The organism is Shewanella sp. SP1S2-4 (genome assembly GCF_031932075.1).
GTDB lineage: Bacteria > Pseudomonadota > Gammaproteobacteria > Enterobacterales > Shewanellaceae > Shewanella > Shewanella baltica.
Genome location: NZ_JAUOET010000006.1, coordinates 1 through 57671, shown reverse-complemented (window position 1 = coordinate 57671; position 57671 = coordinate 1). Strand labels below are relative to the sequence as shown.

Annotated in this window: 48 protein-coding genes (1 of these 48 running past the window's edge); 29 read left to right on the top strand and 19 right to left on the bottom strand. The window is 45.7% G+C overall.

Annotation, left to right across the window (positions count from 1 at the left end; genetic code table 11):
- Positions 1-1239: the 5' end (the start) of a M9 family metallopeptidase gene (locus tag Q4Q52_RS08380; RefSeq protein WP_311990348.1), read on the bottom strand. It extends 1887 nt beyond the left edge of the window; only the first 1239 of its 3126 coding nucleotides appear in the window; it begins with the start codon at positions 1237-1239; the stop codon falls past the left edge of the window.
- Between the two features lie 430 nt (positions 1240-1669).
- Here Q4Q52_RS08380 and Q4Q52_RS08375 point away from each other — a divergent pair, with 430 nt between their 5' ends.
- Positions 1670-2671: an NAD(P)H-quinone oxidoreductase gene (locus Q4Q52_RS08375; RefSeq protein WP_311990347.1), complete on the top strand. Its 1002-nt coding sequence runs from the start codon at positions 1670-1672 to the stop codon at positions 2669-2671.
- 496 nt (positions 2672-3167) lie between these two features.
- Positions 3168-3572 (top strand): hypothetical protein, encoded by a 405-nt coding sequence (locus Q4Q52_RS08370; RefSeq protein WP_220591940.1) that lies wholly within the window; start codon positions 3168-3170, stop codon positions 3570-3572.
- A 169-nt stretch (positions 3573-3741) separates the two neighbouring features.
- On the opposite strand, the gene Q4Q52_RS08365 is transcribed toward Q4Q52_RS08370, so the two are convergent.
- The 5 genes from Q4Q52_RS08365 to cutA form a co-directional block, all read right to left on the bottom strand.
- Entirely contained in the window at positions 3742-4776 is a 1035-nt protein-coding gene (locus tag Q4Q52_RS08365) for an aldose epimerase family protein (protein WP_311891441.1), read from the bottom strand.
- A 160-nt stretch (positions 4777-4936) separates the two neighbouring features.
- Positions 4937-6082 carry a galactokinase gene (gene galK / locus Q4Q52_RS08360; RefSeq protein ID WP_311990346.1) on the bottom strand — a complete coding sequence of 382 codons (1146 nt, stop codon included), beginning with the start codon at positions 6080-6082 and terminating at the stop codon, positions 4937-4939.
- 295 nt (positions 6083-6377) lie between these two features.
- A complete protein-coding gene (locus Q4Q52_RS08355) occupies positions 6378-8033 on the bottom strand; it encodes a cation:proton antiporter family protein (RefSeq protein WP_311990345.1) in 1656 nt (551 codons plus the stop codon).
- 181 nt (positions 8034-8214) lie between these two features.
- On the bottom strand, positions 8215-10050 hold the full coding sequence (locus Q4Q52_RS08350) for a protein-disulfide reductase DsbD (protein WP_311990344.1): 1836 nt from the start codon (positions 10048-10050) through the stop codon (positions 8215-8217).
- Positions 10047-10370 carry a divalent-cation tolerance protein CutA gene (cutA, locus tag Q4Q52_RS08345; protein WP_113940010.1) on the bottom strand — a complete coding sequence of 108 codons (324 nt, stop codon included), beginning with the start codon at positions 10368-10370 and terminating at the stop codon, positions 10047-10049. The genes Q4Q52_RS08350 and cutA overlap by 4 nt, the downstream gene beginning before the upstream one ends.
- A gap of 225 nt (positions 10371-10595) precedes the next feature.
- On the opposite strand from cutA, the gene Q4Q52_RS08340 reads away from it, so the two are divergent.
- Entirely contained in the window at positions 10596-11180 is a 585-nt protein-coding gene (locus tag Q4Q52_RS08340) for an FxsA family protein (protein ID WP_113940009.1), read from the top strand.
- A gap of 282 nt (positions 11181-11462) precedes the next feature.
- Here the strand turns inward: Q4Q52_RS08340 and Q4Q52_RS08335 are convergent, their stop codons facing one another.
- From Q4Q52_RS08335 to Q4Q52_RS08325, 3 genes are all read right to left on the bottom strand, one after another.
- On the bottom strand, positions 11463-12449 hold the full coding sequence (locus Q4Q52_RS08335; protein WP_211085909.1) for a DUF3187 family protein: 987 nt from the start codon (positions 12447-12449) through the stop codon (positions 11463-11465).
- Between the two features lie 702 nt (positions 12450-13151).
- Positions 13152-16238, bottom strand: coding sequence for an efflux RND transporter permease subunit (locus tag Q4Q52_RS08330; protein ID WP_311990342.1), 3087 nt, complete (start codon positions 16236-16238; stop codon positions 13152-13154).
- Between the two features lie 3 nt (positions 16239-16241).
- Positions 16242-17324: an efflux RND transporter periplasmic adaptor subunit gene (locus Q4Q52_RS08325; RefSeq protein ID WP_105251364.1), complete on the bottom strand. Its 1083-nt coding sequence runs from the start codon at positions 17322-17324 to the stop codon at positions 16242-16244.
- Between the two features lie 128 nt (positions 17325-17452).
- Between Q4Q52_RS08325 and Q4Q52_RS08320 the strand changes: the two genes are divergently transcribed.
- Positions 17453-18442 carry a LysR family transcriptional regulator gene (locus Q4Q52_RS08320; RefSeq protein WP_113940006.1) on the top strand — a complete coding sequence of 330 codons (990 nt, stop codon included), beginning with the start codon at positions 17453-17455 and terminating at the stop codon, positions 18440-18442.
- A 1-nt stretch (position 18443) separates the two neighbouring features.
- On the opposite strand, the gene Q4Q52_RS08315 is transcribed toward Q4Q52_RS08320, so the two are convergent.
- Positions 18444-19811, bottom strand: coding sequence for an MATE family efflux transporter (locus tag Q4Q52_RS08315; protein ID WP_311990341.1), 1368 nt, complete (start codon positions 19809-19811; stop codon positions 18444-18446).
- Positions 19812-20035: 224 nt separating this feature from the next.
- On the opposite strand from Q4Q52_RS08315, the gene Q4Q52_RS08310 reads away from it, so the two are divergent.
- The 8 genes from Q4Q52_RS08310 (at position 20036) to Q4Q52_RS08275 (ending at position 29237) form a co-directional block, all read left to right on the top strand.
- Complete coding sequence (locus tag Q4Q52_RS08310) at positions 20036-20326, top strand: co-chaperone GroES (RefSeq protein WP_006086113.1); 291 nt, start codon at positions 20036-20038, stop codon at positions 20324-20326.
- A 57-nt stretch (positions 20327-20383) separates the two neighbouring features.
- Complete coding sequence (gene groL, locus Q4Q52_RS08305) at positions 20384-22021, top strand: chaperonin GroEL (protein ID WP_311990340.1); 1638 nt, start codon at positions 20384-20386, stop codon at positions 22019-22021.
- 878 nt (positions 22022-22899) lie between these two features.
- Positions 22900-23985, top strand: coding sequence for an AAA family ATPase (locus Q4Q52_RS08300; RefSeq protein ID WP_311990339.1), 1086 nt, complete (start codon positions 22900-22902; stop codon positions 23983-23985).
- Positions 23946-24647 carry a DUF4276 family protein gene (locus Q4Q52_RS08295; RefSeq protein ID WP_311990338.1) on the top strand — a complete coding sequence of 234 codons (702 nt, stop codon included), beginning with the start codon at positions 23946-23948 and terminating at the stop codon, positions 24645-24647. Before Q4Q52_RS08300 ends, Q4Q52_RS08295 begins: the two co-directional genes overlap by 40 nt.
- Before the next feature lie 389 nt (positions 24648-25036).
- The gene (gene hipB, locus Q4Q52_RS08290) at positions 25037-25273 is read left to right on the top strand and encodes a type II toxin-antitoxin system antitoxin HipB (RefSeq protein ID WP_105253052.1); all 237 of its coding nucleotides are present in this window, start codon (positions 25037-25039) and stop codon (positions 25271-25273) included.
- 3 nt (positions 25274-25276) lie between these two features.
- Positions 25277-26578 (top strand): HipA domain-containing protein, encoded by a 1302-nt coding sequence (locus Q4Q52_RS08285; RefSeq protein WP_311990337.1) that lies wholly within the window; start codon positions 25277-25279, stop codon positions 26576-26578.
- A 751-nt stretch (positions 26579-27329) separates the two neighbouring features.
- Complete coding sequence (locus tag Q4Q52_RS08280; protein WP_173497156.1) at positions 27330-28517, top strand: RelA/SpoT domain-containing protein; 1188 nt, start codon at positions 27330-27332, stop codon at positions 28515-28517.
- Positions 28518-28814: 297 nt separating this feature from the next.
- Positions 28815-29237 carry a hypothetical protein gene (locus Q4Q52_RS08275; protein ID WP_261272374.1) on the top strand — a complete coding sequence of 141 codons (423 nt, stop codon included), beginning with the start codon at positions 28815-28817 and terminating at the stop codon, positions 29235-29237.
- 130 nt (positions 29238-29367) lie between these two features.
- Here the strand turns inward: Q4Q52_RS08275 and Q4Q52_RS08270 are convergent, their stop codons facing one another.
- Positions 29368-30750, bottom strand: coding sequence for a GGDEF domain-containing protein (locus tag Q4Q52_RS08270; RefSeq protein WP_311990336.1), 1383 nt, complete (start codon positions 30748-30750; stop codon positions 29368-29370).
- Between the two features lie 387 nt (positions 30751-31137).
- On the opposite strand from Q4Q52_RS08270, the gene Q4Q52_RS08265 reads away from it, so the two are divergent.
- Complete coding sequence (locus Q4Q52_RS08265; protein ID WP_311990335.1) at positions 31138-31524, top strand: carboxymuconolactone decarboxylase family protein; 387 nt, start codon at positions 31138-31140, stop codon at positions 31522-31524.
- 158 nt (positions 31525-31682) lie between these two features.
- Here the strand turns inward: Q4Q52_RS08265 and Q4Q52_RS08260 are convergent, their stop codons facing one another.
- The gene (locus Q4Q52_RS08260; RefSeq protein ID WP_107946515.1) at positions 31683-31934 is read right to left on the bottom strand and encodes a DUF2999 family protein; all 252 of its coding nucleotides are present in this window, start codon (positions 31932-31934) and stop codon (positions 31683-31685) included.
- 166 nt (positions 31935-32100) lie between these two features.
- Here Q4Q52_RS08260 and Q4Q52_RS08255 point away from each other — a divergent pair, with 166 nt between their 5' ends.
- From Q4Q52_RS08255 to Q4Q52_RS08245, 3 genes are all read left to right on the top strand, one after another.
- Positions 32101-33597, top strand: a complete 1497-nt coding sequence (locus tag Q4Q52_RS08255) for an ATP-binding cassette domain-containing protein (protein ID WP_311990333.1) — start codon at positions 32101-32103, stop codon at positions 33595-33597.
- A 472-nt stretch (positions 33598-34069) separates the two neighbouring features.
- On the top strand, positions 34070-34366 hold the full coding sequence (locus Q4Q52_RS08250; protein WP_006083099.1) for a DUF134 domain-containing protein: 297 nt from the start codon (positions 34070-34072) through the stop codon (positions 34364-34366).
- Complete coding sequence (locus tag Q4Q52_RS08245) at positions 34363-34890, top strand: NifB/NifX family molybdenum-iron cluster-binding protein (RefSeq protein ID WP_311990332.1); 528 nt, start codon at positions 34363-34365, stop codon at positions 34888-34890. Before Q4Q52_RS08250 ends, Q4Q52_RS08245 begins: the two co-directional genes overlap by 4 nt.
- Positions 34891-34897: 7 nt before the next feature.
- Here Q4Q52_RS08245 and Q4Q52_RS08240 read toward each other — a convergent pair whose 3' ends face one another.
- The 3 genes from Q4Q52_RS08240 to Q4Q52_RS08230 form a co-directional block, all read right to left on the bottom strand.
- Complete coding sequence (locus Q4Q52_RS08240) at positions 34898-35245, bottom strand: co-chaperone YbbN (protein WP_259582335.1); 348 nt, start codon at positions 35243-35245, stop codon at positions 34898-34900.
- A 62-nt stretch (positions 35246-35307) separates the two neighbouring features.
- A complete protein-coding gene (locus tag Q4Q52_RS08235; protein ID WP_311990331.1) occupies positions 35308-35457 on the bottom strand; it encodes a hypothetical protein in 150 nt (49 codons plus the stop codon).
- A gap of 69 nt (positions 35458-35526) precedes the next feature.
- Positions 35527-36204, bottom strand: a complete 678-nt coding sequence (locus tag Q4Q52_RS08230; RefSeq protein ID WP_311990330.1) for an excalibur calcium-binding domain-containing protein — start codon at positions 36202-36204, stop codon at positions 35527-35529.
- Positions 36205-36615: 411 nt separating this feature from the next.
- On the opposite strand from Q4Q52_RS08230, the gene Q4Q52_RS08225 reads away from it, so the two are divergent.
- Together Q4Q52_RS08225 and Q4Q52_RS08220 are read left to right on the top strand one after the other, a co-directional pair.
- Positions 36616-37002, top strand: coding sequence for a PadR family transcriptional regulator (locus Q4Q52_RS08225; RefSeq protein ID WP_105251375.1), 387 nt, complete (start codon positions 36616-36618; stop codon positions 37000-37002).
- Between the two features lies 1 nt (position 37003).
- Positions 37004-37969, top strand: a complete 966-nt coding sequence (locus Q4Q52_RS08220) for a hypothetical protein (RefSeq protein ID WP_311990329.1) — start codon at positions 37004-37006, stop codon at positions 37967-37969.
- On the opposite strand, the gene Q4Q52_RS08215 is transcribed toward Q4Q52_RS08220, so the two are convergent.
- Both Q4Q52_RS08215 and Q4Q52_RS08210 read right to left on the bottom strand, forming a co-directional pair.
- Positions 37966-39960 carry a diguanylate cyclase domain-containing protein gene (locus Q4Q52_RS08215; RefSeq protein ID WP_311990328.1) on the bottom strand — a complete coding sequence of 665 codons (1995 nt, stop codon included), beginning with the start codon at positions 39958-39960 and terminating at the stop codon, positions 37966-37968. The two genes, Q4Q52_RS08220 and Q4Q52_RS08215, sit on opposite strands and share 4 nt — an antisense overlap.
- 312 nt (positions 39961-40272) lie before the next feature.
- Entirely contained in the window at positions 40273-41088 is an 816-nt protein-coding gene (locus Q4Q52_RS08210) for a hypothetical protein (RefSeq protein WP_311990327.1), read from the bottom strand.
- Between the two features lie 353 nt (positions 41089-41441).
- On the opposite strand from Q4Q52_RS08210, the gene Q4Q52_RS08205 reads away from it, so the two are divergent.
- The 8 genes from Q4Q52_RS08205 to Q4Q52_RS08170 all read left to right on the top strand — a co-directional run bounded on the left by Q4Q52_RS08205 (position 41442) and on the right by Q4Q52_RS08170 (position 51992).
- Complete coding sequence (locus tag Q4Q52_RS08205) at positions 41442-43472, top strand: TonB-dependent receptor (RefSeq protein WP_409373417.1); 2031 nt, start codon at positions 41442-41444, stop codon at positions 43470-43472.
- A gap of 207 nt (positions 43473-43679) precedes the next feature.
- Positions 43680-45176 (top strand): alkaline phosphatase, encoded by a 1497-nt coding sequence (locus Q4Q52_RS08200; protein WP_311906070.1) that lies wholly within the window; start codon positions 43680-43682, stop codon positions 45174-45176.
- A gap of 40 nt (positions 45177-45216) precedes the next feature.
- Complete coding sequence (locus tag Q4Q52_RS08195; RefSeq protein ID WP_311990325.1) at positions 45217-46854, top strand: alkaline phosphatase; 1638 nt, start codon at positions 45217-45219, stop codon at positions 46852-46854.
- Positions 46855-47047: 193 nt separating this feature from the next.
- The gene (locus Q4Q52_RS08190) at positions 47048-47776 is read left to right on the top strand and encodes a hypothetical protein (RefSeq protein WP_012088222.1); all 729 of its coding nucleotides are present in this window, start codon (positions 47048-47050) and stop codon (positions 47774-47776) included.
- Between the two features lie 314 nt (positions 47777-48090).
- Positions 48091-48933, top strand: coding sequence for an AraC family transcriptional regulator (locus Q4Q52_RS08185; protein ID WP_259563299.1), 843 nt, complete (start codon positions 48091-48093; stop codon positions 48931-48933).
- A gap of 132 nt (positions 48934-49065) precedes the next feature.
- Complete coding sequence (locus tag Q4Q52_RS08180; RefSeq protein ID WP_311990324.1) at positions 49066-49773, top strand: LysE family transporter; 708 nt, start codon at positions 49066-49068, stop codon at positions 49771-49773.
- A gap of 98 nt (positions 49774-49871) precedes the next feature.
- Positions 49872-50702 carry a hypothetical protein gene (locus tag Q4Q52_RS08175; protein ID WP_311990323.1) on the top strand — a complete coding sequence of 277 codons (831 nt, stop codon included), beginning with the start codon at positions 49872-49874 and terminating at the stop codon, positions 50700-50702.
- Positions 50703-51449: 747 nt separating this feature from the next.
- On the top strand, positions 51450-51992 hold the full coding sequence (locus tag Q4Q52_RS08170; protein WP_311990322.1) for a hypothetical protein: 543 nt from the start codon (positions 51450-51452) through the stop codon (positions 51990-51992).
- A gap of 227 nt (positions 51993-52219) precedes the next feature.
- On the opposite strand, the gene Q4Q52_RS08165 is transcribed toward Q4Q52_RS08170, so the two are convergent.
- Entirely contained in the window at positions 52220-54160 is a 1941-nt protein-coding gene (locus tag Q4Q52_RS08165) for an EAL domain-containing protein (RefSeq protein ID WP_311990321.1), read from the bottom strand.
- A 224-nt stretch (positions 54161-54384) separates the two neighbouring features.
- Here Q4Q52_RS08165 and Q4Q52_RS08160 point away from each other — a divergent pair, with 224 nt between their 5' ends.
- Positions 54385-55146, top strand: a complete 762-nt coding sequence (locus Q4Q52_RS08160; protein WP_311990320.1) for a phosphatase PAP2 family protein — start codon at positions 54385-54387, stop codon at positions 55144-55146.
- A gap of 128 nt (positions 55147-55274) precedes the next feature.
- Here the strand turns inward: Q4Q52_RS08160 and Q4Q52_RS08155 are convergent, their stop codons facing one another.
- Complete coding sequence (locus Q4Q52_RS08155; RefSeq protein WP_106649405.1) at positions 55275-55823, bottom strand: DUF2799 domain-containing protein; 549 nt, start codon at positions 55821-55823, stop codon at positions 55275-55277.
- 179 nt (positions 55824-56002) lie between these two features.
- Between Q4Q52_RS08155 and Q4Q52_RS08150 the strand changes: the two genes are divergently transcribed.
- Together Q4Q52_RS08150 and Q4Q52_RS08145 are read left to right on the top strand one after the other, a co-directional pair.
- Complete coding sequence (locus Q4Q52_RS08150; RefSeq protein WP_311990319.1) at positions 56003-56320, top strand: hypothetical protein; 318 nt, start codon at positions 56003-56005, stop codon at positions 56318-56320.
- A gap of 334 nt (positions 56321-56654) precedes the next feature.
- The gene (locus Q4Q52_RS08145; protein WP_006083079.1) at positions 56655-57515 is read left to right on the top strand and encodes a PA4780 family RIO1-like protein kinase; all 861 of its coding nucleotides are present in this window, start codon (positions 56655-56657) and stop codon (positions 57513-57515) included.
- Positions 57516-57671 lie beyond the last annotated feature (156 nt).

The window sequence follows — 57671 nt, the reverse complement described above, 5'->3', positions numbered from 1 at the left end:
ATCTTGGGCGCGGATCTTGAGACTGTCGGAGCATTTCCAATTAAAAGGTAAGGCATCGGCTTCTAACTGCGCCTTAAAACCACAGATATTGTAATCGTTACAATGGCTGCGATCGTAATAGTCGGCCATTTCTGCCGCCGCGTACCAAAGCACTTTACTCGGTTCGGTTTTGCTGGTGCTGCTGAGGATATTTTTAACCAGCTGAGTCACTCGCGGGCGCATGGCATCAATGTAATACAGTCTAGATAACTCTTTGACTGAGTTAACTAACAGATACTCTGCATTGGTACCTAACAAGTCGCGATGTTCGAGTTGGAAGTTATTCAGCGCATCTAAAATACCTTGGTCACGAGCGAACAGCGCCTGCATGTCCTCATTCCACTGGGCGCGGAATAAGGTGGTAAACACTGAGTTGGCTGCGGCGTTCATGGCGAAACTGGCTTGCCAGTTAGCGTCGTAGTCCGTTAGCACTTTAATGGTGACATGATTAAAATCGGCGCCGAGCTCGGCTGAGTCAATCAGGATTAAGGCTTCTTTCAACACGCCAGCATTGTCATCGGAGACAGTCCAAATCGCAGCGTTGGCAAATAAAGCGTTGAGGGCTGATTTTAAGCTGGCCTTAGCGGCGCTGCTATAAGCGGGTACATCATTTGGGCTGTAAAACTGCACATAGAGAGCGGCGCGGACAAAGTAAATATGTGACTCAAGATGCTGAACATCGACCCCAGTGTAGTCCTTGGCTTTAGCGGCAATGGCGTTGGCGACACTGATCACATTGGCCTCGCTAAATAGCGCGGTGGCGCTACTGCCTTTGAGGCTATAGAGCTTACCGACGCATTCGGGTGTCGATTGGCTCAATTGATCCACTAGGGCTTGGCCCGATTTACCGACAAAGTCACTGCAGTCATTGCTCTGCAGTGCGGCGCTGCGACTCTGTAACTTAAGTGGCGGTTGCTCAGATACTTCTCGCTTCTTGCGTGAATGCATCTTAGGCGGTTCTGTCATTGTCTGTTCTGTCATAGTTGGCTCATTTGGGGATGCCATCAATGGCGTCTCCCGCAGTAGCGGTCTATGGGATTCTATTTGGCTAATGGGCGCCGAGGGTGGTCGTGGTGCCGGTTGCGCTTGTGGATTACTGGGTGTGTTGCTGCCTAATGGGTGACTCGTATGAGTGTCATGGGCGAGAACGGGAGTCGCAAAAGCTAAGCTAATAGCTGCGAAGAGCAGTGTGTTTTTCATTGTGTATCCGTAGTTATCTAGTCTGCAAAGCAGATCTTCCTTGGGCGTTATTTGATGCGTGGAACCTAAGCTTGCATCAAACCTCATTGGATTATTTGCGTGATAACAATAGCGCGACAAACATCGCAGCTGGCAAATAATGCGTTCAAATGATGGCTGTAAGTTTTTAATATATCTAGTATTTACCTCAATATTTACTCGATACATCTTTTTTGTTCAGCTTAGGTTCAGCTTTTGCTAAATGGGTTTGCACCGGAAGCTGAGTCTGTGGGACTCCACACCTTATGAAATGCCTGATTGAATAAGAGTGGCTATTTGGCTTGAATTTGCGCTAGCTTAGCCGCATTAAGGTTATATGCACTTTCCGCTGTAAGCACTCGAACCGCCAAGCAATCTGCGATGAGGTCGATGCCATTCCAAAGGAGCTTTTATGTCAGCTTTACCAAGCGAATACACCCATATCTATGTTGAGCAACCCGGTGCCCCCGAGGTGATGCAATTATCGCGCTCGCCTCTGCCTGTCCCCGCCGCTGGTCAAGTGTTGATCCGCGTACATGCAGCTGGAGTGAATGGCCCCGATGTCAAACAAAGGGTGGGCGCTTATCCACCACCACCGGGTGCATCACCGATTATTGGGCTTGAAGTCGCGGGGGATATTTGCGCCCTAGGTGAAGGCGTGAGCCAATGGCAAATCGGCGACAAGGTTTGCGCCTTAGTGCCGGGCGGGGGTTATGGCGAGTATGCGCTCACCTATGCCGCCCACTGTTTGCCTATCCCAACGGGCTTTAGTTATGTGCAGGCCGCTGCGCTGCCAGAAACCTTCTTCACCGTATGGGGCAACCTGTTTATGCGTGCGGGACTGAAAGCGGGCGAGACGGTACTGATCCATGGCGGCTCGGGCGGTATTGGTAGTACGGCCATTCAACTCGCCAGCGCTTTAGGTTCAACAGTGATAGCGACGACGGGGCAAGATGAGAAGCGCGATTATTGCTTGAGCCTTGGCGCCGCTGAAGTCATCAACTATCGCACCCACAACTTTGTTGAACCTGTCATGGCGCTCACCCAAGATAAGGGCGTGAACGTGGTCTTTGATATCGCGGGTGGCGATTTTATTAACCTCGATTTACAAGCCTTAGCGATGGACGGCCGTATGGTGTCGGTGGCGATGCAGCGTGGCCCTAAGGCCGAAGTCGAGATTTTCCGCCTGATGGCAAAACGTATTATGTGGACAGGGTCGACCCTAAGACCACAAAGCGTGGAGGCTAAAGCCGCCATTGCCGCCGAATTATTTGAGAAAGTCTGGTCACTGTTAAATGCCCATAAAATTGTGCCGAATATTTTTGCGACCTTTACATTAGACGAAGCCGCGAAAGCCCATGCGCTGATGGAGTCGGGTGAGCACAGGGGCAAGGTGGTACTGACTGTTATTTAGATTAGGCACGTTGGCTTGGCAGCGAGCTGGTTTAGGTCGCTGCCATTCGATGCCAGTCTGCGATCTTTCAGGCAAAAGTGTGGCTGAGTAACGCAGTGGTAAATAGCCGTTTGCGCGACTGTCGTTAAATCGTCATGGTTAAACCTGATGCTTAACCTTGCAGTAACCTCGAACGGCAACTTCGAATCGCAAAGTTTAAGCCCATCGAACATAGTCGATATGATTGCTTTTTATTGGGAATAAAACTTGCCGCGTCGATTTTTTAGACTAAAGTCGTTAATGATTAAACTTTTTGGGTACTTTGGCAGAAATTAATACGTAATTAGTGAAAATTTCATGGTATGAGGCATTGATTATCGGAAATATTCTGTAAAAATACCCAGTTGAAAACGTCAGAGACTTTCCGGCGCTATTCGTGGATCAAAGCAAGCGATGCTTCGCTTATTCAGGCTAAAAAACTCATAGTGTATGTGTTGATTTAAGGGTATTAGCATATATGTATAACACAGCAAAGAAACAGGTTTGGTATGGTGAGCTGAGAACATCGAAAGGCAATGCGATTGTCGTCCATGACAACCAGCTGCCCGATGCCTCCCCAGGACGTATCTACCTATACAATACCGATCGTGATGCGATCATTGAGTATGTGGAAGATATAGTCAAAGTGAACCTATACGACTTAGATGAGGCTGCGTTAAAAGCTGCTGAGGCTAAGTTTAGTGGTGCATGGAAGGCGGCTAGAGCTCAATTCATGAGTAAGCATCAAGCTCGTATTGACCTAAACAACGTGAAGGAAACTGCGCCTGTACGTAAGGCAAAGCCTGAAGTTGAACCAGAAGTGGAATCCGATGCCGTAGGCGTGGATTTTGACGATGATTGGGGCGATGATTTTGATGATTAACACAGTGTCGGCTTAAGGGCTAACACTGTGAGTGTAAGGAATAAAATAGGGCTTATTTTATTCCTTATCGCTTTATTTCCTTCCGCGAAACCGAGTGTTAACCTCAATTCATCGCTATTTTAGCGTGCCCCCATTTACCGTTAATTTATTGCTATTTTATAGGCAATGGTTACGCATCGGCATCGAACTGATATCGGCTGATGTGGTGATAAACCTTGCCAGGTACTAACCAAACATCATCACCAAAGCGCTCGCCTTGATTCGGTGAGTCTGGCAGCATCTGCGGCTCTAAACACACGCCATGATGTTGATTTAATACCTGTTGATTGCGACCTACAGTGCCATCTAAAAAGTTAGCGCAGTAGAGCTGCACGCTCGGTTGATTGGTATAAACCGTCATAGCGCGACCACTCACTGGACTGCTTAAACAGCCAAAGCGGGCGAGTGAACCGTCGGGGTCATTCATCATATAACAGTGATCATAACCGCGCGTACTTGCGAGTTCTGCGGCATGCAGTTTGTCGCCTAAGCGTATCGGCTGACTCAAGTCGAAAATCGACCCTGCCGTCTCGGCAATCCCAGTGGGAACACTGACATCATTCATGGTGAGATAACGCTTGGCATCGATTTGCATCAAATGCTCGTGATTGGTCTCTGAACCATCGAGGTTGAAATAACTGTGCTGGGTTAAGCTCACGGGACAGGCTTTATCCACCGAGGCTAAGATCTCCACATAGAGATTATTGCCTGCGAGGCGGTAATCCAGTTGAACCGTGCAATTACCGGGGAAACCCATGTCGCCGTCTGGACTCATTAAGGTCAAGCGCACACCATCGGGCAGTTGGCCTAAGTGCCAGTTTTTACGGTTAAATCCTTCACGGCCGCCGTGTAAACAGTTAGTCGCTTGGTTGACATCAAGTTGATAATCTTGGCCTTGATAGTGCATTTTGCCGTTAGCGATACGATTTGCAAAACGGCCAGCAATGGCGCCTAAGTGAGCCGATTGCGTCAGGTAGTCTTCGGCGCTGTCGCAACCAAGGACGATATTGGCACGTTCGCCGTGTTTATCTGGGGTCCACAGAGCGCGGATAATTCCGCCTAAGCTGATGACTTCTAATGCGAGTATGCCATTGTCGATCCGAACCCGTTCGATTTCGCCGCCGCGGGGATCGGCCCAAGGATCCAAAACACTGAAACGTACCATTTAGCTTCCCTCTGTGTTGAATATGCTCACTGCTTATTGTGTTAAATGAGTATGTTAACCCTATTATTTGCCATCAACACTATAAAGTTCAGCGATGAATTCGTATGTTATCGATGGCCTTGTCACTGTATTGGTTTTCTTTGTTTTAAGCGCGTTCTGGCTAATTGTCTATGCGGCCCGCGCCAGCGCTGGCGGAACATAAATAGACAGTGGCATCGATGGCGGTTTTGTCGAAAAATTCATGTTCAACAGCGGCAACGACAGCGTCGGTCAGTTCATGATCGACTAAAGCCACCACGCAGCCGTCGGTCATGCGGATACCGCCACGCTCGCCAATCACTTGGCTGACAATCTCAACTAAAGTATCAAATTCGGGCAGTGTCACTTCAAAATCATCCCGCAGTGAAACATGGGATTCCGCCATTAAGCGGCTGAATTTTTCAATGTTATTTTGCTCTAACGCGCGTGCAGCACTTAGGGTTCTTTGGTTTTCTGTGACGACGTGTTTTGCTCTGCGATATAACACTTCATCTAAATTGGCTTTTGCGCTTTCTAATCGACGTAAATCGAGGTGACGCAGTGCATCTAAGCTAAAGTATTCAGCCGCTTGGGCGCATTCATTGCGACGTTGTTGATTGGTGGCGGCTAAACGTTGTTTCTCAATATGGGCATCTATGATGATAAGGCTTAGGTTTTCTGGGATAGGAATGGCTTCACTGTCCAGATCTAAGCAGTCAATCAGTAGTGCGTGGTCTTGCTCACCCATAGCGCTGCACATTTGATCCATGATGCCACAGGCCGATTCAACATACCTGTGCTCGCCGCGCTGTGCGAGTTGCGCTACCGCCATTGGCGATAAATGCAGTTGGCTGGTATCACTGATGGCAGTGCCGAAGGCGACAACCAGGGCGCCCGATGAGGATAACCCCGCCGCAAGTGGCACATCACCCACAATGGCTAAGTCTAAGCCCTTGGCTAATAAACCCGTTTGCGCCATAGCCGCAGTAAAACCTTTGAGGTAATTCACCCAACCATCTTGCGGGTCCATGTCGTTTTCTTGACCGAAGGTCCACTCTTTAATTTGTCCGGGGAAGGCATCGGCAACGGCACGAAACTTAGTGTCGTCACGGCGTTTTACTGCAATCACTGTATGAAAATTAATGGCCGCGGGGAGTACAAAACCGTCGTTGTAATCCGTGTATTCACCGATCAGATTGACGCGCCCAGGGGCTTGATATAAATCGTCGGCTTTAGTGCCAAAGGTTTGGACAAATAACTTTGTGGCGCGCTGCGCAGGGTTTGACATGCTGTAAAAAATTCCAAAAAAGCTGAGCTAATTTCGTTACCGTCATCGATTTATATCACGACTGAGTCGGTGATGTAACTGAGATTTTTTGCTGAAATGGCGATAGGTTGTAAGGAGAAAATCGATACAGTGATAGGAAGTCAAAATAACGTATACAGTGCGTTATCTAGTCGATTGATTTGTAAAGATTAGTCAGTAGTTAGTTGGATGCCGCACAAACTTGCAGAAGAGGTTACTGCTTGTTTGTGCGGCCTATTATGGCGTGATTTTAATTCAATGCAGCATTAGCAGGCACTTAACTATTGGACTCTGCATTAATTTTAGGATCAGGCACTTGCGCTGTTTCTTCCGCTTGCGCGGCGTTTTTCTCTGAATCTTGCAACAGCTCGTAAATCACATGATCCACAAAACCGGCACCGGCGGCTTCGTACAGGTTGTAAACACTGTGTACGCCCGATTCGCGAAGTGCCGCGGCATCGTCACTGTACTGCACAATCGCGCTGATCTTGCCTTGATAATCCAGTTTTTTGAGTTGCTCGACCGCAAACATATTTCCCGCGTGGTGCGGCATGGCCAGCAGCACTAATTCAAGATTAGGCGCTCTGTCGAGTTTCTCCCAAAAGTCGGTATCCGCGGCGTCACCTTGCACTACGTTGCGGCCCTTGGCTTTATGTAAATCGACTAAGTCTTGCTTGTGCTCAATGCCGAGAATTTCGCCGTCAAATTGTTCCCTGAGTTCATCGTAGGCGCCGCTACCAATGCGGCCCATGCCTAAGATTAAGAAGCGTGGATTGCCAATGGCGATCGGTCTGTCTTCTGGATGCAATGGGCGTTTTTCAAGCTTGATTAAACGCTGTTGGAATCGTTGATAGATGTTACCTACGGTGGCGTTAAGCGGCGCGGCGAGTAAAAAGCTAAAGCTTAATGCCACGGCGATGATCACTAGCCACTCGGGAGGCAACCAACCTTTATAGGTGGCGACGGCGGCGACAATCAAACCGAATTCACTGAAGTTACCTAGGTTGAACGAGCCCAACATAGAGGTACGTGAACGCAGCTTAAAGCGGGTAAGAATATAAACAAATAGCAGGATTTTAAGTGGCACTAACAGCACTAACAGCGCTGCGAGTACGATATCCGATACTGTAGGTAAACCGTTGAGACCAATCGTTAAGAAGAAGGCCACGAGGAAGAGTTCTTTAAAATAGAACAGGGATTTTGCCAGCTCTGAGGACTTTTTGTGGCCCGCCAACAAGATACCTATGATCAGTGCGCCGAGATCGGGTTTTAAGCCAACAGATTCAAATAACCAAGCGCCAACCACGAGTGCCATGACTAGGCCGAAGAGCACTAAGAGTTCACCGTGGCCGACACGGTCGAAAGCTTTATAGATGAGTGGTTTAGCCAGTGGCAGTAAGAGTAATGCAAAGGCCCATACCGAAGGTACATCGCCTTTAGAAATGGTTAAAAACAGTACGGCGAAGATATCCTGCATAATCAAGATACCAATAGCGACCCGGCCGTAGAGGGATTGCACGTCGCCTTTATCTTCTAACACTTTGACCGCAAATACGGTGCTGGAGAAGCTTAATGCGAAGGCAATTAACGTCAGTTGCTCAAGGTTAAGACTCGTGAGTTGGCTTAAACCTAGTAAGCCGAAGAGTTTCAGAATCGGCACAAAAATCACTATCGAGAGCACTAAGTGCACACTCGAACCCGCCCATACTTCGGCCTTGAACAGGCTACGAATATCGAGTTTTAACCCTATGGCGAATAACAGTAAAGTGACGCCTAGGCTGGCGAGTTCTTGCAGCAATGGCAGGCTTTCTTTATCTATCCCGAGGACGAATAGTACAAAGCCCGCCACTAAGTAGCCGATGAGCGGTGGCAGTCCTATACGGCTGACGAGCATGCCGCAGATGAGTGTGATAATGAGGATGCCTGGTTCCATGATGCTCCAATCTAAAAAGTCTAAAATTGTAAGTGATTGTATAAGAAATCTATGACACTTGGATAAAAAAGCGGACTTTTAATGAAAAAAGTCCGCTTTTTATTGGTGTTGCGGTAAATACACTTGGCTGTTAAAACTCGAGTGAACTAAATCACTCTGGTGGTCTAAGCCTAAATCGTCACTATTTCACGAGATGATCTAAATGGGTTGCAAAATCTTTGGGACCCATAAAACCAGTTACGCGTAAATCTTCCCTTTGCTCACCTTGTTCGTTAAACATCAACAGCGTAGGCAAACCAAGCACATTGTATTTTTCGAGTAAGGCCACATCGACCTTGTCACTCTTAGTCACATCCGCTTGTAGCAATACGATTTTATTCATGCGGGCTAACACGTTGGCATCTTTAAAGGTGATGGCTTCGAACTCTTTACAGGCAACACACCAATCGGCGTACAGATCGAGCATCACAGGCTTGCCTTGGGCGGTAGCGGCTGCAATTTCTTGCTCAAGATCTTCAATCGATTTAATGCGTTTAAAGCCATGGGCTTCTTGGGTCGTCGCCGCAGTGCCTACGGAATTGTTATTAAAACCAAAGTGTCCCATCACAGCTTGGAATCCGTAGGAGAAGCTCGCCAGTAGCGCTAGCGTTAATAGCACTGAACGTACAGTTTGTTTCCAGTTAAATTCACTGAGTTTGTTCTGATGCATCAAGTAGCCGGTGAAGCTTACGCCCCACAGTGACCAAAGCACATCGGATACTACGCCTGTCCAAATACGGCCAAGCATCACGATAGATACAGCGATCAGCAGGAATCCGAAGATAGTCTTGATGATGTCCATCCAAGCGCCGGCTCTCGGTAATAATTTACCGCCTGAGGTGCCGATAATCAGTAGAGGTAATCCCATACCCATGCTGAGTACATACAGGGCTAAGAAACCTTGGAGTAGGTCGCCGGTTTGGGCCACATAAACGAGCGCACCCGACAGCGGCGCGGTAGTACAAGGTGATGCGACAAGGCCAGAAATCACGCCCATCAAGAACACGCCAACTAAGTTGCCACCTTTTTGATTATTCGAGACTGAGTTCATCTTCTCCTGCCAGCTCGATGGCAGTTTCAAATCGTATAGGCCAAACATAGATAAGCTGAGCACAAAGAACAAAATCGCGAGTACGACTAATACGGCAGGATGTTGTAATGCCGCTTGGTATTTTAGTCCCGCCGATGCAACCACTAACCCTAAGATAGAGTAAGTGATTGCCATGCCTTGGACGTAAGCCATGGACAAGGTAAAGGCTTTTGCGGTTGAGAGTTTTTGCCCTTGGCCGACAATAATACCCGACAAAATCGGATACATAGGGAATACGCAGGGCGTTAATGCCAGACCGACACCCAGACCAAAGAAAATCACTAAAGTCCAAATTAAGCTGTCGTTCGACAGCATTTGGCTCAGGGTATCTTGCTGAGTAATGGGTTGCGTATTGGCTTTATCGGCAGTGCTTGGCTCTGTGCTGGTTTGCTCAGTCGTCGTGGTTGATTCGGCGCCTGCAATTAAGCCATCGTTGGCTGCTATCGCCTTTAAAACGACTTCATGCTTGGTCGGTGGATAACACAATTTACCTTCGGCACAACCCATAAAGGTCACTGTGAGCGTAGCATTTTCATCGGCTTGTTTTAAACCAACGGGAATATCGACATAGGTATAATAGACTTCTTGCTTACCAAAATACTCATCTTCATGGGGCTTTCCTTTTGGTAGAGCGACCGTGCCTAACTCGGCACCATTGACGCTAAATTTAAGCTTGTCGCGGTACATATAGTAACCGTCGGCAATCACCCAATTGAGTTTGACCTGATTACCTTCTTGCTTGGAATCGAAGACAAATGCTTGATCGACAGGCATCAATTCAGGCTCACCCTTCATGAAGTCGAATTTGGTACCGAACACCCCTTCACTATGAGCTAAGGGCGCAAGAAGCAATAAAGAAGTGAAAATAAGGCTGAGTAGTTTTTTCATGGCTGAGTGTTGTCTTTTATCCAATCTAAGTAGGCTGGTAGCCCGTGGGTCACAGGCACGGCAATAATTTCGGGTACTTGATAAGGGTGAAGCCTAAGCACAAGTTGTTCTAACTCTGTATATCGACTTTGTAAACATTTAATCTGTAAGCTAAATTCTTGCTCTTCACAGATTTTTCCTTCCCAAGCATAAATTGAACGTATCGGGGCGGAAATCTGAACACAAGCGGCAATACGCGACTCAATTAAAGCTCGGGCCAAAGTATTGGCTTGTACTTCATCGGGGCAGGTAGTGCTAACCACTAAATACTGATGCTGCATAGTGTTAGGTATCGTCTCTTAAGAATCTTAAAGTTCGCTTAAGCCAACTCCGTTAGGCTACTTTACGTGTTTTAATGGTCTCATACATTAGCGGGTTAACAAAAGGGTGAGCTAAATATCAGTGTTTTGCTCCCTTACTTAGTCCTAATGGTTATCCTGACTTGAATTAAGACCGGATAACCCCCATTTAGTTTACAGAGATAGTCAGATAAACCTGAGGTCGGTATGTTTTTCATTATTTTTTTACTCTTTGTGCTGATCCCAGTAATAGAGCTGTCGGTGCTGATCCGTGTGGGTGAAGTGCTTGGCACTTGGACTACCATAGGTTTAGTGCTCTTTACCGCCGTGCTCGGGGTCTCTCTGGTTCGCAGCCAAGGCTTAAACACCTTAATGCAAGTACAACAAAAACTCGCCCGTGGTGAAGCACCGGGGCAAGAAATTGTCGAGGGCATGATGTTAGCTATGGCGGGCATCTTGCTCGTGATCCCCGGTTTTGTAACCGATGCCATTGGCCTATTATTCTTGACGCCATTAACCCGTCGCCCCATTGCAGCCTTGTTGTTCAAACGTATGCAGTTACGGGTTGTTGCCGGTTTACAGGGCACAATGCACGGTGGCTTTCAAGCGGGCCAAGGTCCCTTTGGGCCTAAGCCACAGGACCCATTTGGCCAAGCGCCATTTGATGATAGTGTGAAAAAGGACGGTAATGTGTTTGAGGGAGACTTTGAACATAAAGTCGATCCAAGTGATATCAAACCCGCTAGCCATCAACTCTCAGATAAAGCGCAGGACAAAGACCCTAAGTCTTAGTATGAGTCTCGTATTATCTTAGTCGCTTGTTGCGTTAGTTTGTTATTGGATTAACTCATTTGATTATCGTGTTTATTCGCTTGAGTTTGCTCCCTAATATCCCTTAGATACCAGTGGCCCACTGAATCAATCTGACCTGTGCCGCTGGTTCACCTCCCCCGTAATAGCCATTTCACTCTTAAAAAAACTCCAATACTAATAACCCGCCCACTCAGGTATAAGAGTTAACATGATATTAGAGAAAGCTTTTTGATCGCATCCACGCGATAAAGTAAAGTGTTATTAAATCATGACTCTGTACCCAAGAGAAAAAGCAATATCAGTGCTGTTGTCCATGTTGAGTAGGTTTTCGACGATAGTAAATTCAATTGCACTGTTATTCAGATAATACCTATAGCCTAGAAATACTTCGTGAGAAGGTTTTGAAAAGTCATTATCTGTTTTGAGTAAACCTTCATAGTGATGTAATTCAATCAGCCAACCATGGCGTCCCATTAAATACTCATAACCTAAAGATAACATTACAGCATGGTCTTTATAGTCTATTCCAGATAGACTTTCATCATTTCGTCTAAAGCTTATACCTGTAGTGGAATAAAAATGATGCATTCCAGATGTATAGCTATAATTCAGCTGTAATGCTTGTTCAAAACGGTTATCTACAAATGGGCCAGAATTAACATGGTTGTAATATAAGCTGCCACCTATTGATAGACCATAATTATCCTCACTAAGCAATTGATATTCTAAATAGAAATTTAGGGCATTCGTTAGCGTATCGCCAGAAAGATCAGGTTGATTGATACCATTCTTTGAAAATATTTGGTTTTTGTCTTTGATTGTATTGTCGCGGCCATTTTGACCCACACCAAATGCATCATGAAACCAGATAGTGACCGAGTCAAGATGGTTATCCCCACTAAAACTCCACTTATAATTAGTATCAAACATCCATTTTTCAGTGAGTTGCCACTTTATTCCGCCATTAAGAGAATTATGATAATAGTCAGCATAGTAATCGTCAGTTTCAGCCCATACACTTGCTACTGTTGCAGATCCGTATATTTCTTTTTTCCCTTCAGGCAGTGCAAATCCTGAACGAAGTAGAGGCGTTAAGCTACCCGCATGTGTAGGTGATTGGGCATGCACACGAAGTGGCCCATAATGACTATAATTGATATTTTCTGCGAAAGTACTCGGTAAAAATATTACCGTATAAATTAGAGGTGCTCTAATAGTCACAAATAAAATTTTCTTTGCATATTTCATCGAAAACTCTTTTTTAGCTAATCTCTATTAAAAGCAATGTTTTGTAGTGAGGCTGATGTTATGTATAAATGACTGAAAATTTTCTGTTTGAAGCAATAAAGTTTTTGATTAGACAGATTTCTAATTAATTTTAGAATTAAAAACTACAAAAAAAACATACCATAATAGTACAAGTGCGAGCCAGAATGACCTACAGATAAACGGGATTGTAGTGAGTATTAGTAAAGTGCTAATAACTGCGAGTAATATTGTCTGTTTACTCATTGTCTGGACGCTATCAAAGCGTAATTTCATGATGTTTCTCAAACATAAATTACTATGCTAACAAAGCAATAACATTGTTTATGTTGTTAGTTATAGGTAGTGGTATTTCAGATGATATTGCAAATGAATAATTAGCACTAAATATACCGCTGCCATTTACTTGTGTAAATGTGTGTAACTGGTAATTGTCCCGTATTAGCGGTGAAAATATGGAACTGATAGTTCATGTTTTTAATTAATATATTTATTTATCAGTCATATTAGTTATCGTAATTAAAGATCAATCTCAGTTTGCCAAACTTGTCCATCTAATGGATGTGCTTGTTTAAATGGTCCCTCAAACCGCAATAGATCAAAAATGAAATGGCCAGCCAGCCCACTTGCATAGGGACTGACTGGCCGCGCCGGGAAGCGTTTTTGGATAAAATGCGGAGCAGGTTAGTTGGGTGATTGACCTCCTGTTGCCGTCGCTTTGATATTGAATACTAGGCTGTACATCACTGGCAGTACGATGAGCGTCAGCAGAGAAGCGAAGCCTAGACCGAAAATAATTGTAATCGCCATAGAACCGAAAAACGCGTCGGGGATCAGCGGTATCATCCCGAGCATAGTGGTTATTGCGGCCATCATCACTGGGCGAACACGGCTGACACAGGAGTCGATTAAGGCAAAATAGGCTGGTTTACCTTCACTGAGCTCGAGGTTGATCTGATCGACCAAGACAATACCGTTTTTAATCACCATGCCCGACAAACTCAGTAATCCGAGTAGTGCCATAAAGCTGAAGGGCGCATCGAACAACAAGAGTCCCGCTGAAACCCCAATCAAGGCCAGTGGCACAGTAAACCAGATCACTAAGGGCTGACGCACTGAGTTGAACAAGAATACGGTAATCAAAAACATCGCCAGATAACCTAAGGGAATTGAGCTAAATACCGACGCTTGTGCTTCGCCTGCGGTTTCAAATTCACCGCCCCATTCCAAGCGGTAACCCGCGGGCAAGCTGATCGCTTCGACCTGGTCTTTGATTTTGCGCAGTACAGAATCGGCAGTTTCATTGCTACCAAGCTTAGGATCGGCCATTACTGCGAGCATGCGCATGCGATCGCGGCGCATCACCAGCGGATTTTCCCACTCAGTGTTGAAGCTACTGACTACTTGGGTGGCGGGCACAAAGGTATTGTGTTCGCTGCTCCAAATTTGCAGTTTCCACAGGCTGTCGGCCTGCAAACGTTCTTCGGCGGGCGCTCTGGCGACGATGGGCAGCAAGTGGCTGGTTTCTCGGTATAAACCAATTTGCTTACCGCTAAAGTTAACCAATAGAGCATTGTCGAGATCTTGCTTACTGATCCCCGTTTCCCGCGCTTGGGCATTTTCCAGTTGCGGACGGATCAACGGCACCTGATTACGCCAGTTGTGACGTATGCCATCCATGCTCGGTTCGGCGTGGAAAATCGCCTCGGCTTGAGCACCTAAAGCGCGCAGCACTTCTGGGTTATCACCGTAAAAGCGTGCCTCAATTTTGGCGGCGGGCGAAGGGCCGTTCTCCATGTTTTTTAAACGATATTGTGCCTGTGGGAAACGTTGATTTAACAAGGTTTCTAATTCTGGCATATAGGCTTTAACTGCGTCTAAATCCTGCATTTCTACAATCAACTGGGCAAAGGCGGGATAGCCTTTTTCTGGCTGATAGGGCAGTACGAAGCGCTGCGAACCTTGGCCAATAACGGTTGTTAAGTGTTTTAGCCCAACGTCTTTTTGCTCGTCCAGCGCAAGCATTAACTTCTCGATATCAGCGGTAAAACGCTCGGTCGCCTTGATGTCAGTCCCCTCTGGCATCCAGATATCCACAAAGAAAATCGGCGTGTTAGAAGCCGGAAAAAACACATTCTTGATATGGCCAAAGCCCACCACAGCGCTGAACAGCATGGCCATAACCAGCAGTATGCTCACCAGTCTAAAGCGCAGCGCTACAATTAAGCTTGTGCGATATAAGCTGAAGAACCAGCCCTTGTAGGGGTCTTGGGCTTCTTCATCGCTCGGCGTATCTTTAAATAACAGATGACAGAAAAACGGCGTGAGTGTGATGGCGGTGATCCAGCTGATAAACAGTGAAATCATCAACACTTGGAATAAAGAACGGCAGAACTCACCGGCGGCATTTTGCGATAAGCCAATGGGGGCAAAGGCAATAATGGCAATCACAGTCGCGCCCAATAGCGGCCACTGGGTTTGGGATACTATCTGTTTGGCCGCTTCCAAACGGGTCTTACCGCGACGGATACCAATTAAAATGCCTTCAGTAACGACAATGGCGTTATCGACCAACATACCAAGGGCAATAATGAGTGCGCCGAGGGAGATGAGCTGTAGCTCAATCCCGAGCACTTTCATCACGATAAAAGTACCTAGAATCGTCAGCAGTAAGATCAGGCCCATCAATAGACCTGAGCGCAATCCCATAAACAGCAGAAGCACGGCGATCACTATGGCAATAGATTCCATTAGGTTGATTAAGAAGCCGTTAACTGTCTCATCTACCGCCTGACTCTGATTATAAACCGTCGCTAAATTCATGCCGATTGGGCGTTGTGATTCAAGCTCGGCTAAACGGTCACTGACCTTTTGCCCGATTTCGACTACATTCACACCACTAGAGAAAGAAATCCCCAGCGATAACGCTGCTTCACCTTTATTGTGATAAAGCACATTAGGGGTTTCGTCATAATCCCTTTCAATATTGGCAATGTCGCCAAGGTAAATCAGCTCAGAGCTACCTGGAGGGCTGACGATTAAACGCGCGAGATCCTGCACATTGCTAAATTCGCCCGTGGGATGAATGCGGATACGGTTATCGCCAATCACTAAGCTGCCCGCGTTAGAGACGACGTTTTGATTGTTCACTAAGCCATAGATATAGCTCTGATCTAACCCCAGTGCCGACAGCTTTTGCTGGGAGATTTCAATCACGACTTGCTCGGTGACGTTGCCTGCAACAGAAACCTTTTTCACTCCAGGTACTAGCACTAGCTCACGGCGCAGATAGTCGGCGTAATTGCTCAACTCGCGGTTGCTGTAATCAGGTCCCGAAAGGTTAAATAAAATGCCATACACATCGCCAAAGTCGTCCATCACCTGTGGCGTTGCTGTGCCCGGCGGCAAGTTTCCCGCTGCATCATTAACTTTACGACGCACTTCATCCCACACCTGCGGCAGGCTGGTTTTATCGTAGCTTTCTTTAATCTCGATTTGGATTTGTGATAAACCCGCACTATTAATTGAAGTCACATGCTTAATGGCGTCGAGTTGCTGCAGGGCATCTTCGAGCGGTAATGTCACTTCTTCTTCAACTTGCTCAGGCGAGGCACCGGGATAAGCCGTGATCACTAAAGCTTCTTTAATGGTAAATTCGGGGAATTCTAATTGCCCCAAACCGGTAAAACTGACGCCACCACCCACGAGTAGCAGCAACACAAACATCCAACTGATGACTTTGTGGCGTATCGAATACTCTGCAATGTTCATCAATTACACCCCACGCTGCCAGCGTAGTGGTTTGACTTTCATGCCATCGGATAATTGAGACACTCCAGCGCTGACGATGAGATCGCCCTTGTTGACGCCCGTTAAAATCTCAACACCTTGATTACTCACGCGTCCTAGCGTCACCATCGTCGGTTTTACTTCACCCGATTGCGCTTGATAAATCCACACTTGCACTTGGCCATCTTGGTCGCGCTTATCGATAGCGGTCACTGGCACTACCGTTGACGCGAGGGCACTAGGATCTTTGACTAAGGCTAAGGTCAACTCGGCACTCATTCCTGGAAGTAACTGAATATCTTGAGGTTGAGGTAACGAAAATACCACTTCATAGGCTTGGGTGCCCGGCGTGACTTGAGTCGAGTATTCTTTAAATTTGGCATCGAAACTTTGCTCAGGGAAGGCACTAAAACGCACCTTAGCTGTAAAATGAGCTTGATCGGTATATTGCTTCAAACCCGCCGCCATCGACTCGGGAACTTGAATGCTAATATCGAGCAAGTTATTGTTCTGTAATGTTAATACCCCTTGGTTTGCTTGCACTATTTGGTGGTTATCCACCAAACGTTTGGCGACCGTACCGCTAAAAGGTGCCGTTAAACGGGTGTAACTCAGTTGATCGCGTGCAGCGGCTAAGGCGGCGGTGGCCGATTTGAGTTGCGCTTGAGTGCTATCAAACTCAGATTGTGAAATCAGCTTGCGATTGAGTAGCTCGACTTTACGTTTAAAGTCAGCGGCTAACAGTTCATGCTCCGCCTCACGGGTCATTAAATTATTGTGGGCGTCCCTGTCATCAAGTTTTGCGAGCAAGCTACCTTGAGTGACTCTTTGCCCTTCAACTAATGCCAATTCTGTTAATTGTCCTGAAATGCGGAACGACAATTCTGCGCGACTATTTGCGGCAACGCGGGCTGGAAATGTTCTGAAATCTCCGTCTTCTACATTGAGTACTTCAAACAGTTTAACCGGACGAATTGTTGCCACTTGCACTGAACTTTCCGCAGGCGAACAACCACTGATCAGGGCTGGAAGCAGCATTGTCAGCGGCAAGAGTCGATATGATTTCATGGTGGAGATTTCCTAGTTAACAAATTGTCAGCATTTCTTGGCGCGAAGATACCAGCTAAATTAGTTGCAATAAACGGGATACTTTGGGATTATCAGTCCCACATAATGAGATTGAACTTAAGGTCAAAATGAAGACAGAGGACTTAGCGTTATTCCACCGAATTGCTGAAACCGGTAGTTTGATTGAAGCGGCGGATTTACTTAACTTACCAAAATCGACAGTGAGTCGGCGTTTGCAAGCTTTGGAAGATGAGCTGAACATTAAATTGTTCCACCGTCAGAGCCGCTCTATGACGCTCACGTCTGCGGGCAGTCATTTCTATCAGCGATCGCAAAACATTCTGGCTCAGCTCGATGAAACCCTATTCGAAATGACCAATGACGATGCTGAGATCAGCGGGCATTTGCGTATTCAAATGTTCCCCATCCACAGCATGAAAATCTTGATGCAAGCCATTTTCCGCTTTATGGATATGCACCCTAAACTCACCTTAGAAGTCATCAGCAGTTCAGAATCTGTTGATATGGTGAAGCATAATCTCGACGTGGCCTTTGTGGTCGAGCCTGCGTTGGATACCTTAGATTTAGTAGTGCGGCCGATTTTTACCACTGACTTACGTTTTTACGCGAGTCCTCAATATTTAGCGGCACATGGCACACCTAAAACACCGAAAGAGATTGAAGCGCATAATGTGTCTATGTTCCGTTTATCCAATGGCAAAATCTTTAATGAGTTATTTATCGGTTCAGAACAAGAAGTGAGAGTCAGAGGCAATTTCTGCTCAAATAGTATTGAAGTGGCGGTTGAGTTTGGATTGCAAGGACGCGGTATCGTGTATGCGCCTGCTGAAGTCGTGGATGAATATGTACAAAGTGGTGAGTTAGTGACTTTGTTACCTGAAATCCAGCCCCACCAAGGCGAGTGTTTCTTAGCTTATCCATCAAGACGTTACGTGAGTTTAGCCTGTCGACGCTTTATCGACTATATCATGCAAGAGCTAGTGCCAAATGGCGTGCCGATCAACATGAGCGAGCAAGGCCCACGCCGATCCTGCAAAGCCTCTACGGGAGCGTTTTCAGACGACGTGTTGCGCTTTCCCGTTAAAAAATCAAGCTAGTTTACCCCTCGCTAATGGCGTTTGCGGTCGTGATCTTTGTGGGCTCACAGATCCGCTGCGCCAGCCAGTAACAGGCAATTCCCATCAAAATATTGGTCACAGGTAGCGCGAGCAGCAGGCCTTTAACGTCACCTATATACGATCCCAAGGCTGCTAGCGGCAGCATGAGCAGCACTAAGCGGCACAGATTGATGACTAATGAACTCATAGGCCTGTGGTAGGCATTGAGCGAGGTCGCGACAATAATCACTATACCCAAAGGTCCGTAGGCGCAGGGCAGCACTAAGATATAAAAACTCAGCCATTCGATAACCTGCGGATCGGTACTGAATAAATGCGCGATAGGCTCGGCTAAAAAGATCAGTGGGATATAGAGTAAGGTTTGGAAAACAAAAATAAATTTTATCGATAACAGCAGGGCTTCTTTCGCCCTTTGTGGCTGTCCTGCCCCTAAGTTTTGCGCAATAAAGGGCATTAAACTCGACGATAGCGCCATCACTACTATTAATAGCACTGACTCTAACCGAGTACCGGCACCAAAGGCTGCTACGGCGCTGTGATCGATATGCGCCAACATGGCCATAATAATGGCATTGGCTAACGGATTGATTAAATTCATCAAGGCGGCGGGTTGTGCGATATGGGCTAATTTGCTCCAGTTCGCGCGCATTCTGTCTATGTCAAAGGCGGCCCATTCGAGCATTTTGCGCCTGACAATCAACAAATATCCCGACAAAGATAAGGCAATCAACCAAGCGAACAGGGTTGCAATCGCGGCGCCTTGGATTTCTAAACGTGGAAATGGCCCAATACCAAAAATCAATAACGGATCGAGGATAAGATTGATGAGCGCCGCCAGCGCCATGATCATCGCCGGCGAGCGGGTGTCGCCAGTGGAACGTAAGCCTTGATTGCCTACCATCAACAATACCAGCAGCGGTGCGCTGAGATACCAGTAAATCATATAGTCGTGGATCAGCGGCAAGCTGTCATCGTTTGCCCCGAGTAAGCGAAACAGTGGCTCGATAAAAATGCTACCCAGTGCGGCTAAACTGGCAATCAAACCAAAGGTGAGTAATAAGGCATCATGCAAAAATACTTTGGCCTTGTGGGCATTACCCGAACCGATAAGTCGGCCTAAATTAGTCGAGACACCAGCGCCAATACCAATGGCGATGCTCGAGATCACTAAGGTCACTGGAAAGGTAAAACTAATGGCGGCTAAGGCTTCGGTGCCCAATTGGCTGATAAAAAAAGTGTCAGCGAGGCTGAAACCTAGAATGGTCATAATGCCAATTAAGTTGGGGAGGCTCATGTTGAGCAGTACACGACCAATTGGCGCGGTGAGCAGCCCGTGTCTGTCTTTCATGGAAAAATAGTGCCTTGTTAGCGAGCGGAGGCGAGATTCTAGCAGGATTGTGCCGACTTGAAAAAACCGACATCAAAAAATTGAAGTTTTTTTTGTAAATGCCCTTGGATCTCGACACTATCAGCCCCATATCTCAGACAGCAAAAGAGCAGACCGACGTGTCTGTTTTTTTAATCACAAATAGGCTCGATTGTAGGGCATCAAATCATTAGGAGAGTTCATAGATGAATATTCGTCCATTACATGACCGCGTAATCGTTAAGCGTCTAGAAGTTGAATCAACATCAGCGGGTGGCATAGTACTGACCGGTAGCGCCGCTGAAAAATCAACTCGCGGTGAAATCCTTGCTGTGGGCAATGGCCGTATTTTAGAAAATGGCACAGTTAAGCCACTGGATGTCAAAGTGGGTGACGTGGTGATCTTCAACGAAGGTTACGGCGTTAAGAAAGAAAAAATCGACGGTCAAGAAGTCTTGATCCTGTCGGAAGCTGACCTGATGGCAGTAGTGGGTTAATCCTCAGCATCAATTCGACATTCCAATTAATCATTAAAAATTTAAAGGATAATCAAGATGGCAGCTAAAGAAGTTGTATTTGGTAATGACGCTCGCGTAAGAATGCTGGCTGGCGTAAACATTCTCGCAAACGCAGTAAAAGTGACCTTAGGCCCTAAAGGCCGTAACGTGGTATTAGACAAGAGCTTCGGCTCACCTCTGATCACTAAAGACGGTGTGTCTGTTGCCAAAGAAATCGAGTTAGAAGACAAATTCGAAAACATGGGCGCGCAAATGGTGAAAGAAGTTGCTTCTAAAGCCAACGACGCCGCCGGTGATGGTACTACTACTGCAACTGTACTGGCTCAAGCCATTGTTGTTGAAGGCTTAAAAGCCGTTGCAGCCGGTATGAACCCTATGGATCTGAAGCGCGGTATCGACAAAGCCGTTATCGCTGCAGTTGCTGAATTAAAAGCCTTATCACAACCTTGTGCCGACTCAAAAGCGATTGCACAAGTTGCGACTATTTCTGCAAACTCTGACGAATCTATCGGCGAAATCATCGCAACTGCGATGGAAAAAGTCGGCAAAGAAGGCGTGATCACAGTTGAAGAAGGCCAAGCGTTAGAAAACGAATTGGACGTAGTAGAAGGTATGCAGTTTGATCGTGGCTACCTATCTCCATACTTCATCAACAAGCCAGAAACCGGCAGCGTTGAGTTAGACCACCCATTCGTACTGTTAGTAGACAAGAAAATCTCTAATATTCGCGAACTGTTACCTATCCTTGAAGGTCTGGCAAAAACCGGTAAGCCATTGCTTATCGTTGCTGAAGACGTTGAAGGCGAAGCATTAGCAACTTTAGTTGTGAACAATATGCGCGGTATCGTGAAAGTGGCTGCGGTTAAAGCACCTGGCTTTGGCGATCGTCGTAAGGCAATGCTACAAGACGTAGCAATCCTGACTGGCGGTACTGTTATTGCTGAAGAAATCGGCCTAGAGCTTGAAAAAGCAACGTTGGAAGATTTAGGTACTGCTAAGCGTGTTGTGATCACTAAAGACAACACCACCATCATCGATGGTAACGGCGAGCAAACACAAATTGCTGCTCGTGTAAGCCAAATCAAACAACAAGTTGAAGAATCAACTTCTGACTACGACAAAGAAAAACTGCAAGAGCGTATGGCTAAATTAGCCGGCGGCGTAGCAGTAATCAAAGTTGGCGCAGCGACTGAAGTTGAAATGAAAGAGAAAAAAGCCCGCGTTGAAGATGCACTGCATGCAACTCGCGCTGCGGTAGAAGAAGGCGTGGTTCCTGGCGGCGGTGTTGCTCTGGTTCGCGTAGCTTCTAAGATCGCTGACGTTGAAGTATTAAACGAAGACCAAAAACACGGTGTGGTTATCGCACTGCGTGCAATGGAAGCGCCACTGCGTCAAATCGCCACTAACGCGGGTGAAGAAGCGTCAGTTGTTGCTAACACAGTGAAGAACGGTAGCGGTAACTTCGGTTACAACGCCGGCAACGACACTTACGGTGACATGTTAGAAATGGGTATCCTTGACCCAACTAAAGTGACCCGTTGTGCATTGCAATTCGCTGCGTCAATCGCAGGTCTGATGATTACGACAGAAGCTATGGTTGCTGAAATCCCACAAAACTCTGCGCCAGATATGGGCGGGATGGGTGGGATGGGCGGAATGGGCGGCATGATGTAATCTTTGCTGGTTTAAAACGTTGATTACGGCGTTGCTGCTCGCTCACATACACACAACGTATGCTACGCTCACAGCGCCTTGTTCTGAACGTTTTATTCTGCGCAAAAACATCTGCGGTCTATAGCTTAATCGCTTAAACCTAAATTCTTGTAAGAGAAAAATGAAAACCCCGACTCGGGTAACTGAGTCGGGGTTTTGTTTTTGGCGCTGACTGCGCCAGAGAGTTGATGTTATCTCGGCTAATATAGATGCTGCGAATGGACTACAGCAGCGCTATAAGGTTCAGTATTTCCTAATTGCCTGCCGCAGGCTCTCGCACTGTTACACCAGTGACACGCCGTAGATACTTCCCTGTAGGCTCTACTAAAACATCCATGTTTTAGAAGGTCACTGGTGCAACAATGCTGTATTTGGTGCAACCATTGCACGAAGAGTTATGCCTGTCCTATCTTTCAATCAGTAACTTAACAACAATAGCGCGAAGAATACCGCAGGCAATAGCTGAGGTGATTTCAATGCTCCCAGCTCTCGATGAGAGTAAAACAGTATTTGTGGCTCATTACAAAACGCAGTTGCTGGCGAGATGTGATCGTTACCTTAGTTTTGCCGCCGAGGTCAGGGAAGTGGAAGTGTAGCTCTAGCTACATCTTATCACCCAGCGGTAATTTCGCAGGGGGGAGTGAAATACTATCACCTCGATTTTGTTTGTTAATCCATAGAGAGTTGGGCATATCCCTTTTTATTGAGGAGATAAAGAGAAAAGCGTAGAAAGTGGAGGTTGTGAGGTATAATCGCCAATCAATCGAAATGTGTTTAGCGAAGCCAAATTAACAAGCCATTCAGTTAATATAGTGCCGTTACCAGAAAAGAGGAAGCCAATGAGTAAGATAGACAAGTTAACCATCCAGGGGTTTAAGTCTATCCGTTTGCTGGATAAGCTACAGCTCAAGAACTTAAACGTACTTATCGGTGCAAATGGCGTCGGTAAGAGTAACTTTGTCAGTTACTTTAAAATGTTACATGAGTTGGTAGAAGGCCGTTTGCAGGTTTGGACGAGCAAACAAGGCGGTGCTGATCGCGTACTAACCTTTGGCTTAAAAGAAACGAGCAGCTTTTCTTCCACGCTACTTTTTGGACGTAATGGTTACCATGTAGTCTTAGAGCCGACGACAAATGAAGGTTTTACATTTGTTTCGGAGAAAGTTCATTTCAAAGGCGATAGTGTTATTACATCCCCAGATCTCGGTTCTGGTCATATGGAATCACTGTTGAAAGAACATACAAAGCCTATTTCAAAGTTTTGTTACAGTTCCATATCTTCTTGGAAGGTATTTCATTTTCACGACACTAGTGATACTGCGGCAGTTAAGCGAGCAGGAGCTGCTCACGACAACGAATATCTACGCCCAGATGCAGGCAACTTAGCTGCGTACTTGTTTAAGTTGCAGCGTGAAAACCCTGATGTATACGCTCAGATCTGTAAAACAGTTCGCTTAGCTGTACCCTTCTTTGATGACTTCGTGCTCAAGCCTGTTCCGCTTGCTTCTGGTGAAGAGCAAATACGCTTATTGTGGAAACAAGCCGATAGTGACTACCCTCTTTGGCCTAGTCAGCTTTCTGACGGCTCTATCCGTTTTATTTGTTTGGTCACTGCTTTATTACAACCTAACCCACCATCGACCATCATCATCGATGAGCCCGAACTAGGCTTACACCCTTATGCGATAACGCTATTAGGGGCATTGTTACGCAGCGCGTCAAAACGGATGCAAGTGATCGTATCTACGCAATCCGTTCCACTACTTAATGAATTTGAGTTGGATGATCTGATTGTTGTAGAGCGTGAAGAAGGCGCATCGATATTTAAACGCTTAGATGCCGACAAGTTCCGTACTTGGCTTGATGACTATTCGGTTGGGGAGCTATGGGAGAAAAACATCATTGGTGGGAGACCATCAAAATGACCATAGTGCATGTAATTTGTGAAGGACAAACAGAAGAAGCCTTTGTGAAAGAATTGCTGGTGGAACCATTCGCCCTTAAAGGTATTTACTTGATGCCAGGGCTTATTGGTCGCCCAGGCCATAAAGGAGGAAACTTCAAGTTTGAGCGGCTTGTCCCTGATATCGAAAAGCGTTTGCTGGCAGACCAACAGTGCTATTGCACTACCTTCTTTGATTTCTACGGATTACCAGAGAGCTTCCCTGGGAAGAATGCCGTCGATGCTGATGCACCTGTCGCCGTTAAGGCTCAAACACTACAAAACGCATTCACAGAAAAACTGACTGAGAGAATCGGTGCGAACGCTATGCGTCGGTTTATCCCTTACGTGCAGATGTACGAGTTTGAAGCTCTGCTCTTTAGCGATCCGATAAAGATGGCTCAAGGTATGGATAGAGTAGAACTGGAAACGGTCTTTACCGAGATCGCAAACAGCTTCGACTCACCAGAACATATCAACAACAGCCCGCAAACAGCACCAAGTAAGCGCATCGAAAACCATATTTTCGGCTATGAAAAACCACTTTTAGGAACTTTGGCAGCTTTAGAAGTGGGTCTAGAAACCATGCGTGAAAAATGTCCTTTGTTTAATGCTTGGCTAACAAATATAGAAGCATTGGCTTAACCTCGGTTTAAGTTGATTTGTTTCAGGGTTTAACGAGCCATCCATTGTTAAATTTGCAGAGTGTATGCTTGTAAAAAGGCATACCGAAAGCGAGGATGCTGGTCTGGAGCCTAAAATCCTCAAACCAAAGTTCTTGTAAAAGAAAGCCCTGATACTGGAAACAGTGTCGGGGTTTTGTTTTTTGGTCTGGTGACTTGCGTAACGTTCTGGTGTACTTAGCTACACTTTTTGGAATTTAAGCACTGAAATGGCTATAAAGGTGTAACATTGTACACTTTTTGGTGGTTTATCATTTTCAACAATCCAAAAGTGTAGTTCTGTACACTTTTATATTGAATGGGGCTGGTTTTAGGGCTAAGGTGTATGAAGTTACACTTTTGGAGATGATGATGGCATCACCGCTAAATCAACAATCCCTAGGCTTGTTAATTAAAGAACGAAGGAAAAGTGCTGCTCTTACCCAAGACGTGGCGGCCATGCTGTGCGGCGTAACCAAAAAAACGCTGATCCGAGTTGAAAAAGGTGAGGATGTTTATATCTCAACCGTATTCAAAATCCTTGATGGTCTGGGGATTGATATCGTTTCGGTTCAAACCAGCGACACCGAAACTAACGGCTGGTATTAACCCATGAGTACTTCTAAAAAGCTCACGTTAGAGATGCACCTCGGTGATTTAATTATCGGGGAATTGTCCTTTGATGCGACGACCGACACCTTTGCCGTGCATTACACCGAAAAGTGGCAACAAAGCGGATTCCCACTATCCCCAACAATTCCCTTAGATGGCACAGCAAGTAGCAGTCAGATATCGATGTTTTTGGTTAACTTATTACCAGAAAACAAAGGATTAGATTATCTAATTGAATCGCTTGGCGTCTCCAAGGGAAATACCTTTGCCTTGATCCGCGCCATTGGTCTCGATACCGCAGGTGCTGTTGCTTTTGTTCCTAAAGGGACTTTGCTGCCTGAAACACAATTACGGCCAATTAAGGCTGAAGAAGTTATTCAGCGAATTGAAGATCCCACAATGTGGCCTATGGAAATTTGGGACGGCAAACCTCGACTGTCGGTAGCGGGTGTACAACCTAAATTAAACCTGTTTTATAACGGTGAAGAATTTGCATTTGCCGAAGGCGCGCTTTCATCTACCCATATTGTTAAATTCGAAAAATATCGCCATTTAGTGCTTAATGAATTTATGACGATGCGTCTAGCTAAGGCGATTGGAATGAATGTGGCTAATGTCGATATTGTTCATTTTAAAGATTACAAAGTACTCTGTGTCGAACGCTTTGACCGACGTTATATGCCAAATGAGCAAAGGGTATTAAGAAGGCATATTGTCGATAGCTGCCAAGCACTTGGTTTTAGTGTTAGCAAAAAATATGAACGTAATTTTGGTTCAGGGCGTGATGTTAAAGATATTCGTGAAGGGGTAAGTTTTAACAGGCTCTTTAGTCTTGCTGCAACATGCCGTAATCCAGTGGCTGCTAAGCAAGACATGTTGCAATGGGCGCTGTTCAATTTACTGACCGGTAATGCCGATGCACACGGTAAAAACTATTCGTTTTTTATGACGCCAAGCGGAATGGAGCCAACTCCTTGGTACGATTTGGTCAGCGTGGCTATGTATGAGGATTTTGAACAACAGCTTGCGATGGCAATCGATGACGAATTTGATCCAAACAGCATTTACGCGTATCAATTGGCCGCATTTATTGATGGCTTAGGTTTACCAAGAAATCTATTAATCAGTAACTTAACGACAATAGCGCGAAGAATACCGCAGGCAATAGCTGAGGTGGTTTCAATGCTCCCGGCCCTCGATGAGAGTGAAACAGTATTTGTGGCTCATTATAAAGCGCAGTTGCTGGCGAGATGTGATCGTTACCTTAGTTTTGCCGCCGAGGTCAGGGATGTCGAAGTGTAGTGCTAGCTACATCTTATCACCCAGCGGTAATTTCGCAGGGAAGGGGGCACTCCTGTCACCTTCGTTTTATTTGTTAATTTATAGAGTTGGGCATATCCCATAATTCTTGATTGCTTTTAAAGGCAAAATCAAAGTCGTGGGGCTTCCCCCCCTGATTTTTAATTAAGAGTCGACCAAAAGGGGAAAAGCGCCTGTTCCCCTTTTGGAAATCCCTCGGCGTCCCTAGCGAAGTTACATGCATTAATTAGTGGCTTTGTGCTTATTCGAAAATCGCTAACGCTTCCGATGGTACATCCTGTACCCCGAAAGCTACGCAGACGTCCTGTCTGCGTCACACGCCATTCTTTCAATAAAGAGTCTTCAACGCCCTCCAGCAACTTCGCAGGGGAGGGTGAACTTCTGTAGCCTTGGCGTTGGCTGTTAAACCCAAAAGAGTTATGCCTGTCCTATTTTTCAGTTTGAACAAAGTAGGACATTGACCTTGCTAAACCCGAGGTGACCATATATGTCCCATTTTTGCCGGATTTCTAACTTTATTTGCTTTAGTATGGAAACAGACCATGGCAGGATTAAGATAGGTGCGGTATATAAATTTGATTTTTTATGGCAGAGTAGCCTTTGGTGATGTTTGAATCTATATTTAAAATGTTACCAATGTCTTTTTCTAGGGCGTTAAATAATATATCTTTAATTATTAATGGTTTGTAGGCATTATATTGTGTATTCGCAATTTTAATAATGATAGTGCCCAATGAATTATGATGGAAGGATTGGTGGAGCTTATAAATTGGAAAAAGTTCCTTCAGGAAAGCAGGTGTTACGGGCTGGTGAGTATTTGATTGATAATCAAACTTATGAGCTTGGTAATGAGTCTAAGCTAGATGATGCCTTTCAGATACTTTCTTATTGGCGATATAGTTATGAGCGACCTTTAGAAAATGCGTTGGCTAAAATTCAGCCTGTAGTTAAACCGATCGATACAACAGCTATTTTTGCTAAAAGGTTAAAGCGATTTCCATCGATTGTATTAAAGCTCAAACGATTCCCGAAGATGAACTTAAAAAACATGCAGGATATTGGTGGTTGTAGGGTTATTCTTGCAAATGAGAAAAAGGTTGAGCAACTCTCTAGAGCTTTAAGGAAAATGCCTGAGTTTCGGTGGGAAGATGGATTCAAAATAAAGGATTATATAAAGTCTCCTAAACTTGATGGTTATAGAAGCTTTCATATAATTGGAAGATTTAAAGATACTGATGGTAATGACAAAAAAATTGAAGTTCAACTAAGGACAAGAATCCAACATTATTGGGCAACAGCACTTGAGATTATTGACTTATTCACAAAACAGTCACTAAAAACAAATCAGGGAGAGGAACTTTGGAAAGAGTTCTTTTCTAATGTAAGTCATCAGTTCCAAATTATTGATAATATCCATATTTTTGATAAGTTGTCTGAGAAAGATAAAAAAATTCAATATGTAACTAGGTTATTGAAAGATAGGGATTCAGCTAGTTCGGTTTTGACAGTGTGTGATACCGCAAGAGAATTAGGTGTTACTAGCAAACTTAAAGCTTTTGCTAGCTCATTAAAGGTTATAGGTGATGAGCTTGAGACAATTGGTAATGACCGGTATGTCTTACTTGAAATTGATGTAGTAAAAAGTTCTGTCGCCTATACCTTATTTTATAATTATGAGTCTGAAATTGCAGAGAAGAAATATACAGAGTTAGAGAGAAAATTTTCAGATAGAAGAACAAACATGGTTGTTGCACTTGTTTATGCAAATGCAGTTGGTGGTATTAAAGAGGCATATCCAAACTTCTTTGCTGATTCAACAAGATTTAGCGAACATCTATCTTTGATAACAGGGGCTGAGAGTCTTTTTAGGCGAAATTTTTTGAGAAAAGTTTTAGATAAGGCAAATTTGGCTGGACTCTAGTCGCCAGAATCTGGAGAGTAACAAACTACTCATTATTTAATTTACGAGAATTTAACGAGCCAACCATTGTTAAATTTCTATTGTTTTGGACTACTCATTCCGTATAGCCATAATGTACCTTTAGTATTAAAGATAGCGGGCAGGCATATCTTTTATGATGAATGAATTTAGGTAACCAGTTGCGTGAGTCGTGGAGTCTCATTATTGAGTAACCAGGCGGTTTATCTGGTAATTAACATCTAACCTGATAACTTTGGTACATTCTTTATCAGAAATTTAGCGAAGCAGGTAGTTCATATGAAAAGAGTTTTTGGGGTATGCCTTGCTTGCTGTTTATTTGGCGGCGCGATGAGCTGTCAGGCAGCGGGTAGTTTTTCTGAGTTACAGTCGGAAGAACTGACACCGGTATTTGACCAAACGATAGACTCTGCCTATGGATCTCAATCTGTCCTTTTAGAGAAAGAGCTTCCAGCCTTAACTACCGATATTCAGAGTTGGAACAAACGCTACACTGGCTTTGATATCAACGAGAATAGCTGGGGTTGCGGTCTTATTGGAAGTAACGCTAAGGTACACCGCATTGCTTATACCTTGTATTTTCAAACTGATAGAGAAGTATGGGTTCCACTGAATGGGAAAACCATCTATCAGTCATTTTGGCAGGTTGTCCATCCCAAACAGGAAGAGTATGTGTGGACATTTGACCAAAATTCGCAATAGCCGATGCGGCACTCGGCCGCGGTAAAATAAACCTGTGAAAATGATTCCCGCTGGTAGTTACCTGCCTTTCATTACTGAGCAACCATTTAATTAAGCGCGGTTAATCGAATGGCTGAGCTGATTAATATGTCTATGGGTGAGTTATGTCTGGTTCGTCAACCGCGACTTTTACGCAATTTCGGCCAGCGGCTTTAGCTTGATATAAGGCGCTATCGGCTGCAATCAGTAAGCTTTGGGCGGTCTCTTCACTGTGCCGCAATACTGCACAACCTATACTGATTGTGACGCTAAGTAACTGACCTTGATATTCAATCTTTTCTGCGCTGACGTTTAGCCGCAATCGTTCTGCTATCTGCATGCCGTCTTTTGCATCGGTATGCGGCAATACCACGACAAACTCTTCACCACCATAACGGGCGATGAAATCCGCGGGTCTATATAAACTCTGCTCCAGTTGTTTTGCTACGGCCACTAAGCAGTCGTCCCCAGCCAAATGGCCATGCTGGTCGTTAAAGGCTTTAAAGTGATCGACATCGAGCACTAACAAGCACAGTGGTTCTTTATGCTTTTTCGCATGGTCTATGTGTATTGCCAGCTGAGATTCTAGATAACGGCGGTTAAATAAGCCTGTTAAGGTGTCTTTGACACTCTGCTGGTACAGCGACTCATTCGCCCTTTGGGTTGCGACATACAGTCTGTTAACTTCCCATAGTAAGGCGCAGAGTAAGACCATAGAGGAGACCGAACTGCTAATCCTTGCGGCGTACCAACCTAGACTAAAGCGGGCGCCAGCGAATAAGGTTAACGTGACATCAATCAGGCTGGCCAGCAGCGCCACACTCAGCCATGTATAGAGCACATTGTTACTGCGGGCGCGCCGTAACATGCAGAGTAAAGCCAGTGCGTTTAGTCCCCATACGAGTAAGGCATAAGGGCTGTGTAATAACTGTTTATAGCTATTTTTAGCGATCAGGATTGGTAACCAGTGGCTACCCCATGTTGCAAACAAAGCCAGTGCTAAACTGCACAACACAGGGATTAATACAAAACCCCACAGCCAATATTTCAGTTGCATCGGCGCAACTTGCTGTGTTGTTAACTTCTGTTGAGCCATCAAAGCCAGCAGGATTAAGGTTGGAAACGATGCATGCCAGAAGACCCAGATCCAAACTGCACTTTGTGCTTCGGCATTGAGTAACCCCTTGGGGGCAAAGACTCCTGGAAACACTAAAAGCTGAACTGTAACTAAGGGGATAAGAAACAAATACGCACTGGCGACAAAACCTGCGAAAACCTGCCTATTACTGGCAAACTGCGACAGCAATAAATACGCGGTGATACTTTCGAGTAGCACTACTGCGGTGCCGTACACAGGTAAAAATGGGGCAATATCGGGTAAAGGTATTGAAATAAAAGGAGAGATCACAAGAGCTGATGTCAGCAGTAAGAGGGCGACAATCACTGCCGCATGTTTATGGGGGCGCTGCGATAAAAAAGGATAAATGTCTGGCACAACCACTCACTGCTTTATAATATTTATTTGTTGTCACTATAGAAAGTTATCGGCGTTTTGACCAGAGTAAACGCAGTGAAGCTGGTTCTATAAGCCTGCTCTTGTTTAACTATAAGCTTGTTTTTTGATTCTTTAACAAGGCCACAAAAATGACCATGGTCGTATCTTTTTACTGATGACTTAGGTTCGGCTTTTAAGCTTTCTAGGCCCCAAACTCAATCCTCCTTTGATTTGGCTATCACGCTGAGGGAATGCGATTTTTAAATCCTGCTCATTTGTACATCCTATGTTATGTTTTTGCTGGGCCGTGTCTTTGGCGGGGGTTCAATAAGTCTAATTACATAGCTTAATCACATAGCTTAATCACATAACAAAAAGGATGCATCGATGAACGATGAGCAATACGAGAAGGGGCTTGAGGTGCGTCGTGCTGTGATGGGCGATAGCTATGTGGATAAGGCGCTCAATAGTGCGACAGATTTTACGCAACCGCTGCAAGATTTAGTTACGGCGAATTGCTGGGGTGAGGTTTGGGTGCGTGATGCTATTTCAAGGCAAACGCGCAGTTTGATTACCATAGCAACGCTGGCGGCATTAAAGGCACCGACTGAGTTAAAGGGCCATGTGCGGGGCGCGCTAAACAATGGCTGCTTGGTTGAAGAGATCCAAGAAGTCTTACTGCATTGCACCGTTTACTGCGGTATGCCTGCGGGGATTGAAGCTTTTCGAGCGGCGAAAGAGGCGATTGAGGAGTGGCAAGCGCAAAAAAGTTAGTTCACTTGGTACTATTATTTTGAGCGTCAATGGCTTTGGGGTTTAGTTGCTGTGGGGTTTAGTTACTTTGCGGTTTAGTGGTTTTAACATTCGCTAGGGGAGCTGATTTACGCGCATTCCCCTAGCGCATGATGGCTACAAACTTGAATCGTCTGTGCTTATTTTTGCAGTTGGGCTTTTGCGGCTTCTACTTTTGAAAAATCCAAACCGAGTTCGAGCACGGCTTCTTTAATTAAAGCCGGATTCTGCATCACTAATCCCAGCAGTTGTTGTAATTTTTCGGCTGGGATACCTAATTGACCGAGCGTGCCCATCGCCATTAATGGATTGTCGGTTAATGTTTGAAATAGCTCGTTGATCTTAGCGTCACTGACCTTGTGTTCTTTTAAGATGGCAATAATGGGGTTCATTGCGTTACCTTGTTGATATGAAAGTTAAACAGGTGCCGATTTTATCACAGTTCTGCCAGAGTGGTTGACTCACACACGCGTACCCGTTGGATTTTGCCACGCTTTACCTATGCCATTAAGCGCATTAGATTTTATCATCCCTTAAAAATAGAAAGGAACTGTGTTTATGCTTGATGTTGTCGCGAACCAAGACAAAAGTATTGTGGTTAAACAGTTACGATACGGGCGTGATAATGAGGTGCTAGTCGTCGATGAGTGGCAACTGCACCCTGCTGAACATTGGGCGATTTTCGCGACCGACAGCTATTGTGGTTCCTTGCTCGGGCGAATATTAACCGGTGATATTCAGCCCGATGAAGGGACGATTGCTGGCCTGCCGCAACGTATCGGCTGGGTGTCACTTGGGTTGCAGCAAGCGTTGCTGGAGCGAGAGTTAGAAAAAGACGAATTGGATTACGGTTCGAGTGTCGAATCCTTAGTGTTGGAATGCTGCCAAGATGCCGCACAACTCGCGCCACTATTACAAAAGGTTGGGCTTGAGCCGCTGCGCCTGCGTGGTTTTCGGCAGTTATCTACGGGCGAAACGCGCCGAGTCATGCTGGCTCGTGCGCTGGCAATGTTACCGCAATTACTGATCTTAGATGACCCTTACGCTGGCCTCGATGTTGAACATCAGGCGAGTTTATCTGAGCTGCTGAGTGAAGTGGCCGAGCATACTCAGTTGCTGATCATTACCTCACGCCAAGAGGAATTGCCGCCGTGTATCAGCCATGTGGCGCTGTTTAATGGCGAGATGCTCAAATCGGGGCAGAGTGTGCACAAACTCAGCCCGTCGATGTCTATTGAGCAATGGCACAATCATCCTGTGATGGCGCAGTTGAATGCGTTATCGGCGCAGCGTAGTGATGAACTCTTGGCCTTGATGGAGCGGCAAAGGCACAACGCCGAGGCGTTTGATCCTCTGGTCGAGATTAAAAATGGCAAAGTGGAATATGTCAGTGGGCTGATTTTCAGTGGCGTTAATTGGCGCATCGAAGCAGGGCAACATTGGCAAGTTCGCGGCCCAAATGGCTGCGGCAAAAGCACTTTGCTGGGGCTGATTTTAGGCGACCATCCACAATGCTATAGCAATGACATCACGCTCTTTGGCCGACCTCGCGGAAGCGGCGAGAGTATTTGGCAGATTAAACAACGGATTGGCATAGTATCGTCGGCGCTGCACTTACAGTATCGCGTCAGTTGCTCGGCATTAGATGTGCTGCTTTCTGGCTTTTTTGACTCGATTGGTCTGTACCAGAAACCCACTAAACCTCAGCTAGATTTGGCAAAGGAATGGTTAGCCATTTTGCACATGACAGGGCTGGCAAGCATCAGCTTTAAGAAGCTCGATTATGGTCAGCAGCGGTTATTACTAATAGGTCGCGCCTTGATTAAACAGCCACTGTTACTGATTTTAGATGAGCCGTATCAGGGCTTAGATTTCATCAATCGCACCTTAGTGATGCGGGCGCTGGAGATGATAGCCGAACATCATCTGAGCCAATTGCTGTACGTGTCGCACCATAGGGAAGATGCCTTACCTGCGATTAAAAACTTTGTCGATTTTATCAAGCAAGATGACGGCTATTCGGTACAGGTGAACTACTGTGAGTCTGAGGATTAAACCCGTTTAAATCAGTAAATGCCACCTATCACAGCAGCTTAACGGCTGCTTATTTTTTTTTGAGAGTTTGTCATTATCCCTCGGCACTCCAACGCAGGTTAAAATTGACTTTACTGGGCGCTAGCCATTGAGTGTGTTAGTCACGCCAGACAGCCGTTCTGTTAATTAGTCATGCTTGATATAGGTAACTGTGAGCCGTCTTACAGTTTTGAATGTCGTTGGCGCGAATAATAGTTTCTGGCCTAGGCCAGAAACTCGTGACAGTTTTATGGTTCATCCACCGAACTTATTCATCAAGTCAGTTATCACTCTTGAGAATCCAAAGCTATGGACTCCCTTAGCTAGATGAGCCTTAGATGAGCTTTAGTTGAGCTTTAGTTGAGCCCGAGTGTTACTCGTAGTACCGAAGATGTGCACTAAGACCTAAAACACGATTTCAAGACATATAAGACGACTTAAAGATAAAACATTTATGCCAAGACCCAAAAAATGCCGTCAATTATCGAGCTGTGTGCCCTGTAGCCTATTTAAGCCTAATGGGATCCCTGCGGTTGAATTAACCCATATTCAATTAGAAGCCGATGAGTTTGAGGCCCTCGAACTGGGTGATGTGAAAAGATTAAGCCAGCTCGAAGCCGCAGCTTTGATGGGGATCTCTCGGCAAACCTTTGGTTACCTTCTCGCCAATGCCCGTAAAAAGGTGGCGACGGCCATTACTCAAGGTCAAGCCTTGAGACTGCCAACCCAAACAGACAAGGATTTATCATGATTATTGCCATGCCGATGAGCCGCGAACGCCTCGCCAGTCACTTTACTAAAGCCCTACAGATTGGTTTTTATAACGAACAGCTTCAGCTGATCAAGCTGGTCGATAACCCGGCAATTGAGGGTGACTGTAGTGCTAAAAAAGCCTTACTAGAGCTGATTATTCAACAGGGTACCAATATTGTACTTGTGCAGAATATCGGTGAGCGCATGTTAGGAAAGTTGCTCGATGCGGGGATTAGCGTGAGTAAAGGCAGTGTCAGTCAAACTGTGGCGACTTTGCTTGCACAAACAGCGGATTTGAATCTTAGGTTGACGGATGCATCCCAAGGTCGCGCTTCACTCAAACATGCGGCCAAGGGCGGATGTTGTCATTCTACAGGTGACGGCTGCGGTTGCAGCGGAAAAGCTAAAGCAGCATCTGGCTCAACACGTCTTATAAGCACGCCAGCAGCACAGGTTACACTCGATAAGTCAGTGCATTACGCTGGTTTTAGACCGCTGACACACAAGTCATCCCAGTGTTGACTCTGGATTATTCCGTCACGATTAAACCATAGGGGCGGGCAAGCGCCCCTCGAATATCCGCTAACGAAAACACCTTAGAAAACCGTCCAAAGGTTTTGCCATAGAACACACATTCCACCACCGGCAGAGTAAATACATTGTGGCTCGCCGCTATCTCAGCTTGGGTTTGGCAATCGATATAGGCCATCTGCATCAGCGGGAACGCTTGCGCTAACAGCTCCGCAATTCTCGGTTTGAGCGTTTGGCACACACCACAGTTTGGCGCGCCAAATAACAACAGCACCGCTGCGTGCTCGGTTAACATGGACTCCAGTATCTCTGGTGAGTCAATTTGCGTGATGATATCAGTGCGCATGCGTTGCCATTGGGAAGTTGCTATGGGTATGAATTCATGGGCTAGTTTGCGTATTTCTAGGGTTAAAGCCAGCCCATTTTTACCACGCTACTACCGATAAATTGACCAAGGTAGAATAAGCCAAATATGAGCAGCCCGATACTGGCAGCAATCACTCCGATTTGCTGCATGCCTGTCAGGCTATCTCGCCATTGTTTTAGATTATTTATCATTTCACTACTAGTGACCTGCTACCTGTTCAGGCTTAAGGTTATACGCGTGACTTTACATATGTCGCATTGCTAACTGCACCACTGACGCTCGCAGGGAATGCCATCATCGTCACCATCCATTTGAGTATTGGGGCAATTTTGGATATAGAAAGTCGCCTCAGCACAGGAACTCATGTGGCTGCAATGGGTTTTACCCGCTTCACATTGGAATCTTGGTGTTGCCGTTGCTTGTGTTCGCGCTTTAGTTTCATACATGGGCATTGGCTGAGTGTCATCATTTGTGATTACTGATGCTTCACTGAATACAGGGGCTTGATCTAATACAGGAGCTTCGTTGAATTCTTGGTATTGTTTAAAGCCAAAGATAACTATGGCCACGATGATTAGCAGCGGGATTATCGTATTAAAGGACGATTTTCGTGAGTTATGGTGATGCGCTTTGTCTTTGTCTTTGTTATTGAAGTTGAAGTTTTCATTGCGTGATTGGACATGAGAGTGGGAGCGCGGTGTTGCACTCGCTGCAACGACAGCGACGCCTTCAATTGAGGCGATAACCGCTTTTCTCTTGCCGTCATTTTGCACTTCCGTTTGATACAGAATGCTGTCGCCCACTATGGGTTTTCTCGCCATCTTTTTCAGCACTGAAATGTGAATAAACACATCTTGGGCTGCGTTTTTTTCAGGCTGAATAAAGCCAAATCCCTTTTCATCGTTCCAGCGTACCAGTACGCCTCTATCCATGAGCATTTTCTATGTCCTTAATTTAACCGCTTAATATTTTTAGTTATTGAATATCAATACTTACTTGAGTCGCTCCGATTTATCTTTTTTAAGGAGCAAACCGTACTTAGGTTGACGAATCGGCTATTCAATGTTGGATGCTAAGTTACTCAAGCAAAGGAAGTTTTGCAATTTTTTATCTTGAATTTGCTTATGTGTGACTCATTCGCATTGAGTGTATGGCGGTGGGGAAATGTGAGCACTTAGCAGAAACGGTTGGCATTTTTGTAAATTCAATACAAACAATAGATTGCATTAGTAATAAACAAAGTGATCAAAAAATGTGCACTAAAACTTGCAATCTTACTGTGTGCTACATAGTATTTGCTGTGTGGCGCACAGTGTGTGTGACACAGTGTTAAGGATAGGAATTCGACAATGACAAGTTCACAGCTAGTCAAAATGCGACTCGAGTTGCGCCGTGGGGTATTAGTGTTGGCGGTACTGGGATTATTAAAACAAGCCCACTATGGTTATTCGCTCCGCAAACAGTTGCAGGAAGGCGGTATCGATATTGACGAAGGGACTTTGTATCCCTTAGTGCGCCGCCTAGCCGATCAAGGATTGTTGGATAGTGAGTGGCGACAGGCCGAAGGGCGTGAGCGTCGTTATTACCAATTGTCATCATTGGGGGCTGAGTTGCTCAGTCAACTGACCGATGAATGGCAGCAACTTAATGGCGCCTTGGCTTTTTTACTGGAGCAAAGCGCTGACACTAATGGCTCAGATATGAAAAGCTCAGACGAGAGTGCAGAGGAGATTTGATATGGAATTAGTCGATCGCTATATCGCCGCGGTGCAGCGAGAATTGCCCGAGAACAAACGTCAGGAAATTGGCCGTGAATTAAAAGCTAATATCTGCGACCAATTGGATGCCCTATCTGAACAAGGTGAATTGACTGAAGCGCAAATTGTCGCGGTATTAAAGCAAATGGGTCATCCCTGTAAGGTTGCGCAGCAATTTGTTCCGGCAGTGCCTATTATTGCCTCTGAGGATATTCCGCTGTTTAAACATACCCTTTTCATGGTGTTGGGTGTCTTGTTTGTGTTGCAAGTGGTGGGCGGTACGACGCAATGGTTGGGCTCAACAGAGGGAAATCTATTCAGATTTATCCAGCATATCGTTAGTGGTTTTATCGGCGATGCCTGTCTAGCTATTACTGCAATTGGCTTGTCTTTTTGGAGCTTTTCGGCTCAAGGAAAACCGCTATCCGGCAGTAATTGCCAGAAATGGCAGCCGCAGAACCTACCAAAAGTCGGCCCAGGTTGGCAGCATATTAGTTTAAGTGATGTGTTTGCCGATCTGGCGACGTATCTCTTTCTCTTGCTGGTGATATGGTGTTCTGTGTGGATGAGTAGCGAGCAATTAGCCGCACGCACTGTGATTTTTAGTGCCAATGCTCAGCAATGGCTGCAATGGTTTAGCCCTATTATTCTGCTGTCTATGGGTAATAGTCTGTGGCAGTTACGCCGCCGAGTGTGGACCAGTGAATTGTTACTGGCAAATATGGGGATCAATCTTGCTTATGCCTCGTTCTTAGTCTTTCTGGCATTTAGTTCGCCACTATTACAAACCCAAGTACAGAGCCAAGGAACTGAATTACAGGGGATATTTACGTTACTGCAGCTAGATCAATGGCTCAGTTATAGTCTAGTGATTGCCGCTATGTTCCCCAGCTATGAGGTGATTCGTGATGGATTGCGTTGGCGTAAACTCGCTAGTCAGACTTAGACTGAGTTTTGTCGCTGAATCTTATTGATTTTTTTCATCGAATACATGGCCTGATCTGCATGATTGATCAGGCTTTTTGCATCTGTGCCGTTTTCTGGATAAAGCGCCAAACCGACGCTGACACCAATATGGATTTGATGACCATTGATAGTGTAGGGCGCGCAAATAGCTTGGGTTATCTTAGGGACCAGTTGGGCGATATTGTGGGTATTGGCAAGACGTTCCAGCAAGATCACAAACTCATCGCCGCCTAGGCGAGTGGTGGTATCCATTTGCCGAGTACTTGAGCGTAGCCGCATCGCAACTTCTTGCAGTAATTTGTCGCCCACATCATGACCAAACGAATCATTCACTGGCTTAAAATTATCTAAGTCTAAAAATAACACCGCAAAAATGCTTTGAGTGCGTTGCGCATGCACTATGGCTTGTTCAAGTTTAGTGTGAAATAACACGCGATTAGGCAGATTCGTCAAGGCGTCGTGGTGGGCGATATGACGCAGATATTCTTCCTCTGCCTTACGTTCGGCAATGTCGGTAATCACAATGACAAAATGAGTCAGGCGGTCATGCTCATTTCGCACTGTATTGATGCGTACACTCAGGGGTAGTAAGTCGCCTGATTTAACCGTTTTTAATAATTCTCCCTGCCATTGCTCGCCTTGCTGCAACAGATTTCGCATGGCTTGGCGGGCGTCATCGTTATTGTGTCCATCATTGAGGAAGTCGTTGGCATCGCCGTGTAAATCCTGTTGGGTAAAACCTGTAACATGGGTAAAGGCTTGATTAATAGAGATAATGCTTAGCAGGGGATCGGTGATCATTATGCCGTCTGTGCTGGCATTAAAAACGGTTGCCGCGAGTCTGAGTTTATCTTCGGCCTGCTTACTGGCGGTGAGGTCCATAAAGTAGGCTACGCCTTCATGTTTGCTGCCATTCAAAAAGCTCGCCGCTAGCATCACTGGCACTAAGACGCCATTCTTGCTGATAAGTTGTTTTTCATATTGCTGGCAGCGGCCAAACTGTTCTAACTCTGTAATCGCAATGGCATCACGTGTTTCATATTCAGGCGGGGTAATTGAGCGCCAGTTGATTAAGCCTGAAGTTAAATCCGCACGGTCAAAATTGAGCATCTGGAGAAAATGATCATTGGCATCATGTATGGTGCCATCGAGTTGCCATGAAATGATCCCGATAGTGTCGGAGTTTTTTAGGCTAGTGAAGCGAGATTCGCTTATCTGTAACAACCGCTCGGATCTGGCGATGTTACGAATGATCTGCCGACTGGCGAAGATCCCAATACTGATAAACAGCAATAGGGCACCAAGGCTAATTAACCAAGTCATTTGCTTGACCCAGCGCGCGCCTTCACTGAGCACAGCTGAAAATTCAATTTCTAGGCTGAGCAATTCTTCATTGGCATCAATCAATTGCTGGCGATATTGTGCGAGAACTTCGGGCCTAGCACCAAGCTGATTGATTTCAATGCGCATATTTTCGGCGAGTTGCACCACAAACTCGAAGCGTTGATCGGCTAAGCCCCACAACTGAATGGCTTGCTGCATGTAATGATTGGATTGAAAGTGTCGGAAAAACCAGATCATTGAGTCGGTATCCCGTTCGTCATTGAGGCCCTGAATAAAACCCTGTTTGGCGGCTTGTTCATCAATGGGTGTGGCGAGTAAGGCTTGTCTAGTTCGATGATCGCCTTCCATGACGCTCGTCGCGGCACGATAACGCTGAAAGTCCACATCATTTTGGGTGTGTGAATAGTGGGTGAGATAAAGAACCGCATCTTTTTGCGCCTTAGCCCATAAGCCTTCACCACGGACATAGGTGCGTACACCATCAAATATATTGCCTTGAATATACACAAGTGCGACGAGCGCGATGCAGATCCCTACGAACATGCTGATGATTAATAAAACCTTAGCAACGGTTGAACGAGTTCGTTGCCGTAACCTAGCGAAGGTGCGTGCGAACTGAGTCCCCATCCTTATGCTCCACGGCCAGCACAGCAATACCACTTCAGAGTGGGCAGCTTAGGGAGAAGGGGTAAATCGATTTGTCTGCAATTTTTGAGGACTATTTTGCTATTCATCTGTTCCTTAGGTTGATTGTTCCACATGCTAAATCTAAATACCGTTTGGTTGTGGGTCAGCCTCTTTGTTGGGCAATACACTGCCAGTTCATTCATGTACTGTCAGTTAAGCCATATATGTCAGCGACATACTTTAGATAACACTAAAACGCTTTGAAATTAAGTCAATGAAATAATTGAAACAAGATTGGCGATGCCGATTAAGTTATTGTGGGGCATCGCCATTATTCACTGCATCATTAAGTGATTTTGTTGCCTGCTGTTTATAGGTTTCAAATATGCCTTCTTGCTTCATCTGTTTTAACTCCCGAGCAAGATTAACGGCGAGTGCCGCGTGACGTTTATTCAAGTAACCATAGCTGGTGAGTTCTTCTAGGGTGGCAATCGCGCTGATCTCGCTACCTTGAAACTCTGGCGTTTGTAATAGATCCAATGAGCTTGCTTCCGTATCAATATAGATATCGATCCGGTCGCGGAGTATTTTACGAAAAGAGCTTACAGGGGATGAGGATTCAGTCAGGCGTTCCTTTGGAATGAGTCCTTTTAGCTTTTGTTCTGCGAGGAACACGCCTCGATAGTATTCGATCTTATATCGACTCTTTTGCAGTGCTTGCCAGTTAGTAATCTTGATGTTGGGATTATGTGCGAAGGCAATTAAACGGGTATCGACAACCGGTTCTTCGATGCGAATTAGGTTAGTAAATTTTTCACCATAATGAAATACGCGTCCCGGTTCACCATCCACTTTTCCTGAGTCAGCCATCATACTGGCGCGGACTGCGGGAACCACTTGATAGGAGAAGCCATAACCTAAGCGTTCAAAGGCTTGGGTGTATATCAGCTCAGCCCATTTAAAGTAGAAGTTGTGTTTGGGGTCCTCATAAAACGCCATGGTAATGATAGGTTTATCAGCAAGTGCCGCTGTGGTTTCTGCTGTGGATTTACTGGTCGCATGAACAGAGATACAAAAAAATAAGCCTATCAACACACTCCAAATGCGCATATTGCTCCGTCGCTGCATAACCAGTCCCTAACCGTGTTGAGTTAACTAGAGTATAGCTAGCCTGATAAATGGGTTCATTTTTATTCAAATTTAATCATCCGTTTCCATGAGCTCGTATCAATAGGATATTGAAATGTGATCTGCTGGCGGACATTTTGTCCTTTTGCTTTTAAAAATGTGCGATACAACACATAGAATTAATATTTGCCGGTATTTTGCTGGTTTTTTACTCATCAGAGTTTGAGCTTGATCGGCTTTTTCCGTGTGAATTAGGCGTTAAATCGGCGTCATCTATCACCTGTAGTAGGAAATAAGGGATGAAGTTGGGACGTGAACTACCAGGAATACGCTTATCAAAACTTTGGATATCAATGGCATGGTTATTACCCCTCTGTAGTTTATCCTGCGTGGTTATGGCTGATGCGGCGACTGACAATATTGAACGCTTTGAGGTGCGCGGCAGGCAGATTAATACCTTAGGCCATAGCACCTCGGCATCTGAGGGGATAGTCGGCGCGGCTGAAATTGAGAGTCGACCACTATTGCGCACGGGGGAAATCCTCGAATTTGTGCCAGGTATGATAGTCACTCAGCACAGCGGCTCGGGTAAGGCGAATCAGTATTTTCTACGCGGCTTTAACTTGGACCATGGCACTGACTTTAATACCCGCGTCGACGGTATGCCGGTGAATATGCGCACCCATGGGCATGGTCAAGGTTATACCGACCTTAACTTTTTGATCCCTGAACTTATCGGTGAGATCCGTTATGCCAAAGGGGCTTATTATCCTGAGGTGGCCGATTTTTCCGGTGCGGGTGCCGCCCAATTGCTGCTGGCTGATCAATTGCCCCACAACCAAGTAGGTGTGACTTTGGGGGAATATGGTTACCAGCGGCTGGTGGCGACGCAGGAGTTAAACACGGATATAGGGCGGTTTATTCTTGGCGGTGAAGTACAAGCCTATGATGGTCCGTGGACGGATATTGATGAGGATGTGAGTAAAGTCAGTTTGGTGGGGCGTTATTTAACTCGGCTCGGTGAGGGGGACTTGAGCGTGACTATGATGGCCTATGACAACAGCTGGAATTCGGCGGATCAGATCCCCGCCCGCGCGGTAGATTCTGGATTAATCGACTTTTACGGCTCGTTAGATACAGACGTCGGCGGTGATTCAAGCCGCTATAGCTTGTCAGCCAATTACGATGCGGGCGATTGGCAGGGAAATGTGTATGCCATTCGCTCGACCATGAATTTATTCTCTAATTTTACCTACTTCTTAAATGATCCCGTTAATGGCGATGAGTTTGAACAAGTCGATGAACGCACACTTTGGGGCGGCGATCTGAAACGTGACTGGCACACTTACCTTGGCGGCACTCAACTGAATTACAGTGTGGGCGGCGATGTGCGTTATGACGATATTGGCGCTGTGGGTTTGTATAACACTCAGGCGCGACAAAGGTTGAATACCGTCAGGCTTGATGAAGTGCAAGAGTTGTCGAGCGGCATATTTGGCAAAGTGGAGTGGCTGCCCGCAGAGCAATGGCGCTTCAACCTTGGGGTACGTTACGACTATTTCGATGTGCAGGTCGACAGTGATAATCCGCTGAACAGTGGTGATGCGTCCGATGGCATGTTCAGTCTTAAGGCGGGCGCTTCCTATTTATGGAGCGATAATCTTGAGTTGTATGTGAATGCCGGCCAAGGATTACATTCGAACGATGCCCGTGGTGCGACCATTAACGTCGATCCCGTGAGTGGCGATGAGGTCGATAAAGTCGATCTGCTCGTGCGCTCCAATGGCGGCGAGTTTGGGGTGAAATATTATGATAGGGACTTTATCAATTTCTCCGCCGCGCTTTGGTATCTGCAATTAGACTCAGAACTCGTGTTTGTCGGCGATGCAGGTAACACTGAACCGAGTCGCGCATCTGAGCGTTATGGCGCTGAATTAACGGCTTATTATTGGTTGAATGATGCCGTCAGTATCGATATGGAGTTGGCCTGGACCAATGCCAGATTCACTGAAAACGAGCTTGAAGAGGGCAAGTACATCGATGGTGCGGTTCCCTTTGTTGCCAGTGCGGGCATCACCTATCGACCCGACGGCGATGGTTTATATTCGAGTGTACGCGTGCGCCACCTTGGTGAGCGGGTGCTCGACAGTTTTAATGAGCACAAGGCCGATGCGACCACATTAGTTAACCTCGCGCTAGGATACGAGTTCCGCCGCTTCGACACTAAGCTTGAGCTACTCAATGTGTTCGATAGTAAAGATCACGACATTGATTACTTTTATGCCTCACGCTTACCCGGTGAAGCCGCCGAAGGGGTTGAAGATCAGCATTATCATCCCGTTGAGCCGCGTATGGTAAGAGTGAGCGTGAGTTACCATTTCTAAGATTACCCCTTCCTTTGATCAGTTTGGCCACCATGTTGGTGGTCAAACTTAACGTCTTGCATATTGTTAGTTGAAATAAATCTGACACTTAGCTGCAATAAAACCGCCATCCAAATCACGCCTATTCGTCACATAAATGCCTGAAAATCGGGTCGCCTCTACAGGGAATACCCTCATACACTCAATAATAAATCGGTGATGAACGTGATGAATATTAAACGGATCGCTGCAGCTATCTCCTGCAGCTTAATGACGGTTGTGGCTCATGCTGCAGTCCTGCCAGCAACACAAACAGACAGTCAGTGGTTTAAAGACAGTGCGGCAAACGTGGTGGCTAAAGCCCAAGTCGACACTAAAAAAACCGCTAAAAATGTGATTTTATTTGTCGGTGACGGCATGAGTATTTCGACGCTAACGGCAGCCCGTATTCTGCAAGGGCAGGATAAAGCTGACAACCAAGGCGGCGAAGAAAACTTCTTAAGTTTCGAACAGTTCCCCCACACGGCGTTAGTGAAAACCTATAACACTAACCAACAAACGCCAGATTCTGCGGGCACTATGACAGCCATGGCGACAGGCGTTAAAACCAAGGCGGGTATTATCTCTATTTCAGATACCAGCTTACGTGGTAACTGTTTGTCTTCAAAAGGCAATGAACTTGTTTCTCTGGTCGACCTTGCTAATGCCAAAGGGTTATCAACGGGCATAGTCACTACGGCGCGTTTAACCCACGCCACGCCAGCGGCAACCTATGCCAAATCACCTGAGCGCGATTGGGAAGGCGATTTCAACTTACCTGCCGAAGCGGTTGCGAACGGTTGTACCGACATCGCCAGCCAATTGGTGATGCGCGATGAAGCTAATTCGTTAACTGTGGCATTAGGTGGCGGCCGTAGCTACTTCCTACCCACAACTGTGACAGATGGCGAGAACAAAGCCGGTAAACGTAAAGATGGCAAAGATTTAACCAAAGCTTGGGTCGATAACTTCAGCAAATCTGCCTACGTGTGGGACAAAAAAGGCTTCGACGCCATTGATGCCGCCAACACAGATCATTTACTCGGCCTATTCAATCCATCACACATGGAATACGAAGCAGACCGCGCTGATGACGTAGGTGGTGAGCCATCACTAACTGAAATGACCGCCAAATCCCTCGACATATTGAAGAAGAACGATAAAGGCTACTTGCTGATCGTTGAATCTGGCCGTATCGACCATGGTCACCATGCGGGCAATGCGAGCCGTGCCCTGACCGATGCGGTTGAATTATCTAATGCAGTGAAAGCGGCAATGGATGCAACCAGCAGCGACGATACCTTGATCATGGTAACAGCGGATCACAGCCATGTGTTCACTATCGCAGGCTACCCAAAACGCGGTAACCCAATCTTAGGTTTAGTGCATAACGTCGATGGCACATTAGCGACAGCGAATGACAACAAGCCTTATACCACGCTGGCTTATACCAACGGCCCTGGTGCTGTGGTGGGTGTGCGTGACGACTTAACCTCAGTCGATACGCAAGATAAAGATTTTATGCAACAAGCGCTTATCCCAATGGAAAGTGAGACTCACGCCGGTGAAGACATCAGCTTACATGCCAGAGGTCCAGGTTCTAATCTGGTTCAGGGCGTGATTGAGCAGAACGTGATCTTCCACATTATCAACCAAGCGCAGCAGCTTGGCGGCACTAAGTACTAATCACGGATTAGTTACTGAGTCCTCACTTTTGGAGCAAAAAATGAATAAGAAATTACTAGTAGTCGCGATTTCAGCCATGCTGGGTTTAGCCGCATGCGGTAGCGATGGTGATAACGGTACCGCGGGAACACCGGGTAGCAATGGATCAAATGGGTCTAACGGTAGCAATGGCAAAGATTGGACTGCTGTGAATCAGTGGTATGTCGATGCACAAGCTCGCGTGACCAAAGCCGAAGGCTTAACGGTTAACAATGATGTTGGCGCCGCGAAAAACGTGATCCTGTTTGTGGGTGACGGTATGGGTGTATCAACCATTACTGCTGCACGTATTTTAGAAGGCCAGCTAAAAGGTAAAACGGGTGAAGAAAACTCGTTATCTTTCGAAACTCTGCCGTATGTGGGTCTTTCTAAAACCTATAACGTCGACGGCCAAACGCCGGATTCTGCAGGCACTATGTCAGCGATGATGACAGGTGTAAAAACCGACGTGGGCGTGATTTCACAAGCTGAAGGCGTAGTTCGTGCTAACTGTGCTTCGACTAAAGATCAAAATCTCGTGACATCACTTGAGCTTGCCGCAATGGCGGGAATGGCAACGGGTGTGGTAACGACTGCGCGTTTAACCCACGCAACTCCTGCGGCGACTTACGCCCATGTGCCGGAGCGTGATTGGGAAGCCGATTCAAACCTACCTGCAGAAGCTGTGACTAACGGCTGTAAAGATATCGCCGCGCAAATGCTCGACTTTAACTACGGCAGCGGTCTTAACGTGATGATGGGTGGCGGTCGCCGCGCCTTTATTCCTAAGACGACCGTAGATCCAGAAGGTAAAGCCGGTAAGCGTAACGATGGTCGCGATCTCACAGCTGAGTGGATGAGCAAATACACTAACGCCGCTTACGTGCAAGACAGGGACGGTTTCCTCAGTGTGGATGCAGCAAGCACAGATCATTTGCTTGGCCTATTCAACTCATCGCACATGGAATACGACTACGATCGTAAAGAAGCCGGCGTGACTGGCGAGCCATCACTGGCGGAAATGACGGCTAAGTCGATTGATATTCTGAAGAAAAACTCAAAAGGCTTCGTGCTGATTGTTGAAGCTGGCCGTATCGACCATGCTCACCATGCGGGTAATGCAGCGCGTGCGCTGTATGACACAGTGGCATTGTCTGAAGCGGTGCGTGTGGCGATGGAAAAAACCTCGGCAAGCGATACCTTGTTAATGGTCACTGCGGATCACAGCCATGTGTTCACCATTGCAGGTTATCCAACTCGCGGTAACCCTATCCTAGGTTTAGTGAAGTCGAACGACGCCAACGGCGTTGCTGAAGTGACTAACTCTACCGATGCTAACGGTTTGCCATATACCACCGTCGGTTACGCTAACGGCATGGGCTATGCGTCATTAGCAACAGGTGGCGATGAGCGTTACAACTTCCCAGTGGACGCAGGCCGTAAGGACTTGAACTTTGTTGATACCCAAAGTGCCGGATTCCATCAAGAAGCCCTAGTGCCATTAAGCGATGAGACCCATGCTGGGGAAGACGTGGCGATTTTCGCCCGCGGCCCAAGTTCGGATCTTATCCAAGGTACGGTTGAGCAGAACCACATTTTCCACGTGATGAACCGCGCGGCAAATTTAGTGGCTAAAGCTGAAGCGGCTGCGGTTAAGTAAGCCCTGCTTAGTCTCTGCATAAGTGAAGTAAGAAATAGTGCAGTAAGACATAGTGCAGTAGCAGTAATAGTTAAGTAAAAGCAGTGCCGATGGATGGCATACGTCATCCATCGGCCTTTAGCCTAACGATTTAACATACCAAAGCGTTTACAAAAGCTTAAGTGTTTACCCTGTTCAGCAAGTGAGAAGTCTAATGAAAAACCGTCTATTGGCTCTAATGTTATCCAGCTTAGTTCTGCCAAATGTTGCTATGGCAGCGCAAGAGGCTCAGTGTCCAACGCTACAAGCCGAGCATTTAAAGGCTCAATATCAAGTGACCAATGGCAAGGGCCAGCAATGGCAAATGACCCTCATCCGTAATGGACAAGACTTTATTATTCAGCGTGATGGATCAACATTTGAAGAATGGTCGAGCAATGGTGAGTACGTGCGTTATTTCCCCGCTGAAAAACGTTCTGTGACTTACCGCAAAGGTGATTTGCGTGCACTCAACATTCAACACGATCGCGACCAGTTGTACCATGTCGTATCGCCAGCATTGCCGACACACATGGCCAAGACACAAGCTAAGCAAGAGGCGTGTTTTGCGACTCAAGGCTTTGAAGGTAAGGTTAACGGTTTAGAGAGTGAGCTTGTTTGGATTGATGCCATCGGCCTGCCCGCTGAGTTTATCTTAGGTCAATCTCAACCGAATCTAGCGTACAAGCTGGTGGGCGTAGAGCCATTTGATAGCGATGCGTTTGTGGTATTAACCCAAGATTATCAAGATATTGATTTTGCCGATGTCGGCGACAGTGAGTCTGATCCTTTTATCGCTAAGATGATCAACCAAGGCTTTATTGAACATGGCGGCAGCGGTTTTTACAACAGCGAAGGCCAATCGATTGAAGCCCAAGGCGGACACGGCAGCCATTCGCATTAATCGATTTAATCGATATTAAGTGTAAGTGATACTGACGAGCTTAGCGCTGAGTAGAACTTATAACGTAAGCCAGTCCGTATGTATAAGCGCCCACAGAGTTGGGCGTTTTTGCTTTTATTCGGCGCTAATGTAAATGCCCATTCATGCGCTAGTTAATGCGCTAATCTATGCGCCAATCTATGCGCACATTTCATCAAACGATATGGCTGCAATAATTTACTATTGCCGCGCTGACGATGAAGGCTAGAATGAACCCTAGTGGATTTGAGTTCTCCCAGTTTTGCAACTGATGTAATAGGTAATAGCCGCGAGCGATGAGTACAGCAAAACCCGTTGAAAACATTAACTATTGGCGTCATCCCAGCTTATCAGGCATAGAACTGAGTCAGGCGGAATTCACTCATTTCAGCTTTGATAAACATGTGCATCTGGATTACCACTTAGGTGTGGTCACCCAAGGTGCGCAGCAGTTTGTGAATAAGGGCAGCAGTTATCAACTCGGTCAGCACAGTCTATCGACCTTAAATCCAGACGAAACCCATGATGGCCAGAGCCGCGATGCCGACGGTTATCGGGTGAAAGTCATGTCTATCCCCGTGGAATACATGAATGAAGTCAGCCAAGAACTGGGGTTGAAGGAGCACTTTTTCAGCGCGCCTATGGTGGATGACCCAACGCTTTATCAATATTTTATTCAGCTACACGAACTATTAATCCAAGGCCAATGCAGTGCGCTCGCGGGCGAGTCCCACCTACTGAACTTTATTCATCTGCTGCTGGAGCGTTACCCCAGCGGCGTTTCATCTTGCATCTCTAAACTGAATCAACCGCAGGGGTTATCTAAGTTGCAGGTGAGCTTAGTGAAACAGCGAATTCACGATGAGCCTTGGCATAATACTCAGCTTGAAACCTTAGCCAATGAAGTGAGCTTAAGTAAGTTTCAGTTTTTACGGCAATTTAAACAGGCGACAGGGATGACACCCCATGCTTATCTCAAGCGGGTGCGTTTAGAGTTAGCGAAAAAATCCTTAAGTCATGGCGCTCTAGTGGCGGATGTGGCGCAGCAATTCGGATTTTTTGACCAGAGCCATTTAAATAAAGCCTTTAAGCAGGCATTCCTATTATCGCCAGTGCAATTTCAGCGACGTATGCTCTAGTTTCCCCCGTCTTTCGATGATTGATTCGAATAAAACAGAATTGTGCAATTTATTACAATTCAGCCCTGCGATAAATGGCCATACTGACAGCCTCAGTTATCGTTCATCACTTTTTTGCGGAGCCGCATCTCTATGGATTTATCTTTATTACTCACCTTGGCCGTGATCCACTCGGTTGCCTTGATAAGCCCCGGACCCGATTTCGCTATTATGGTGAAGATTGCTACTCAGCAGTCCAGAAGCACGGCGATTGCCGCAGCCGTGGGGATTTCAATAGCCATTTTAGCCCACACGATTTTAAGTCTGACTGGCGTGAGTCTGCTTATTAAGAGTTCACTCACTCTGTATCTATTAGTGCAAATTGTGGGTGCGTCTTACTTAGCTTGGATGGGGTTTGGTGCCCTGCGTGCAGGCCTTGCGATACTGGCTAAACGTAAAGCGAGTGCCAGTACAAATGCTGGGACAAATGTTGATGCTATTTCTGCTGACGTTGAAGGCACTGCGTCTATTGCTGGTGGCTTAGGTGGCGCTATGTCGCGCAGGCAAGGTTTTTTGACTGGGCTTTATACCAATCTATTGAATCCCAAAGCATTGGTGTTTTTCTTAACCCTGTTTTCTGCCTTGATTACCCCAAGCGTCACCACGAGCACTAAAATCGCTTCCGCTGTCTTGTTGTTATCGCTGTCGCTGGCATGGTTTGGCTTTTTGGCGGTGATGTTATCTAAGGCGCAGGTGCAACTTAAATTGCAGCGACTGACACCGATTATCGATGCAATTATTGGTGTCATCTTTATGTCAGTCGCGCTGGCGATTTACGCTAACCTGTTGCTCACGGCTTAGTGAGGAGTTGCGTCAATCAGCTTAGGTTTTAGTCCTGTGCATTTATGTTATTCTTGGCCTTTGGTCTCAGTAGAGACGTTTGGATGTAAGGGATAAAGATGTCACTCGCCTCACCATTAAAGGCAATAAAATTAGCAGTTTTCGGCCAAGCTAAACTAATGCAAATCGCGTGTTATGCCGCCTTGATATTTGGTGCTATGGGTTTGAGTAGCACAGTGAATGCCGCCGATGAGGCATTGCCAAAGGAATATATTCCTCTGGTGCAAGGGCTTATCGATGCGGCTAAGGCGAACGATCCAGAAGCCATTGCTAAGCGAGTGGCTTACCCTCTTAAACGTGAATATCCGATCCTTGCGATTCAAAATATGCAAGAAATGAGCGCACGTTTCAACCAAGTCTTCGATTCACAACTGCTTGAGCAGATTGCTAATTCTAAGGTTGAAGCCGATTGGCAGACTATGGGCTGGCGCGGCATTATGCTCGGCAGCGGTGAAGTGTGGCTGGATTTAAATGGCAAGATCATTGCCATTAACTACCAAACACCTGCAGCGGCAAAACTGAAAGCTGAGCTGATCGCTAAGCAAAAAACGGGATTACATGCGAGCGTGAGTGAGTTCGTGAGCCCAGAATTAACTTGGGAAACCGCTAAGTTTACTATTCGTGTCGATAATATGGGGAACAGCCAATACCGTTATGCCGCTTGGGCAAAGGGTAAGTCATTGAGCGAAAAGCCAGATCTAGTGCTGAATAAAGGCAAACTCGTATTCGACGGTAGTGGTGGTAATCATTCATTCCAATTTCGCAGCGGCCCATACCAGTATCATTGTTATGTCACCGTCTTAGGCACCACCGATAGCCCTCCAGGCGAGCTAGTGGTGTTTAAAAATGACAAAGAAATACTAAAACAAGCCGTCATCAAAGCAGACTAGTCTCGTTTCCCTATCCCTATGAGTGAGATTTAAAGCAGCGACCATATGTTGATGGTCGCTGCTTTAGTCATCTATGTTTTAGAAAGTCACTGGTGCAACAATGCCAATCCTCTCTAACCTTCTAGCTGTTCCTTCAGCTAAAAACTACTGTTCCAAAGCAAGATAATTGTATCGTCAGATGTGCAGTATTTATTGTCATTGTTTCCCCAGTGACTCGCCGGCTATTTCTTTTAAAAGAAGCATCCATGAGATCTCTTCTAAAACATGGTTTAGAAGGTCACTGGTGCAACAATGCCAATTCTAGATAAGTTCTCAGTATCGGAGTCTGTCTTAAAAAACTCTGTCCCCATGTCGAGTTAGCAAAAAAAATTGTTCAACAATATTCTGACCTCATTACCCAACATCTTCCCATAAATGCTCTGCTATCAGCGGCTCTCTCAGAGCAGAATATAAAAATGGACTTTATATGGTCGTACAAGTATCAACCTGATTAAGATAGTTCTCATTCCAACATTTGTGTACGTTATCTCACTTTGATGAGTTTAATCTGATATAAAATCAAATTATTACAAGTCGTCAGATTTATATAGTAGGATTGGGAGTCCGAGCAAATGCATTTTGCGAGATAATACATTCAATGAAAATTTTTATTGAATGAAAGCTGCTAGTTAATTTCGCGCGTTTTTACTGTTTTAGTAACATTAATGAGCATGCACACTCTTCAATTATTATGCCTACAGAGGCCATATGGATACATTTACACTGATTAGTAAACTCGTGGAAAATTTAGCATGGCCAGTATCAATCTGTATTTTAGTCTTTATGCTAAAAGCAGATATTGGTAAAACGCTAAATAACATACGAAAACTCAAGCATAAAGATACAGAAATAGACTTTGGAAAAGAGCTAAAAGATACTGCAATAGTTGCATCTCAAACTGTTGGGTTACCGAAAAGTGATAGCTTTGATTATGGCAGTAGTGAATTAGCTTTATTGTCTCCGAGAGGTGCAGTTATAGAGTCTTGGCTTAGTGTAGAAAAAGAATTACATAAATTTGCCCTGAGGAATGGAATTGAAGTCGATCCTAAAAAGCCATTCAGAATTCAAGACATCAAGATGCACAATCTTGATTACAATGCTTTGGGTAAGGGAACTATAACAATCCTCGAAAGTTTAAGGCGTTTACGAAATGAGGCTGTTCATCTTCAAGACTCTAATATTAGCCCCGAATCTGCCAAAGAATATCAATTACTATCTAAACGGGTGATTCAAGCGTTACAGCAGGCATAATAAGAAATAGTTGGCTTTGTTTTTTTTATCAGATTTTTTGGCAACTTTTTACCGCTTAATACTGAGTTACCTATAGATTTCTTCATTATTGGAGCTGTTTATCTTGTAAAAAACTAGCGCACTACTCGCCTAAATTTTAGTTATAACATTCTGTGGAAATAACAATTCACCTAGCATTATTCAGTCGATTTTTTATTCGTGAGATAAAAAGAGCATTAAGGATGAACTTAATGCTCTTTTTTATGGATAAATTCCTGCTCAAACTCTTGTGCGGTAATGGGTTTACCGTAGAGGTAGCCTTGGCCTAAGTCGCATTCCTCGTGGCGAATAAAGGCGTCTTGTTCTAGGGTTTCCACGCCTTCGGCGATCACGGCTAAGTCCAGTTTCTTGCCTATGGCTATAATCGCTTTAGTGAGTTCCCTATCTTGTTCGTTTTCTTCTAGTTTACTGATAAAGCAGCGATCGATTTTTAAGGTATCGAAAGAATATTTTTGTAGGTAACTTAGGGATGAATAGCCTGTACCAAAGTCATCTAGCGAGATGCGGATCCCGAGTTCCTGCAGCTTTTGGATGGCGTTGTGGGCGATATGCTCGTCCTGCATCAACATGCCTTCGGTGATTTCAAGCTCTAGGGCGGTCGGTGGCAATTGATAGAGGGTGAGTAAGTCAGCTATGTGCTCGCTAAAACGGGGATTGCGCATTTGCAAAGGGGAGATGTTGATGGCGATTTTAAACTCCTGGTCTAGCTCGCGACACCATTTAGCCGCCTGAGCTAGGGCGGTATGCAATACAAAATTGCCAATATCAATAATCTGGCCATTACGTTCAGCCAAGGCGATAAATCTGTCTGGGGCGACATTACCAAGGATCGGATTGTACCAGCGCAGCAGGGCTTCGGCACCTATCACTTTTTGAGTTTTTAAGTTTATAAAGGGTTGGTAATGAAGGCTTAACTCGTTTTTGTTCAATGCATCGACTAAGTGAGATTCCAGTTGATAGCGTAGATTCAAAGCCGCTTGAGTATCTTGATTAAAGAAGCTGTGAGTTGAGCCATCGGCTTTGCTGATCGTCATCGCAGCCCCTGCTTTTTGCAGCAAAATGGCGGCATCTATGCCATCGATGGGCGCTTGAGCGATACCCATGCTCGAGGGAATCGTGATCACAAAATCTGCCACGCCAAAGGGGGTATTACAGCAGTTAAGTACTTTATTGATGAGTTTATTGGTTTCGTTATTCGAAGGTTTATGGGCTTGAATAATCACAAACTCGGCGCCGGCAATACGGGCGATGAAGGTATTTTCATCGGCATAGTGTTGTAAACGGTGGCTGAGGATGGTGAGAATTTTATCACCAATCAGATAGCCATAACTGTCGTTAATGGATTTGAAATTGCGCAGCCCCAGATAGAGTACTGAAATCTTTTCCTTGCGATTCACTTCTTCGAGCATAGTTGAAAGGCTATTAATCAAATTGATGCGATTCGGTAATCCCGTCAGTGGATCATAGCTTTTATGGTATTCCAGTGAGGTTTCGGTGGAGGTCCGATTTTCGATTTCTTTGATGAGTTTGCTACTGAGTTCGGCGAGTTCATGGGTACGTTGTTGCACTTTTTGCTCTAACTCTTGGTTATGCAGTTGCAGCTTTGCCTGTTGATAGAGAGTGACTAGGTTGGCTTCGATACCATTTTGAAACCGAGCGAGTAAGCTGCGAAACGATTGGCTGTAATTATGCTCTTTGCTATCGAGCATGCAGATAGTGCCAAAGGCGCTGTTATCGGGCCAACGTAAAGGCAAGCCACAGTAGGCAATCATGCCGAGTTTAATATCCGGATTTTTATCCCAGTTTTTATCTTTTAGGGCATTAGGAATGTGGAGTTCCTTGCCTGCTTTAATCACAGTCTCGCAGTAAAGTCCGTGGCCTAAACTGTCTTTGTCGTGTTTTTTATAGGGATTCCCCTGAGTGCGGCTCGAGGTAAACACTTCTATATCGGTTTGATGGACACGCATGATCAACGCGGCAGGAGTGTCGACCAATTCAGAGAGCAAATCTAAGGTTTGTTGCCAGTTATCAACCATGACTTGGGGAACCATGATTTTGTCTGTGTCGATAGCAATGTCGGCGAATAAACGATCTTTTTGAGACTGATTAATGGCGAAATTGTATGGCATGAATGCTCAGTCCTAGAGGCGCGATATTATTTATAAACTATAGTCTTTTTACTCATGTTGTGAGTTTTTTTGCAGAAATTTACTTGTATTGAGATGTAAGTTTTTTGTTAGCATCGTACGATTGTGTTTCTTAAGTTTTAGATAAGAATTCAGCGCTACGCTAACAAAAGATATTCTAGTCAGTGGATTTATGCGTGGGTAACTATTTGAAAGATAATGTTAGGATGACATTTATCGATTTTGCCAAAGGGCATCTAATCGCGCCACTATTAGTGTTTGCGGCGATCATCATTGGGCTTGAATGGACTCACGCTGATATGAAAGTGGCGACCTTGTTATTTCATTGGCAGGGTGGCGTCGACTCTTGGCCATTAAGAGGCCATTGGCTGACTGAAAATGTATTGCACGTTGCTGGGCGTAACTTTGTTATCTTGCTGGCGGTGAGCGTTGTAGTCGGCATTGCCTTTAGTTTTCGAAGCGACAGGGTTAAGCCGTACCGCAAAGGGTTGATTTATCTATTTTGTAGCGTATTGGCCAGTGTGTTACTGGTACGCATTGGCAAGAGCGTTACTCACATGACTTGCCCCTGGGATGTGATTGAGTTTGGCGGCCATATGCTGCATTCATCCTTGTTTGCCCGTTTACCCCAAGGCGCTGAATTTGGCCAATGTTTCCCTGGCGGCCATGCCAGCGGCGGGTTTGCCTGGGTTGCCTTATATTACGTGCTGCGTGAGTATCGTCCGCATTTAGCTAAGTTTGGTTTGATTTTTGGAGTGGGTTTGGGACTCGTGTTTGGTATCGGCCAAGAGTTACGTGGCGCCCATTTTTTGAGCCATGACTTATGGAGTTTAGCCATAGCATGGACGTCGGCGAGCCTGCTTTACTATGGTTTTTTCCTGCGTCCAGCGGGGTTAAAAAAAGCTAAATTTGCCGATGTTAGCCAAAGGGTAAACGTTAAATCCACTGCTGGATTGCCGCAAAAATAGCGGACTGTGGAGCTGACTAATTTATACCACTCATCTATACCACGAATTTATGCTATTAATTTAAAGCTACCAACCTATGTGATTGACCTAAGCACTGAGTCCAATTGGGCTCAGTGTTTTTTTATGGCTTAGAATCTTAATTCGAAGCGCATATCGGGTCTGCGTAGGCGAGATCTTTCATCTAACAGTTGGTTCTTCTCATTGAGTAGGCTGTTTTTCTGTTTCAATAAGTCGGCCTTATCGGTGAGATTATTGATCTTGCCATCAAGACTGCTTATCTCTCTATCGATGGCATTTAAGCGATCGGCTATTTCAGCTAAGCGTTTGTTAGTTAGATATTGTTGATGGCCCTGATTATAACGTTCAACGAAGGCGTTATTGCTGCAAACCCCATAGTAGCTTTCTCCCGCTAAGCCAACGCGATAGCCATTTTCGGGAAGACAGTAACTGGCTAACCCTTGCTGGTATCCTTGTTTCCACTGTGCGGTATCGACGCTGAGATTAAATTCTCGGCAATCTTTTTGATATTGATTCAATTGCCCTGCGCTCGTCCCACGGTTGCCATCGGCTAGTCCTAGGGCAAACCAATCACTATTGGCGCATTCTTCAATCGATAAGCTGCTGCATTGAGTGAGCGATAGGACCGAAAGGGCGAGGAAAAGGCTGGGATAATGCATGGACAAGTTCTCTATATGTTGTGGCGTTTAGGATAAAGGCTCTTCTGGGGGAGATCTAGTTTTATATACCGCCGATGATTCTGTCTTAGATGCGCTTTTTTGGGCAAAATCCATCACAGTTTAACGGATGGATGCATGATAACCGGCTGATATTATGTTAGTTTGCGATTAACACTTTCATGTCTGCTTTGGGGTTAGCTATGATTTCACCCGTTTCATCGGCGCATTCTGCTTCATTACCGACGGCCAAATCGGTTCATCAACCCAGCGAGATTGCAGAGCCAAGTGGACTGAAATCCTTTACCTATGGCGCTTTAGGATTGGCGGCTCCCAAAGCTGAGCCCAGTTCCGATGTTGCTGCGATGAGCAAAACTGAGGCGCCTACTCCCGATACAGTCCCAAATGACACTAACGATTCGAACGATACTTATTACAGCGCTGGCCAAATATTGAAAGCGGCGGCGACCGTGGGGAGTGTGATTGCCTTATTTGTGTGAGTTAAGTTTCTGTGTAAACCTGCTTGGACATCTATTTGAGCGGTCTTGAATTTAAATGTTCGCTGCAGGATAGTGGCTGTGGTTTTACCTCTTGCTTTATAAAGGTTGGCGGAAAAGAATATTCTTTTAGTTTAAGCTTCATTTTCAGTCTCTTTCTTTGCCAAAGTCCTCAGTAAATCTGGTATTGTGTTTAACACGCAAGTGCATTAGTTTTTACTTAAAATTCGTTTAATAATCCTGAACTATATTCATCAAACTTCCGCTGGAGACCGCTTTTGTATGAAGATTTGCCCGCAGTATTCCATATCATGCCTAAGTAAGGTATAAGGGCGCTATGAAAACTCCGAAACGAATCCAACCCCTGGTTGATGAAGGACTGGTCGATGAGGTCATTAGCCAGTTAATGAGCGGTAAAGAAGCGACTGTGTACGTTGTACGCAGTGGTGATGATATCCGCTGTGCCAAAGTCTATAAAGAAGCGGACAAGCGCAGTTTTAAGCAAGCTGTGTTGTATCAAGAAGGCCGAAAAGTCCGCAATAGCCGTCGTGCGCGTGCGATGGAGAAAGGGTCTAAATTTGGCCGCGATCAGCAGGAAGAAGCTTGGCAAAATGCCGAAGTTGAAGCACTTTATCGTTTAGCAAATGCAGGTGTGCGCGTACCAACACCCTATGGTTGTTTCGATGGCGTGTTGCTGATGGAGTTAGTGACAGATGCCGAGGGCAATGTCGCTCCGAGATTGAACGATGTCAGTATGTCGGCAGAAAAAGCCCTGAACGATCATGCGTTGGTGATGACCTATGTCAAACGTATGCTCTGTGCGGGTTTAGTGCACGGTGACTTGTCTGAGTTTAACGTGTTAGTCGATAGTGAAGGGCCAGTGATTATCGACTTGCCTCAGGCGGTCGATGCCGCGGCGAATAACCATGCCAAATGGATGTTAGCGCGTGATGTGAATAACATGACCCAATACTATGGCTTGTATGCTCCTGAGCTGTTGAAAACACAATATGCCAAAGAGATTTGGGCCCTGTTTGAAGCGGGTGAATTGAAGCCTGAAACGCCATTAACCGGTGAGTTTACCGAAGTGTTGGTCGAAGCCGATGTCAGTGCCGTGTTAGAGGAAATTCAAGCGGCTTTTGAAGAGGCGCAAGAGCGTAAGCAAAGGATCCAAGAGGCAAACGAAGAAGACTATTAATCGTCAGTCGTTTTTCGCCCATAAAAAAGACGCTCAAAGTAGCGTCTTTTTTATGCTAAAAATTAAGTGTCACTATTATTTTTATTGTTGATTTTATTATTGTTATTTAATTTTTGGCGTTAGCCAATCCTTGGCTTAATCCCCAATAGAAGCTGG

Coding starts and splice junctions, on each gene's coding strand:
- Q4Q52_RS08375 (WP_311990347.1), top strand. CDS start 1,670: ATGTCAGCTTTACCAAGCGAATACACCCATATCTATGTTGAGCAACCC.
- Q4Q52_RS08370 (WP_220591940.1), top strand. CDS start 3,168: ATGTATAACACAGCAAAGAAACAGGTTTGGTATGGTGAGCTGAGAACA.
- Q4Q52_RS08365 (WP_311891441.1), bottom strand. CDS start 4,776: ATGGTACGTTTCAGTGTTTTGGATCCTTGGGCCGATCCCCGCGGCGGC.
- galK (WP_311990346.1), bottom strand. CDS start 6,082: ATGTCAAACCCTGCGCAGCGCGCCACAAAGTTATTTGTCCAAACCTTT.
- Q4Q52_RS08355 (WP_311990345.1), bottom strand. CDS start 8,033: ATGGAACCAGGCATCCTCATTATCACACTCATCTGCGGCATGCTCGTC.
- Q4Q52_RS08350 (WP_311990344.1), bottom strand. CDS start 10,050: ATGAAAAAACTACTCAGCCTTATTTTCACTTCTTTATTGCTTCTTGCG.
- cutA (WP_113940010.1), bottom strand. CDS start 10,370: ATGCAGCATCAGTATTTAGTGGTTAGCACTACCTGCCCCGATGAAGTA.
- Q4Q52_RS08340 (WP_113940009.1), top strand. CDS start 10,596: ATGTTTTTCATTATTTTTTTACTCTTTGTGCTGATCCCAGTAATAGAG.
- Q4Q52_RS08335 (WP_211085909.1), bottom strand. CDS start 12,449: ATGAAATATGCAAAGAAAATTTTATTTGTGACTATTAGAGCACCTCTA.
- Q4Q52_RS08330 (WP_311990342.1), bottom strand. CDS start 16,238: ATGAACATTGCAGAGTATTCGATACGCCACAAAGTCATCAGTTGGATG.
- Q4Q52_RS08325 (WP_105251364.1), bottom strand. CDS start 17,324: ATGAAATCATATCGACTCTTGCCGCTGACAATGCTGCTTCCAGCCCTG.
- Q4Q52_RS08320 (WP_113940006.1), top strand. CDS start 17,453: ATGAAGACAGAGGACTTAGCGTTATTCCACCGAATTGCTGAAACCGGT.
- Q4Q52_RS08315 (WP_311990341.1), bottom strand. CDS start 19,811: ATGAAAGACAGACACGGGCTGCTCACCGCGCCAATTGGTCGTGTACTG.
- Q4Q52_RS08310 (WP_006086113.1), top strand. CDS start 20,036: ATGAATATTCGTCCATTACATGACCGCGTAATCGTTAAGCGTCTAGAA.
- groL (WP_311990340.1), top strand. CDS start 20,384: ATGGCAGCTAAAGAAGTTGTATTTGGTAATGACGCTCGCGTAAGAATG.
- Q4Q52_RS08300 (WP_311990339.1), top strand. CDS start 22,900: ATGAGTAAGATAGACAAGTTAACCATCCAGGGGTTTAAGTCTATCCGT.
- Q4Q52_RS08295 (WP_311990338.1), top strand. CDS start 23,946: ATGGGAGAAAAACATCATTGGTGGGAGACCATCAAAATGACCATAGTG.
- hipB (WP_105253052.1), top strand. CDS start 25,037: ATGGCATCACCGCTAAATCAACAATCCCTAGGCTTGTTAATTAAAGAA.
- Q4Q52_RS08285 (WP_311990337.1), top strand. CDS start 25,277: ATGAGTACTTCTAAAAAGCTCACGTTAGAGATGCACCTCGGTGATTTA.
- Q4Q52_RS08280 (WP_173497156.1), top strand. CDS start 27,330: ATGAATTATGATGGAAGGATTGGTGGAGCTTATAAATTGGAAAAAGTT.
- Q4Q52_RS08275 (WP_261272374.1), top strand. CDS start 28,815: ATGAAAAGAGTTTTTGGGGTATGCCTTGCTTGCTGTTTATTTGGCGGC.
- Q4Q52_RS08265 (WP_311990335.1), top strand. CDS start 31,138: ATGAACGATGAGCAATACGAGAAGGGGCTTGAGGTGCGTCGTGCTGTG.
- Q4Q52_RS08260 (WP_107946515.1), bottom strand. CDS start 31,934: ATGAACCCCATTATTGCCATCTTAAAAGAACACAAGGTCAGTGACGCT.
- Q4Q52_RS08255 (WP_311990333.1), top strand. CDS start 32,101: ATGCTTGATGTTGTCGCGAACCAAGACAAAAGTATTGTGGTTAAACAG.
- Q4Q52_RS08250 (WP_006083099.1), top strand. CDS start 34,070: ATGCCAAGACCCAAAAAATGCCGTCAATTATCGAGCTGTGTGCCCTGT.
- Q4Q52_RS08245 (WP_311990332.1), top strand. CDS start 34,363: ATGATTATTGCCATGCCGATGAGCCGCGAACGCCTCGCCAGTCACTTT.
- Q4Q52_RS08240 (WP_259582335.1), bottom strand. CDS start 35,245: ATGCGCACTGATATCATCACGCAAATTGACTCACCAGAGATACTGGAG.
- Q4Q52_RS08235 (WP_311990331.1), bottom strand. CDS start 35,457: ATGATAAATAATCTAAAACAATGGCGAGATAGCCTGACAGGCATGCAG.
- Q4Q52_RS08230 (WP_311990330.1), bottom strand. CDS start 36,204: ATGCTCATGGATAGAGGCGTACTGGTACGCTGGAACGATGAAAAGGGA.
- Q4Q52_RS08225 (WP_105251375.1), top strand. CDS start 36,616: ATGACAAGTTCACAGCTAGTCAAAATGCGACTCGAGTTGCGCCGTGGG.
- Q4Q52_RS08220 (WP_311990329.1), top strand. CDS start 37,004: ATGGAATTAGTCGATCGCTATATCGCCGCGGTGCAGCGAGAATTGCCC.
- Q4Q52_RS08215 (WP_311990328.1), bottom strand. CDS start 39,960: ATGGGGACTCAGTTCGCACGCACCTTCGCTAGGTTACGGCAACGAACT.
- Q4Q52_RS08210 (WP_311990327.1), bottom strand. CDS start 41,088: ATGCAGCGACGGAGCAATATGCGCATTTGGAGTGTGTTGATAGGCTTA.
- Q4Q52_RS08205 (WP_409373417.1), top strand. CDS start 41,442: ATGGCATGGTTATTACCCCTCTGTAGTTTATCCTGCGTGGTTATGGCT.
- Q4Q52_RS08200 (WP_311906070.1), top strand. CDS start 43,680: ATGAATATTAAACGGATCGCTGCAGCTATCTCCTGCAGCTTAATGACG.
- Q4Q52_RS08195 (WP_311990325.1), top strand. CDS start 45,217: ATGAATAAGAAATTACTAGTAGTCGCGATTTCAGCCATGCTGGGTTTA.
- Q4Q52_RS08190 (WP_012088222.1), top strand. CDS start 47,048: ATGAAAAACCGTCTATTGGCTCTAATGTTATCCAGCTTAGTTCTGCCA.
- Q4Q52_RS08185 (WP_259563299.1), top strand. CDS start 48,091: ATGAGTACAGCAAAACCCGTTGAAAACATTAACTATTGGCGTCATCCC.
- Q4Q52_RS08180 (WP_311990324.1), top strand. CDS start 49,066: ATGGATTTATCTTTATTACTCACCTTGGCCGTGATCCACTCGGTTGCC.
- Q4Q52_RS08175 (WP_311990323.1), top strand. CDS start 49,872: ATGTCACTCGCCTCACCATTAAAGGCAATAAAATTAGCAGTTTTCGGC.
- Q4Q52_RS08170 (WP_311990322.1), top strand. CDS start 51,450: ATGGATACATTTACACTGATTAGTAAACTCGTGGAAAATTTAGCATGG.
- Q4Q52_RS08165 (WP_311990321.1), bottom strand. CDS start 54,160: ATGCCATACAATTTCGCCATTAATCAGTCTCAAAAAGATCGTTTATTC.
- Q4Q52_RS08160 (WP_311990320.1), top strand. CDS start 54,385: ATGACATTTATCGATTTTGCCAAAGGGCATCTAATCGCGCCACTATTA.
- Q4Q52_RS08155 (WP_106649405.1), bottom strand. CDS start 55,823: ATGCATTATCCCAGCCTTTTCCTCGCCCTTTCGGTCCTATCGCTCACT.
- Q4Q52_RS08150 (WP_311990319.1), top strand. CDS start 56,003: ATGTCTGCTTTGGGGTTAGCTATGATTTCACCCGTTTCATCGGCGCAT.
- Q4Q52_RS08145 (WP_006083079.1), top strand. CDS start 56,655: ATGAAAACTCCGAAACGAATCCAACCCCTGGTTGATGAAGGACTGGTC.